This window comes from Achromobacter sp. 1014246743 (assembly GCF_059760725.1).
Genome location: NZ_JCBANA010000045.1, coordinates 1 through 55,189 on the forward strand (window position 1 = coordinate 1; position 55,189 = coordinate 55,189).

General features: G+C 66.4%; 46 protein-coding genes, 1 other RNA gene and 1 pseudogene. 23 read left to right on the forward strand and 25 right to left on the reverse strand.

The features are described from left to right. Positions 1-46: 46 nt before the first annotated feature. The 5 genes from AC6LJ2_RS19015 to cphA (AC6LJ2_RS19035) form a co-directional block, all read right to left on the reverse strand. Positions 47-385 carry a BON domain-containing protein gene (locus tag AC6LJ2_RS19015; RefSeq protein WP_263910640.1) on the reverse strand — a complete coding sequence of 113 codons (339 nt, stop codon included), beginning with the start codon at positions 383-385 and terminating at the stop codon, positions 47-49. 79 nt (positions 386-464) lie between these two features. Next, complete coding sequence (locus tag AC6LJ2_RS19020) at positions 465-629, reverse strand: DUF1328 domain-containing protein (RefSeq protein ID WP_006389411.1); 165 nt, start codon at positions 627-629, stop codon at positions 465-467. Positions 630-655: 26 nt separating this feature from the next. Then, complete coding sequence (locus AC6LJ2_RS19025; protein ID WP_025140133.1) at positions 656-856, reverse strand: CsbD family protein; 201 nt, start codon at positions 854-856, stop codon at positions 656-658. 624 nt (positions 857-1,480) lie between these two features. Continuing rightward, positions 1,481-4,051 (reverse strand): cyanophycin synthetase, encoded by a 2,571-nt coding sequence (cphA, locus tag AC6LJ2_RS19030; protein WP_445658454.1) that lies wholly within the window; start codon positions 4,049-4,051, stop codon positions 1,481-1,483. Positions 4,052-4,112: 61 nt separating this feature from the next. Then, complete coding sequence (gene cphA / locus AC6LJ2_RS19035) at positions 4,113-6,728, reverse strand: cyanophycin synthetase (RefSeq protein WP_498151942.1); 2,616 nt, start codon at positions 6,726-6,728, stop codon at positions 4,113-4,115. Positions 6,729-6,987: 259 nt separating this feature from the next. Here cphA (AC6LJ2_RS19035) and AC6LJ2_RS19040 point away from each other — a divergent pair, with 259 nt between their 5' ends. Together AC6LJ2_RS19040 and AC6LJ2_RS19045 are read left to right on the forward strand one after the other, a co-directional pair. Next, positions 6,988-9,273: a cyanophycin metabolism-associated ABC transporter gene (locus AC6LJ2_RS19040; protein WP_263910644.1), complete on the forward strand. Its 2,286-nt coding sequence runs from the start codon at positions 6,988-6,990 to the stop codon at positions 9,271-9,273. A gap of 21 nt (positions 9,274-9,294) precedes the next feature. Next, positions 9,295-9,765, forward strand: coding sequence for a cyanophycin metabolism-associated DUF1854 family protein (locus tag AC6LJ2_RS19045; protein WP_263910646.1), 471 nt, complete (start codon positions 9,295-9,297; stop codon positions 9,763-9,765). Positions 9,766-9,862: 97 nt separating this feature from the next. Here the strand turns inward: AC6LJ2_RS19045 and AC6LJ2_RS19050 are convergent, their stop codons facing one another. Then, positions 9,863-11,008: a GNAT family N-acetyltransferase gene (locus tag AC6LJ2_RS19050; protein WP_445658455.1), complete on the reverse strand. Its 1,146-nt coding sequence runs from the start codon at positions 11,006-11,008 to the stop codon at positions 9,863-9,865. 87 nt (positions 11,009-11,095) lie between these two features. Here AC6LJ2_RS19050 and AC6LJ2_RS19055 point away from each other — a divergent pair, with 87 nt between their 5' ends. The 5 genes from AC6LJ2_RS19055 to AC6LJ2_RS19075 all read left to right on the forward strand — a co-directional run bounded on the left by AC6LJ2_RS19055 (position 11,096) and on the right by AC6LJ2_RS19075 (position 15,380). Further along, positions 11,096-11,932, forward strand: a complete 837-nt coding sequence (locus tag AC6LJ2_RS19055) for a ferritin-like domain-containing protein (RefSeq protein WP_445658456.1) — start codon at positions 11,096-11,098, stop codon at positions 11,930-11,932. 5 nt (positions 11,933-11,937) lie between these two features. Continuing rightward, positions 11,938-12,651: an MOSC domain-containing protein gene (locus AC6LJ2_RS19060; protein ID WP_263910651.1), complete on the forward strand. Its 714-nt coding sequence runs from the start codon at positions 11,938-11,940 to the stop codon at positions 12,649-12,651. Next, the gene (locus AC6LJ2_RS19065; RefSeq protein WP_263910652.1) at positions 12,651-13,847 is read left to right on the forward strand and encodes a lytic murein transglycosylase; all 1,197 of its coding nucleotides are present in this window, start codon (positions 12,651-12,653) and stop codon (positions 13,845-13,847) included. The genes AC6LJ2_RS19060 and AC6LJ2_RS19065 overlap by 1 nt, the downstream gene beginning before the upstream one ends. Before the next feature lie 110 nt (positions 13,848-13,957). Continuing rightward, positions 13,958-14,371, forward strand: a complete 414-nt coding sequence (locus AC6LJ2_RS19070; protein WP_263910653.1) for a YidB family protein — start codon at positions 13,958-13,960, stop codon at positions 14,369-14,371. 46 nt (positions 14,372-14,417) lie between these two features. Then, positions 14,418-15,380, forward strand: a complete 963-nt coding sequence (locus AC6LJ2_RS19075) for a DUF4434 domain-containing protein (RefSeq protein ID WP_263910654.1) — start codon at positions 14,418-14,420, stop codon at positions 15,378-15,380. A gap of 19 nt (positions 15,381-15,399) precedes the next feature. On the opposite strand, the gene AC6LJ2_RS19080 is transcribed toward AC6LJ2_RS19075, so the two are convergent. The 16 genes from AC6LJ2_RS19080 to ompA form a co-directional block, all read right to left on the reverse strand. Further along, positions 15,400-16,530: an acyl-CoA dehydrogenase family protein gene (locus AC6LJ2_RS19080; protein WP_263910655.1), complete on the reverse strand. Its 1,131-nt coding sequence runs from the start codon at positions 16,528-16,530 to the stop codon at positions 15,400-15,402. 9 nt (positions 16,531-16,539) lie between these two features. Continuing rightward, positions 16,540-17,226, reverse strand: coding sequence for an alginate O-acetyltransferase AlgF (locus tag AC6LJ2_RS19085; protein ID WP_498151943.1), 687 nt, complete (start codon positions 17,224-17,226; stop codon positions 16,540-16,542). After that, positions 17,223-18,698: an AMP-binding protein gene (locus AC6LJ2_RS19090; protein WP_498151944.1), complete on the reverse strand. Its 1,476-nt coding sequence runs from the start codon at positions 18,696-18,698 to the stop codon at positions 17,223-17,225. The genes AC6LJ2_RS19085 and AC6LJ2_RS19090 overlap by 4 nt, the downstream gene beginning before the upstream one ends. Before the next feature lie 21 nt (positions 18,699-18,719). Beyond that, positions 18,720-18,959 (reverse strand): acyl carrier protein, encoded by a 240-nt coding sequence (locus AC6LJ2_RS19095; RefSeq protein WP_263910660.1) that lies wholly within the window; start codon positions 18,957-18,959, stop codon positions 18,720-18,722. A gap of 25 nt (positions 18,960-18,984) precedes the next feature. Next, positions 18,985-20,565 carry an MBOAT family O-acyltransferase gene (locus AC6LJ2_RS19100; protein WP_498151945.1) on the reverse strand — a complete coding sequence of 527 codons (1,581 nt, stop codon included), beginning with the start codon at positions 20,563-20,565 and terminating at the stop codon, positions 18,985-18,987. Positions 20,566-20,571: 6 nt separating this feature from the next. Then, the gene (locus AC6LJ2_RS19105; RefSeq protein ID WP_445658461.1) at positions 20,572-21,651 is read right to left on the reverse strand and encodes an alginate O-acetyltransferase AlgX-related protein; all 1,080 of its coding nucleotides are present in this window, start codon (positions 21,649-21,651) and stop codon (positions 20,572-20,574) included. A 28-nt stretch (positions 21,652-21,679) separates the two neighbouring features. Continuing rightward, positions 21,680-22,681 (reverse strand): alginate O-acetyltransferase AlgX-related protein, encoded by a 1,002-nt coding sequence (locus tag AC6LJ2_RS19110; RefSeq protein WP_263910665.1) that lies wholly within the window; start codon positions 22,679-22,681, stop codon positions 21,680-21,682. 37 nt (positions 22,682-22,718) lie between these two features. Further along, positions 22,719-25,460: an NfrA family protein gene (locus AC6LJ2_RS19115; protein ID WP_498151946.1), complete on the reverse strand. Its 2,742-nt coding sequence runs from the start codon at positions 25,458-25,460 to the stop codon at positions 22,719-22,721. Beyond that, the gene (locus AC6LJ2_RS19120; protein ID WP_498151947.1) at positions 25,457-27,169 is read right to left on the reverse strand and encodes a glycosyl transferase family protein; all 1,713 of its coding nucleotides are present in this window, start codon (positions 27,167-27,169) and stop codon (positions 25,457-25,459) included. Before AC6LJ2_RS19120 ends, AC6LJ2_RS19115 begins: the two co-directional genes overlap by 4 nt. A gap of 18 nt (positions 27,170-27,187) precedes the next feature. Continuing rightward, positions 27,188-29,401 carry a hypothetical protein gene (locus tag AC6LJ2_RS19125; RefSeq protein ID WP_498151948.1) on the reverse strand — a complete coding sequence of 738 codons (2,214 nt, stop codon included), beginning with the start codon at positions 29,399-29,401 and terminating at the stop codon, positions 27,188-27,190. Between the two features lie 35 nt (positions 29,402-29,436). Continuing rightward, positions 29,437-30,597 (reverse strand): non-hydrolyzing UDP-N-acetylglucosamine 2-epimerase, encoded by a 1,161-nt coding sequence (gene wecB, locus AC6LJ2_RS19130; protein ID WP_445658463.1) that lies wholly within the window; start codon positions 30,595-30,597, stop codon positions 29,437-29,439. Between the two features lie 406 nt (positions 30,598-31,003). Further along, positions 31,004-31,393, reverse strand: a transfer-messenger RNA (tmRNA) gene (gene ssrA, locus AC6LJ2_RS19135). A 92-nt stretch (positions 31,394-31,485) separates the two neighbouring features. Then, on the reverse strand, positions 31,486-32,664 hold the full coding sequence (locus tag AC6LJ2_RS19140) for an MFS transporter (protein WP_498151949.1): 1,179 nt from the start codon (positions 32,662-32,664) through the stop codon (positions 31,486-31,488). Between the two features lie 330 nt (positions 32,665-32,994). Then, positions 32,995-33,669, reverse strand: coding sequence for an HAD-IA family hydrolase (locus tag AC6LJ2_RS19145; RefSeq protein WP_263910674.1), 675 nt, complete (start codon positions 33,667-33,669; stop codon positions 32,995-32,997). After that, entirely contained in the window at positions 33,666-34,394 is a 729-nt protein-coding gene (gene ubiG, locus AC6LJ2_RS19150) for a bifunctional 2-polyprenyl-6-hydroxyphenol methylase/3-demethylubiquinol 3-O-methyltransferase UbiG (protein ID WP_263910675.1), read from the reverse strand. Before ubiG ends, AC6LJ2_RS19145 begins: the two co-directional genes overlap by 4 nt. 156 nt (positions 34,395-34,550) lie before the next feature. Then, entirely contained in the window at positions 34,551-35,144 is a 594-nt protein-coding gene (gene ompA, locus AC6LJ2_RS19155; RefSeq protein WP_183003882.1) for an outer membrane protein OmpA, read from the reverse strand. Between the two features lie 413 nt (positions 35,145-35,557). Between ompA and gyrA the strand changes: the two genes are divergently transcribed. The 15 genes from gyrA (at position 35,558) to cysM (ending at position 52,149) form a co-directional block, all read left to right on the forward strand. Then, entirely contained in the window at positions 35,558-38,224 is a 2,667-nt protein-coding gene (gene gyrA / locus AC6LJ2_RS19160) for a DNA gyrase subunit A (RefSeq protein ID WP_263910676.1), read from the forward strand. Then, positions 38,224-39,354, forward strand: a complete 1,131-nt coding sequence (gene serC / locus AC6LJ2_RS19165) for a 3-phosphoserine/phosphohydroxythreonine transaminase (RefSeq protein WP_498151950.1) — start codon at positions 38,224-38,226, stop codon at positions 39,352-39,354. Before gyrA ends, serC begins: the two co-directional genes overlap by 1 nt. Then, on the forward strand, positions 39,347-40,432 hold the full coding sequence (gene pheA, locus AC6LJ2_RS19170; protein ID WP_263910678.1) for a prephenate dehydratase: 1,086 nt from the start codon (positions 39,347-39,349) through the stop codon (positions 40,430-40,432). The genes serC and pheA overlap by 8 nt, the downstream gene beginning before the upstream one ends. A 7-nt stretch (positions 40,433-40,439) precedes the next feature. Continuing rightward, positions 40,440-41,561 (forward strand): histidinol-phosphate transaminase, encoded by a 1,122-nt coding sequence (hisC, locus tag AC6LJ2_RS19175; protein WP_498151951.1) that lies wholly within the window; start codon positions 40,440-40,442, stop codon positions 41,559-41,561. 14 nt (positions 41,562-41,575) lie between these two features. Beyond that, on the forward strand, positions 41,576-42,460 hold the full coding sequence (locus AC6LJ2_RS19180; protein WP_263910680.1) for a prephenate dehydrogenase: 885 nt from the start codon (positions 41,576-41,578) through the stop codon (positions 42,458-42,460). A 5-nt stretch (positions 42,461-42,465) separates the two neighbouring features. Beyond that, entirely contained in the window at positions 42,466-43,788 is a 1,323-nt protein-coding gene (aroA, locus tag AC6LJ2_RS19185) for a 3-phosphoshikimate 1-carboxyvinyltransferase (RefSeq protein ID WP_498151952.1), read from the forward strand. 51 nt (positions 43,789-43,839) lie between these two features. Next, positions 43,840-44,508 carry a (d)CMP kinase gene (gene cmk, locus AC6LJ2_RS19190; RefSeq protein ID WP_445658466.1) on the forward strand — a complete coding sequence of 223 codons (669 nt, stop codon included), beginning with the start codon at positions 43,840-43,842 and terminating at the stop codon, positions 44,506-44,508. Between the two features lie 173 nt (positions 44,509-44,681). Further along, on the forward strand, positions 44,682-46,394 hold the full coding sequence (rpsA, locus tag AC6LJ2_RS19195; RefSeq protein WP_263910684.1) for a 30S ribosomal protein S1: 1,713 nt from the start codon (positions 44,682-44,684) through the stop codon (positions 46,392-46,394). Between the two features lie 3 nt (positions 46,395-46,397). Continuing rightward, complete coding sequence (locus tag AC6LJ2_RS19200; protein ID WP_006388263.1) at positions 46,398-46,757, forward strand: integration host factor subunit beta; 360 nt, start codon at positions 46,398-46,400, stop codon at positions 46,755-46,757. 146 nt (positions 46,758-46,903) lie between these two features. Further along, a complete protein-coding gene (locus AC6LJ2_RS19205; protein WP_025140167.1) occupies positions 46,904-47,218 on the forward strand; it encodes a lipopolysaccharide assembly protein LapA domain-containing protein in 315 nt (104 codons plus the stop codon). 60 nt (positions 47,219-47,278) lie between these two features. Then, positions 47,279-48,496 (forward strand): lipopolysaccharide assembly protein LapB, encoded by a 1,218-nt coding sequence (lapB, locus tag AC6LJ2_RS19210; protein ID WP_263910685.1) that lies wholly within the window; start codon positions 47,279-47,281, stop codon positions 48,494-48,496. Then, on the forward strand, positions 48,493-49,434 hold the full coding sequence (rfaE1, locus tag AC6LJ2_RS19215; RefSeq protein ID WP_263910688.1) for a D-glycero-beta-D-manno-heptose-7-phosphate kinase: 942 nt from the start codon (positions 48,493-48,495) through the stop codon (positions 49,432-49,434). Before lapB ends, rfaE1 begins: the two co-directional genes overlap by 4 nt. After that, on the forward strand, positions 49,431-50,420 hold the full coding sequence (gene rfaD, locus AC6LJ2_RS19220) for an ADP-glyceromanno-heptose 6-epimerase (RefSeq protein WP_263910689.1): 990 nt from the start codon (positions 49,431-49,433) through the stop codon (positions 50,418-50,420). The genes rfaE1 and rfaD overlap by 4 nt, the downstream gene beginning before the upstream one ends. Positions 50,421-50,639: 219 nt before the next feature. Continuing rightward, entirely contained in the window at positions 50,640-51,167 is a 528-nt protein-coding gene (locus tag AC6LJ2_RS19225) for a ComEA family DNA-binding protein (RefSeq protein ID WP_498151953.1), read from the forward strand. A 73-nt stretch (positions 51,168-51,240) separates the two neighbouring features. Further along, positions 51,241-52,149: a cysteine synthase CysM gene (gene cysM, locus AC6LJ2_RS19230; RefSeq protein ID WP_263910692.1), complete on the forward strand. Its 909-nt coding sequence runs from the start codon at positions 51,241-51,243 to the stop codon at positions 52,147-52,149. A gap of 106 nt (positions 52,150-52,255) precedes the next feature. Here the strand turns inward: cysM and AC6LJ2_RS19235 are convergent, their stop codons facing one another. The 3 genes and pseudogenes from AC6LJ2_RS19235 to AC6LJ2_RS19245 all read right to left on the reverse strand — a co-directional run. Then, on the reverse strand, positions 52,256-53,236 hold the full coding sequence (locus AC6LJ2_RS19235) for a Bug family tripartite tricarboxylate transporter substrate binding protein (protein WP_498151954.1): 981 nt from the start codon (positions 53,234-53,236) through the stop codon (positions 52,256-52,258). Further along, complete coding sequence (locus tag AC6LJ2_RS19240; protein ID WP_498151955.1) at positions 53,233-53,763, reverse strand: IclR family transcriptional regulator; 531 nt, start codon at positions 53,761-53,763, stop codon at positions 53,233-53,235. The genes AC6LJ2_RS19235 and AC6LJ2_RS19240 overlap by 4 nt, the downstream gene beginning before the upstream one ends. A gap of 148 nt (positions 53,764-53,911) precedes the next feature. Then, positions 53,912-54,010: pseudogene (locus AC6LJ2_RS19245) on the reverse strand (IclR family transcriptional regulator); the annotation flags it as partial. 67 nt (positions 54,011-54,077) lie between these two features. Here AC6LJ2_RS19245 and AC6LJ2_RS19250 point away from each other — a divergent pair. After that, positions 54,078-55,127, forward strand: a complete 1,050-nt coding sequence (locus tag AC6LJ2_RS19250; protein WP_498151956.1) for a cyclase family protein — start codon at positions 54,078-54,080, stop codon at positions 55,125-55,127. Positions 55,128-55,189: the final 62 nt, after the last annotated feature.

Genomic DNA, 55,189 nt, shown 5'->3' on the forward strand with positions numbered 1-55,189 from the left:
GCGTTTGCACGCAGGCGCCGCGGAGGTTACGTCAAGGTGACGGCGCTTACTTCTTGTTCTTGGCCGGGTCGACCTTGATGTTGTTCATGACCTGCTTGACCCCTTCGACCCCGCGGGCCACGGTGGCGGCGTGATCGGCTTCGGCGGAGGTGCCGACGGTACCGGTCAGCTTGGCCACGCCGTCGGTGGTCTCCACGGCGATGTCCAAGGCGCTCAACTGCTTGTCGGCGACGAAGGCTGCCTTGACCTTGGTGGTCACGGTCGCGTCGGACGCGTATTCGCCCACGGATTGCTTGGGCTTGCCGTCATTGGCGGCAAAGGCCATGGAAGTGAAGACAGCGCCCGTACCCAGTGCGGCGGCGGCGATCAGCTTGCGGAATTCCATAGTTATGCTCCTTGTGTAGGGGTTTCAGCGCGTTCGGTGGTACGCAACGGCTAGCGGAAAATCTTTGGGTGCGATGGCTCTATTTCTTCCTGAATGCGCCGCCCAGAATGGACAGCAGCGCCAGAACCAGGAAGACGAAGAACAGGATCTTGGCGATCCCTGCGGCGCCGGCGGCGATGCCGCCGAAGCCCAGGACGGCCGCGATGATCGCAATCACGAAGAAAACAACGGCGTAGTGCAACATGTCAGCTTCTCCTGGGTGGCGAGGGATCAACGATTGCGATCGAAGAAATCGCGCACGTCCTTCTCGGCCTGTTCCTTGGTCTTGCCGTAGCGCTCCTGGATCAGGCCAGCGAGGCGTTCGGCGTTGCCTTCCGTACGGGTCAGCTCGTCGTCGGTGAGTTCACCCCAGGCGGCCTTGGCCTTACCGGACAGCTGCTTCCACTTGCCAGCGATGATGTCGTTATTCATGGTGACCTCTCTTCGTAGTGGCGGCTGCGTGGGTTTATGGCCGATAAACCTGGCAGTCGCGGGTGAGTTGGACACTGATCAGCTTGGGTTCAAGGTACAGGTGCCTCTCGCGGCCTGTCAAAGGACGCTGTGGGTAAATGTAACGGCCGGGGACGGGGCAAAGCATGGGTTGCGTGACGGGATTCGGGCAGGCCGTACGCAGAGAGGGAGTTACAGTTGAGCAACGTATTGTCCTGTTTTGAGCAGGGCAAGTAACGGGAAAATGCGCGATTTTGGGGTGCTTTTTGCGCGTGCTGGCCGTGGCGGTGAGGCGCCGGTATAGTCGGTCCTGGCCGCTTGTGCGAGGCCTCGGGCCACGCAAGCGACGGCATTCAACTCAGGAGGGAACAGGCATGACGCAACGATTCTGCCGCGCGGTGTTATTCACGCTGGCCGCATGGGCGACGCTGGGGTGCACGCACGTCACGGACCGGTATCAGGCCGAGGCGCCCTTGGTCCACGCCACCAGCTAGCGCGGCATCGTGCGGCGGCGAGCCGCGCGGCCATGCCAATGAGAACGGGGCGCCCAAGGGCGCCCCGTTCGTTTGCTTGCCCCGGCCTTGCCGGGCGGAACCAGGCTTTCCGTCAGGCTTCCTTGATGCGGCGGGCGATGTGGTCCAGCGCTTCCTCGACCTGGTCCACCAGGATCAGGCACAGGTCACCTGCGCCCAGCCGGGCCAGGGCCGTGTCGATCGCCAGGAACTCGCCGTGGATCTCTTCGATGTGGCGGGTGCGGCTGGCGCCCACCAGGCCTTGCTGCAGCAGGGCCAGCACCTCGCCGTCTTCGCGGCCGCGTTGGCATTGGTCCTGGTAGAGCAGCACATCGTCGAAGGCTGCGCCCAGGATCTCGGTCTGCATCCGGATGTCTTCGTCGCGGCGGTCGCCTGCGCCGCTGATCACCACCGAACGGCGCTTCGCCGGCATGGCATCGACCGCGCGCACCAGCGCCAGGATGGCGTCCGGGTTGTGGCCGTAGTCGGCGATCACGGTGGCGCCGCGATAGTCGAACACGTTGAAGCGGCCGGGCGCGGTCTGGGCGTCGTTGATGAAGGTCGCCAGGCCGCGGCGGATGATGTCCCAGTCCAGGTTCAGCGCCCAGGCGGCCGCAATCGAGGCCATGGTGTTCTCGACCTGGAACGTGATGGTGCCGTTGCGGGTCAGCGGAATCTCGGCCAGCGGGAAGCGGGTTTCCTCGCTGCCTTGCGCCGCCACGATGGCATCGCCATCGCGGTAGACCACGCGCAGGCCCTGGGCTCGGTGCGTCGCCATGACGGGGTGGTTGCGGTCTTCGGCGAAGTAGGTGATGGACCCGGGGCAGCTGGCGGCCATGTCGGCCACGATGGGGTCGGCGGCGTTGAGCACCGCCGTGCCGCTGGGGTGCACGTGCTGCACGATCACGCGCTTGACCACGGCCAGGTCCTCGACCGTGCTGATGTAGCCCAGCCCCAGGTGGTCGCCCATGCCGATGTTGGTGACGATGGACACGTTGCAGCGGTCGAACGCCAGGCCTTCGCGCAGGATGCCGCCGCGCGCCGTTTCGAACACGGCGGCGTCGACGTCCGGGTGCATCAGCACGCTGCGGGCGCTGCGCGGGCCGCTGCAGTCGCCGGTATCGATGCGCAGGTTGTCGACGTAGACGCCGTCGGAATTGGTCATGCCGACGCGATTGCCGGCCACGCCCAGGATGTGCGCCGTCAGGCGTACGGTGGTGGTCTTGCCGTTGGTGCCGGCAACGGCCACCACGGGAATACGGCCGTCGTCGCCGTCCGCGTACATGTTGGCGATGATGGCTTCGCCCACCGCGCGGCCCTTGCCGAACGAGGGGTTCAGGTGCATGCGCAGGCCGGGAGCCGCGTTCACTTCGACCACGCCGCCGTTCTGTTCTTCGAGCGGGTAGTGCACGCTTTCGGCGACGACGTCCACGCCGCAGATGTCCAGGCCGATCATTCGGGCTGCGGATACCGCGCGCGCCGCCATTTCCGGATGCACTTCGTCGGTGACGTCGGTGGCCGAGCCGCCGGTGCTGAGGTTGGCGTTGTTGCGCAGGAAGATCAGGGTGCCGGGCGGCGGCACCGAGTCGGCGTCGAAGCCCTGCTTTTTCAGCGTGGCCAGCGCAATGTCGTCAAAGCGGATCTTGGTCAGCGAGGTGGCGTGGCCGTCGCCGCGCAAGGGGTCGGCGTTGACCTGGTCCACCAGTTGGCGGATGGTCTGCACGCCGTCGCCGGTGACCTGGGGCGGGTCGCGGCGCGAGGCCGCCACCAGTGCGCCGCCCACCACCAGCAGGCGGAAGTCGTGGCCGGGAATGTAGCGTTCGACGATGACCTCGGAACTGATTTCCTCGGCAACCTCGAAGGCCTGGATCACGCGCTCGCGCGTTTCGATGTTGACGGCCACGCCGCGGCCCTGGCTGCCGTCGCGCGGCTTGACCACCACCGGGCCGCCCAGTTCCTGGGCTGCGGCCCAGGCGTCTTCGGCGGTGGTGACCGAGCGGCCAAGCGGGACTGGCACGCCGGCGGCGTCCAGCAGCATCTTGGTCAGGTCCTTGTCTTGCGCGATGGATTCGGAAATGGCGCTGGTCAGGTCGGTTTCGGCGGCCTGGATGCGGCGCTGCTTGCTGCCCCAACCGAACTGCACCATGCTGCCCTGGGTCAGGCGGCGATAGGGAATGTTGCGGGCGGTGGCGGCGTTGACGATGGAGCCGGTGCTGGGGCCCAGGCGCACGTCTTCGTCCAGTTCGCGCAGGCGCTTGAGGGCGTCGGCCAGGTCGAACGGGGTGTCGTCCAGGGCGGCACGCACCAGTGCCTGCGCCAGGTCCATGGCCAGCCGGCCGACTTCTTCTTCGCTGTATTCCACCACGACCTGGAACACGCCTGGCTCGATGGTGGACGAGGTACGGCCGAACGTGACCGGGCAGCCGGCATAGGCTTGCAGCGTCAGCGCGACGATCTGCAGCACGTGGGCGATCGATACCGCGCCTTGGTGGCCTTCTGGGCGCAGCAGGCCGGTTTGCGGCAGGCGCGCGCGCAGACGGGCTTCGAAGTCGGGCAGGTTATCGATGGAGCATTCGGCGTCGGCGCAGGAAACGATGGCCTCGATCGCGGTGTTCTTGCTCCACAGATTGGGGCCGCGCAGTGCTCGGATACGGGAAACTTCCATGGCAGGTATTCCTGTCTAGCTTACGCGCGCCGCGGCCTGAGCCGGGGCGCGCACAGTGATGTCAGTGTTGCTGGATCCAGCGGCGGACGAGATCGATGGTGGGGCCGGAGAACGCCTCGTCGGATTGCAGCAGGACGAAATCGCCCGCGGCGATGCCGTCCAGCTGGCTTTCGATGGCCCGGCCGTGGTCGGGTTCGTCCAGGATCTGCTTGACGCGGCTGCCTTGTTCCAGACCCTGGCGCAGCAACGCGCGCGCCTGGCCGGCCGGGCGCTTGCTGGCGACCGTGGCGTCGTCGTAGAGCACGACGCGGTCGAAGGCGTCGCCCAGCAGGCGGCCTTGTTCGATCAGGTCGGCGTCGCGGCGGTCGGCGCCGGCCGAATAGACGGCGGCGCGGGTGGTCGACGGGAACTGGTCGATGGCCGCGATCAGCGGGCGCAGGGCGGACGCGTTGTGCACGTCGTCCACCACCACGGTGCTGCCGTTGCGTTCGAACAGAGTGAATTGCCAGGGCGCATCGGCCTGGTCGATGTCGAAGGTCTCGATGCCCGCGCGGATGAGTTCCACGGGGATGTCCAGCGCCCAGGCGGAGCCCACGGCGGCCAGCACGTTCTCGACCTGGAAGGCCACGCGGCCGCCATGAGTCAGGGGAATCGCGGCCACGGCGGCCAGGCGTTCTTCGCGGGCGCCTTGCGCCAGCACGATGGCGCCGTCGCGCACGTATACCGCGCGGCCGTCCTGTTGCAGGTGGGCGGCGATGGCGGGCAGGGCGGGATCGATGCCGAAGAAGATCACGGCGCCGTCGCACAGCTCGGCCATTTCGACCACGCGGGGGTCGCGCGCGTTGAGCACCGCGGTGCCGGTGGGCAGCACGACGTCGACCTGGGTGCGGAACACATTGAACATGCGTTCCGTTTCGTTGATGTCGAAGTCGCCGAGGTGATCGGCGTCGTCGATGTTGGTGACCACGCCGACCTGGCAGCGGTCGTAGGCCAGGCCTTGGCCGAGGATCACGCCGCTGTCGTTCTCGATGACGGCGGCGTCCACGTTGCGATTCATCAAGAGGCGCGTGCCCGAGGCGAAATCGGCGCGGTCGCCCTTTTGCACCAGGCGGCGGTCAAGGTAGAGCCCTTCGCTGCAGGCCAGGCCGGTGCGCTTGCCCGACAGGTGCAGCAGGCGGGCCACCAGGCGGGCGACGACGGTCTTGCCGTTGGTGCCGGTGACGCCCACGATGGGGATGCGGCCTGCATCGCCTTCGGGGAACAGGTGGTCGACGATGGCGCGGCCCACCGGGCGCGGGGTGCCGTCGGCCGGTTTCAGGTGCATCAGCAGGCCGGGACCGGCGTTGACTTCGACGATGGCGCCGCGCTGTTCGTCCAGCGGGCGCGAGATGTCTTCAGCGACCAGGTCGACCCCGGCGATGTCCAGGCCCACGATGCGGGCGGCCAGGGTGACGGTGGCGGCGATGCTGGGGTGCACGCGGTCGGTCACGTCGAAGGCGACGTTGCCGCTGCGCTGCACCAGCACGTGCTGGCCATCGGCCGGCACGCTGTCTTCGGACAGGCCCTGGCGGGCGATTTCAAGCTGCGCGGCCGAATCCAGGCGCACCGGATTCAGCGGGTGGTTCTCGGTGCGGCCGCGGCGCGGGTCGGTATTGATCTGGTTGTCGATCAGCTCGGTGATGGTGGACTTGCCGTCGCCGGTGACCCAGGCGGGTTCGCCGGCGGCGGCGGCTACCATGCGGTTGCCCACCACCAGCAGGCGGTGCTCGTTGCCCAGCACGAAGCGTTCGACGATGACGCCGCTGCCTTCGTCCACCGCGACGCGGTAGGCGGACACGACTTCTTCGCGCGTGGTCAGGTTGGTGAACACTCCACGGCCGTGGTTGCCGTCATAGGGCTTGACCACGACCGGCAGGCCGATGTCTTCGGCAGCCGACCAGGCATCGTCTTCGCTGTCGACCAGGCGGCCTTCGGGCACGGGGACGCCGCAGGTCGAGAGCAATTCCTTGGTCAGGTCCTTGTCGCGCGAGATGCCTTCGGCGATGGCGCTGGTGCGGTCGGTTTCGGCCGTCCAGATGCGGCGTTGGCGCGCGCCATAACCGAATTGCACGAGGTTGCCCTCGAACAGGCGGATATAGGGAATGTCGCGGTCGTCGGCGGCATCGACGATGCAGGCGGTGCTGGGGCCCAGGCAATGGCGGTCGACCAGGCGGCGCAGGCGGGCCACGGTGGCGTCGACGTCGAACGGGCGGTCTTCGATGGCGGCCATGACCAGGTCGCGGGCCTCGTTCAGGGCGGTGCGGGTGACTTGTTCCTGCCAGGCGCGCACGACCACTTTGTAGACGCCGCGGGTGGAGGTTTCGCGCGCCTTGCCGAAACCGCCGCGCAAGCCGGCCAGGTTCTGCAGTTCGAGCGTGACATGCTCAAGAATGTGGCCGGGCCAGGTGCCTTCTTTCAGGCGGGCCAGGAAGCCGCCTCGCACACCCGGGCTGCAGCGGTGCTCGATCAGGGTCGGCAGCCATGCGGTCAGGCGCTCGTAGAAGCCGGGGATCGTGTTGGAGGGGTAGTCCTCCAGTTCGCCGATATCCACCCACGCTTCAAGGACCGGACGGTACGTCCAAATGTTCGGGCCGCGCAAAGCCACGACATCGAGAAATTCAATGTCTTTCTTTTTCATGTTTTAATTTACTTGAGAAGCAGGTTGGCACGCGCGGACGCCCCTATGCAAGACCGCGAATTTATTGGGGTTGCGCCTTAAGAATAATGCCAACGAGTGGGGGATCCCAGATATTCCTAATTAGAAAAATCGGCTGATACTATACGACGCCTTCAAAGGCGTGAACTCGTTGTGTTGTAAGGAAGGGACACGTTTTCAGCCCGGTGTTGGGAACGGTCGCCGCCTTGTAGGGCAGAGTCCTGGCCCGGTATGCGTTCTAATGAAAAAACCACACCTGCTTTCCGGCCCTGCCGATGCGTTTCCTGCCCGTTGGCGGGACGAATTACGCGCTGAACTGGCGCCGGGCGAAACCTTGCTGGCCTCGGTTGAAATAGACCTGGACCAGCGCCTGAAGTTCCAGCCGGGCCTGCTGGCGGTCACCGACCGCCGGCTGATTGCCCGCAATCCGGCCGATACCGGCTGGGATTCCTGGGCTTTTGGTCCTCAACTGTCCCTTAATCTTTCGGACCATGCCGGCGCCGCCGTGCTCGAGCTGCACGACGACACCGCGCGCCTGGGTATCTGGCGTTTCACGCTGGCGCGCAATCCGGCGGCCCTGCGGCTGCTGGGCCAGTTCGAGGCGCAGCAGGCCATCCGCCTGTCCGGCCAGCCCTCGGACGAGGCCGCCGAGCGGCAGTGCACCATCTGCAACAACGCCATTCCCGCCGGGCAAGACGAATGCCCGACCTGCAACCAGGAGCAGGCGGCGCCGTCCTCGACCTGGGCGCTGCTGCGCTTGTGGCGCTTTGCCCGCCCGTACCGCTTGCCCCTGCTGGCCGGCTTCCTGCTGACGCTGCTGGGCACCGCCGCGACGCTGGTGCCGCCTTACCTGACCATGCCACTGATGGACGACGTGCTGATCCCGTTCCAGAACGGCGCGCCCATCGATTACGGCAAGGTCCGCCTGTATCTGGGCGGGCTGCTGGGGTCCGCCTTCCTGGCATGGGGGCTGGGGTGGGCCCGCACCTACATCCTGGCCTGGGTCAGCGAGCGCATCGGCGCCGACCTGCGCACCACCACCTATGAACACCTGCAGCAACTGTCGCTGGAATACTTCGGCGGCAAGCGCACCGGCGACCTGATCTCGCGCATCGGCAGCGAAACCGACCGCATCTGCGTGTTCCTGTCGCTGCACCTGCTGGATTTCGCCAATGACATCCTGATGATCGTCATGACCGCGGTGATCCTGTTCTCGATCAATCCGTGGCTGGCGCTGGTCACGCTGGTGCCGCTGCCGTTCATCATCTGGATGATCCACTCGGTGCGCGACCGCCTGCGCCACGGCTTCGAGAAGGTCGACCGCATCTGGTCCGAAATCACCAACGTGCTGGCCGATACCATTCCCGGCATCCGCGTGGTCAAGGCCTTTGCCCAGGAAAAGCGCGAAGTGGCGCGTTTCCGCGAAGCCAACAACCGCAATCTGGAAGTCAACGACCGGGTGAACACGACCTGGTCGCTGTTCTCTCCGACCGTGACCTTGCTGACCGAAGTGGGCCTGCTGGTGGTCTGGATCTTCGGTATCTGGCAGGTCTCGCAAAAGCAGATCACGGTGGGTGTGCTGGCGGCCTTCCTGGCGTACATCGGGCGCTTCTACACGCGCCTGGATTCCATGAGCCGCATCGTCTCGGTGACCCAGAAGGCCGCCGCCGGCGCCAAGCGCATCTTCGACATCCTGGACCACGTGTCCAGCGTGCCGGAACCGCAGAATCCCGCCAAGCTGCCGCACATCAACGGCCGCATCGAACTGCGCGACGTGGGTTTTCGCTACGGCAACCGCCAGGTCATCCGCGGCCTGGACCTGACCATCGCCCCGGGTGAAATGATCGGCCTGGTGGGCCACAGCGGCTCGGGCAAGAGCACGCTGATCAACCTGATCTGCCGCTTCTACGACGTGTCCGAGGGCGCCATCCTGGTGGACGGCGCGGATATCCGCTCGGTGCGTGTTTCCGACTACCGCCGCAATATCGGCCTGGTGCTGCAAGAGCCTTTCCTGTTCTTCGGCACCATTGCCGAGAACATCGCCTACGGCAAGCCGGAGGCCACGCGCGACGAGATCGTGGCCGCGGCCCGTGCCGCGCACGCCCACGAGTTCATCCTGCGCCTGCCGCACGGCTACGACTCGCTGGTGGGCGAGCGCGGCCAGGCCCTGTCGGGCGGCGAGCGCCAGCGCATCTCGATCGCCCGCGCGTTGCTGATCGATCCGCGCATCCTGATCCTGGACGAAGCGACCTCGTCGGTCGATACCACCACCGAAAAGGAAATCCAGAAGGCGCTGGACAATCTGGTGCGTGGCCGCACCACTATTGCCATCGCCCACCGCCTGAGCACGTTGCGCAAGGCCGACCGCCTGGTCGTGCTGGACCGTGGCCAGATCGTGGAGCAGGGGCCGCACGAGGAACTGATGGCGCGTGAAGGGGCGTACTACCGCCTCTACCAGGCGCAGGCGCGCCAGGCCGAAGCCGATGCACAGGCCTCAGGCAGCGACGACATGGCCGCCGTGGCCTGACACGGAATCGAGATAATCGTCATGACGCTTCCCGTTTTTCAGCTGCAACGCAATGCGTTCGGGCGTTTGGTGTACCAGGGCGCCGACGGCGCTACCCACGAGGGTGTGATCCCGGTGCGGGCCTTTCCCATCAGCGAGGCCGACCGCGGCCTGTCGCTGGTGACAAGCGACGGCCACGAGCTGGTCTGGATCGAACACCTGGCCGATGTGCCGCCCGCCGAACGCGCGCTGATCGAGGAAGAGCTTGCGGGCCGCGAGTTCATGCCCGAAATCCGCAAGCTGGTGAGCGTGTCCACCTACGCCACGCCCAGCACCTGGAAGGTGGAGACCGACCGCGGGCCCACCACGTTCACGCTGCGCGGCGAAGAAGACATCCGCCGGTTGAGCCAGCACACGCTGCTGATCGCCGACAGCCACGGCATCTTCTATCTGGTGCGCGACGTGCCGTCGCTGGACAAGCACAGCCGCAAGCTGCTGGACCGCTTTCTCTGATTGCGCGGGCGCACGGCCGCGCCGCTGTTGCTCAGCGCGACGGGCGCTCCGCCAGAGGGCGCGCCGCCAGAGGGCGCTCCGCCAACGTCCCGCCTGTTCAGGTTCCGTCGGCAGCCGGCCGCTTGAATGGCGTGTGCGCTTCCAATTCCCCCAGATAGTCGTCCACCGCGGCGGTTTCCTCGTCCAGGAAGTGCTGGATCGCGGCCGCGAAGCGCGGATCGGCGACCCAGTGCGCCGACCACGTCGGCGTGGGCAGCAGTCCGCGCGCCATCTTGTGTTCGCCTTGGGCGCCGCCTTCGAAGCGGCTCAGGCCATGGGCGATGCAGTAGGCAATGGCCTGCAGGTAGCAGGTCTCGAAATGCAGCCCCGGCACGTACTCCGTCGCGCCCCAGTAGCGCCCATAGAGCACGTCGCCGCCGACCAGGTTCAGGGCCGCGGCCACCGGCTGGCCGTCGCGTTCGGCCAGCACCAGCACGAAAGCATCTGGCTGTTCGCGATAGGCGCGCTGGAAGAACTCACGGTTCAGGTAGGGCGGATTGCCGTGGTTGAAGTAGGTGTGGCAATAGCACTGGTAGAAGAAATCCAGGTCTTCGGCGCGGATCTGCGCGCCGCGCCGCCACTGGAAATCCAGCCCGGCCTGGGCGACTTTCTTGCGGTCCTGGCGGATCTTCTTGCGCTTGTCGTGGCTCATCGTGGCCAGGAACGCATCGAAGTCGGCATAGTCTGCGTTGGTCCAGTGGAACTGCACGCTTTCGCGAACCATGAAGCCGGCCTCGCGCAGGGCACGCAGGTCGGTGGCGGCAGGAAACAGCAGGTGCAGCGATGACACCTGCACGTCTTGGGCGAACGCGACCAGACCGCGCACGAGCGTGTCGCGGTCTTCGTCATTGGCGGCCAGGAGGCGCGGGCCGGTGACGGGCGTGAACGGAATGGCCGACAGCAGCTTGGGGTAGTAGCGCAGGCCGTGGCGCTGGAAGGCGTCGGCCCAGGCGTAGTCGAACACGTACTCGCCACGCGAATGGGATTTCAGGTAGAGCGGCACGGCGCCTGCCAGTTGGCCGTCCCGCCACAGTGCCAGGTAATGCGGTGCCCAGCCGGTATCCGGCGCGGCGCAGCCGGTGTCGTGCAAGGCGCACAGGAAGGCATGGCGCAGGAACGGCTGGTCGCCGGCCAGGGCGTCCCATTGCTGTGCGTCGATGCGGGACAGGTCGGTCTCGATGGTCAGGCGTAGCGGCGAATCCATGGGCGAATGATAAAGTCTTCGTCAGCGCTTGGCGCATTGTCATTGTTTTTCGGGCGGCCGCGGGCCGCCTCTGTACCGGGAATCCTCATGGACAGCCATTCGATCCTTCCCACGGACGGGACGGGTCCGTACGCGCCAGGCACGGTTTGCCTGCGCGCCCAGGCGTTGCAGGCGCTGGCCGCCACCGACTGGGCGGACAAGCTGGCGCGGGTGCGCGCCATCCATGCCGACGCGCCGCTGGACCGGACACGGCAGTATGTCGCGCCCGCCGTCCTGCCCGGCCGGCCCGCGGTCCCCGAACTGGTGCCGCCCGCGCAGGTGCCGCAGCGTTCCATGGCGACCTTGGAAGGCCGCGCCGCGCTGCTGCACGCGCTGGCGCACATCGAATTCAACGCGGTGAACCTGGCGCTGGACATCCTATGGCGTTTCGCCGGCATGCCCGACGCGTTCTACCGCGACTGGCTGCGGGTGGCCAGCGAAGAGGCCCATCACTTCGACCTGCTGAACCAGCGCCTGGCCGGCCTGGGCTACGCCTATGGCGATTTCCCCGCCCACAACGGCCTGTGGGACATGGCCGAACGTACGCGTGACGATCTGCTGGCCCGCCTGGCGCTGGTGCCCCGCACGCTGGAAGCGCGCGGGCTCGATGCCTCGCCGCTGATCCGCAACAAGCTGGCCGGCGCCGGAGACGCGCAAAGCGCGGCCATCGTCGACATCATCCTGCGCGACGAGATCGGCCACGTGGCCATCGGCAACGACTGGTACAAGCGGCTGTGCGCCGAACAGGGCAAGACGCCGGTGGCCTGCCATGCCGAGCTGGCCGCCCGCTACGACGCGCCGCGCCAACGTGGCCCCTTCAACCTGGCGGCGCGCCGCGCCGCCGGCTTTGACGAGGCCGAGCTGGCCGCGTTGCAGGCAGGGTGATCGACATGCGCATCGTCATTGACGCCTTGCTCACCGGCGCGGTGCGCCCGCTGGGCGATTCCGGCCGCGATAGCGGCATCGACAAGCATCCGGTGGCCACGCGCCTGTGGCTGGGCCCCGAAGGCTTGCTGGGAGACGCGCAGGCCGACCGCCGCTTTCACGGCGGCCCTGAAAAGGCGCTGCACCACTATGCGCGCGAACATTATCCGGCCTGGCGCGAAGCGATCGGCCCGCGCGCTGTGCTGGACGCGCCGGGTGCCTTCGGCGAAAACCTGTCCACCACGGGCATGACGGAAAGCGATGTCTGCGTGGGCGACGTGCTTGCCGCGGGTGAGGCGCTGATCCAGGTATCGCAGGCTCGCCAGCCGTGCTGGAAACTGAACCATCGGTTTGCCTGGCCCGGCATGTCGGCGCAGGTACAGGCCAGCGGCAAGACGGGGTGGTACTACCGCGTGCTGCGCGAAGGCTGGCTCGCGCCTGGCGACACCTTGTCGCTGCAGGACCGCCCCCATCCCCAATGGACCCTGGCGCGGGTGCAGGACATCCTGAACCGCCGCGTGCTGGATGCGGCCGTGCTGGCCGAACTGGCCGCGCTGCCCGAACTGTCTCCCAACTGGCGCGCCCTGTTCGAGAAGCGCGCCCGCGTGGGCGAAATCGAAGACTGGAAGCGCCGCCTGGAAGGCGACGCGGCCGAATCCCCTGGAGCCCCCCCTCGTTGATGAAACCCTCTCTTGCCGCCGCCCTGACAGTCGCCGCGCTGGCGTTGCCGAGCGCAGGCGCCCACGCCGCCGATGCCTTTGCTTCGTGCCTGGCGCAGTTGCGCGCCCCGGCCGCCAAGGCGGGCGTGTCCGGCGCCACCTTCGATGCGCAGACCGCCGGCCTGGTGCCCGACATGGCGGTGATCGGCCTGTTGGATGCGCAGCCCGAATTCAAGACGCCTATCTGGGACTACATGGCGGCGCTGGTCGATGATGAGCGCGTGGCCGATGGCCGGGCCGGCATCGAACGCTGGCGCGCCGAACTGGACCGAGCCTCGGCCCGCTTCGGCGTGGACCCGGCCACCATCGCTGCGGTGTGGGGCGTCGAAAGCAACTACGGCCGCACGCTCGGCGGGCGGCCGCTGCTCACGTCCCTGTCCACCCTGTCGTGCTTCGGACGGCGCCAGGCCTACTTTCGCGGCGAGTTCTACGCCGCGCTCAAGATCCTGCAAGACGAGCACATTGCGCCCGAAAAATTCACCGGTTCCTGGGCGGGGGCGTTCGGCCAGACCCAATTCATGCCGTCGACCTACCTGCGGCTGGCGGTGGATTTCGACGGCGATGGCCGTCGCGACCTGATCGACAGCGTGCCCGACGCCCTGGCGTCCACCGCCAACTTCCTCAAGCGCGCCGGCTGGAACAGCAGCCTGGACTGGGGCTACGAGGTCAAGCTGCCCGCGGGCCTGAACACGGCCGGGGCCGGGCGCAAGAACAAGCGTCCGCTGTCGTCCTGGACCAAGCAGGGCGTGACCCGCGCCGACGGTCGCCCGCTGCCGCCGGGCGACATACCGGTGGGCCTGCTGCTGCCGGCCGGCCCCAAGGGGCCGGCATTCCTGGTGACGCGCAATTTCGACGCGCTGTATTCATACAACGCGGCCGAGAGCTACGCGCTGGCCATCGCGCACCTGTCCGACCGTTTGCGCGGAGGCGGGCCGCTGGTCCAGGCCTGGCCGACGGACGATCCGGGCTTGTCGCGGGCCGAGCGCCGCGAACTGCAACGCCTGCTGATCGCGCGCGGCTATGAACTGGGCGAACCCGATGGAATGATCGGCACCCGCACCCGCGAAGCGCTGCAGGCGGCCCAGCGGCAACTGGGCCTGCCGGCGGACGGCCGGGCTGGCCGGAAGGCGTTGAACGCCCTGCGAAATGGGGGCTGAGCGGGGCGGCAAAGACAAGTTTTGCAAAGATCGGTGTCCGGACCGAGGCGGCGGCCGGATTTGCGCCGGCCTGGGCCTATACTGGATTTCCGACTTTTTGGAGCACGGCGATGAGTCTATTGGATACCTTGGCCTCGATGGCTGGCGGCGGTGAGCAAGGGGGCTCGGCCTCGCTGCTGCCCGCCCTGATCGAACAACTGAACAAGTACCCCGGCGGCCTGTCCGGCCTGATCGCCAGCTTCCAGCAGGGCGGCCTGGGCGAGATCGTCGCCTCCTGGATCGGCAAGGGTCAGAACCTGCCCGTCAGCGCCGACCAGCTGGGGCGCGTGCTGGACCCGGGCGTGGTCGATGAACTGGCCGCCAAGACCGGCCAGGACGCGGGTTCGGTGCTGGGTTCGCTGTCCGCATTGCTGCCGCAGCTGGTCGACAAGGCCACGCCGGATGGCGCGGTCCAGCCGGGCCAGGGGTTCAACCCCGCCGATCTGCTGGGCTCGCTGTCCGGCCTGTTCGGTAACCGCGGCTGATGCGGCAGGAGACACGCTCCTGACACGCCCGCTGCCCCGGTCCCTGTTGCGTCGGCGCCTGTTGCAGGCGCTGGCGCTTGGCGCGCTTGCACCGCTGGCGGCCTGTGCGCCGCCCATCTCGCTGAACGCGACCTTCCTGCAGCTGTGGCTCAGCCACCTGGACCTGACCGCCGACGACTGGCGCCGTCGCATCGCCGCCTATCGCCGGCTGGGCTGCCGCGAGATCTTCCTGCAATGGACCGGCCTGGAAGGCGGTCGCCCGGACGACTGGATGGCGCCCAAGGCCATGCTGGACGTGATCTTCGACGAAGCCGAGCGCAGCGGACTGGGCGTGCATGTGGGCCTGCCTTACGACCAGCGCTGGTGGAACATGCTGGCCTCGCCGGACGACACGGCGCTGGCCGCCTACCTGGACCATACCCGCGACCGCGGGGTGGCGTACATGCATGGCGCGGCCTGGTCCAAGCGTCGTAACTTCCGCGGCTGGTATCTGCCCTATGAACTGGAGCAGTACAACTGGTCGCGCCCCGAGCGCCAGGCGCTGCTGGTGCCGTGGCTGGACGCCTTCTCCCGTGCCGCGCAGGCCACCAGTTATCGCGTGCCGACCCTCTCTACCTACTTCAGCCGCCTGGGCGGCGAGGGTTCGTTGACCCAGCTGTGGTCGCGGGTGCTGGACCACGTGGCCATCCATCCCATGATCCAGGACGGCGTGGGCGTGGCGGGGCTGGCGAACTACCAGTCGCTCGAACCCCTGCACGACATGCTGCTCAAGCGCCGGGCCTCGTTCGACCTGGTCATGGAGTTGTTCGAGGAATTGCCGTCCGGCAGCACCGACGGCACGACCTTCAAGGCGCGCTCGGCCGACTTCGACCGGGTCAAGCAGCAGTGGCAGGTGGCGCGCGGCTACGGCGCCAAGCGGGTCGTCGCCTTCACCGTCGACCCCTGGGTCATCGGCGATACGCCCGAAGCCCGTGCGCTGATGCGCGCCTGGATGGCGGCGCGCGTCTGACGCCGCCGGCCGCCAGCGCTCAGAGAAAGCTGCGGCCGATGATTTCCCGCATGATCTCGCTGGTGCCGCCAAAGATGCGCAGCGCGCGAGCATCCGTCCAGGCGCGGCCGATGCCGTATTCGGCCATATAACCGTAGCCGCCATACAGCTGCAGCAGATCGTCCAGCACGGCGCCCTGTATTTCGGTGGCGTTGAGCTTGGCGATGGCGGCGGTGGTGGCGTCCAGTTCGCCGGCCATGTGGCGGGCCAGGCAGTCGTCCAGGAACACCCGCAGCATCGTGCTCTGGGCTCGGGCGCTGGCCAGCTTGAAACGCGAGTTCTGGTAGTCGAAGACACGCCGGCCGAAGACCTTGCGGTTGCGGGTGTACTCGGCGGTTTCGTCCAGCATGCCCTCCAGCGAGGCGGCCGCGCGCAGCGCGATCGCCAGGCGTTCGCGTGCGAGTTCCTGCGTCATGTATTCGAAGCCGGCGTTTTCCTGGCCCAGCAGGCAGTCGGCCGGCAGGCGCACGTCGTCGAAGTACAGCTCGCAGGTATCCTGGCTGTGCTGGCCGATCTTGCTGAGCGCCGGACCCTTGGTGAAGCCGGGCAGGTTCTCCTGGACGCAGAACAGCGACAGGCCGCGCGCACCCAGGTCGGGATCGGTGCTGGCCAGCACGATGGCCAGCCCGGCATTGACACCGTTGGTGATGAAGGTCTTCTGGCCGTTCAGGACGTAATGGTCGCCATCGCGGCGCGCGCGCGTGCGCACGGCCTTGAGGTCGCTACCTGCGCCGGGTTCGGTCAGCGCGATGGCGCCGATCACTTCGCCGCGGGTCATGGCGGGCAGCCAACGTTCTTTCTGGGCGGTGGTGCCAAAGGCTTGCAGATACGGCGACACCATGTCGGAGTGGATCGAAAAGCCGATGCCCAGGTAGTTGGCGCGCGCCAGTTCTTCGATGACGACGGCGGCATGGCCGAAGTCGCCGCCCAGGCCGTAGGGCTCGGGCAGGGCGCAATTGAGCAGGCCTTCTTCGCCCGCGCGACGCCACAGCGCGCGCGGCACGATGCCGGCCTTTTCCCAATCGGCGTAGTGGGGCGCGATCTCTTCGGCGACAAAGCGCCGGACCTGGTCGCGGAACAGCTCGTGATCATCCCTGAATACGCGGCGCATGCGGCCTCCTTACTTGCTATAGGGGGCCGTGGCGCTGACCTGGCCGCTCAAGGTGGGGGCGGTGGGACCGCCGGTGAGGAACAGACTGTAGTGATCGCCGGGCTGCAAGGCGGGCAGGGGCACGGACGGCGACAGCACCGTGCCGCAGCCGGCCGCCAGCGATGCGCTGACAGGATTGATGGCCCGCGCTGCGGCGGCGCCGGGTTTGACGTCCTGGAACAGCGTGGGCCCGGTGGGGCTGACCGCCAGCGTGGCGCCGGGGCAGTCGGCCGCCAGATTGTAGAAGCGCAATTCGGCCTTGAGCGCGTCCTGCGCGCCGTTGCTGTCGTCCACCAGGGCATAGGTGACCTTGACGCCATCGCGGCGCACCACCAGCGTGCTGAAGGTGTCGGGCGCCACTTGCAGGCTGGCGATCGGCTTGCCGTCGACCAGCACGTTGAAGGCCTGGTTGCCCTTGACGATGGCGTAGGTGCTGGCAGGCTTGGTGGGGCCGATTTCCTGCGACGGGCCGTTGGCGACCTGCACGCGGAACGGCCCGACTTCCGGATTCACGACCCGTACGAACGACGATCCGGCGGGCGGGCGCGCGGCGTACAACTGGGCAAACGCGCCTTCAGCATGCGCCGCGCCGCCGCCGGCGGCCAGACCCAGCGTCAATGCCAACGCGAGGGCGGGGAAACGAACATGACGGGTCATGCTTGGGACTCCGGTTTCTTGCTCAGGCGGGCCTCCAGGTACAAGCGTTCGAGCTGCTTGCGGTCCGCCTTGTCGGTGCTGGTCGTCGGGAAGCGGTGGCAGGCCACCAGTTCGGACGGAATCATGTAAGGGGGCAGCCGGCGGCCCAGGGTGGCCTTCCAGTCCTGCAGCGCCGCGGGCAGCGGTTGCAGGCCTGCGGGGCCGGCCTCGGCGGGTTCGACGAACCCGATCAATCGGATGATAGCGCCATCGGGGCGGCGCAGCGCAACCGTCGCCCCGGCTCGCGCGCCGGGCAGGGCGGCAATGGCGGCGTCGATCTCGGCCAGCTCGATGCGGTAGCCGTGCATCTTGATCTGGTCGTCGATCCGGCCCCGGAACGTCACCAGGCCGGCAGCGTCGATCTCTCCCAGGTCGCCGCTGCGGTAGCCGCGCTTGCCGTTGCGGGTGAACATGCGCTGGGCGTTCAGGTCAGGGCGGTTCAGATAGCCGCGCATGACGTGGTCCCCGACGATGCTGATTTCGCCGTTCTCGATGAAGACCTCGGCGTAGGGTTTGGCGCGGCCGATGGGAAAAGGATTGGGCGCGCGAGCGCGCAGGTCCGCATCGATCTCGACCCAGGTGGTCGAGCAGGTGGCTTCGGTGGGGCCGTAGGAATTGATGATGCGCACATCGGGAAAGCGCTGCCAGAGTTCTTCGGCCAGCGTCGGCGTCAGCGACTCGGCGCCGAACACGAAGGCGCGCAGTTGCGGCAGGCGGGCGCGGTCGAAGTCGGGATTGAACAGCTGTTGGCGCACGAATGACGGCGTGGACGCCCAGACGTTGATGCCGGTGTGGGCGAGGTAGCCCACGAAGGTGTCGCGCTGCGCGATGGTCTCGCGCGGGCACAGCACGCAGGTGCCGCCCAGTTCCAGCGCGCCGACCCAGTTGAACAGCGAGAAGTCGAAGCTGAACAGCATCTGGTCCATGAACGCGGGGGCGGGTCCCAGGTTCAGGCAGTCGCGGATCCAGCCGGCGAACAGCGTCACGCTTTCGCGCCCGATCTGCACGCCCTTGGGGTCCCCGGTGCTGCCCGAGGTGAACATGATGTAGGCCAGTCCGGCCTCGTCCAGCGGCGCCGGGGCGGCGCTGCCCGGGACGAATCCGCCAGCCTGCGCGTCATAGCGCAAGCCGGCCCGTACCAGCTCGCCGATACGGGCGATGCGCTCGGGCGGGTTGATCACGTCGACCGGCACGAACGGCACCTTCAACCGCAGGCAACCCAGGATCGCCACGAGAAACGCGGCCTCTTTGTGGCCGGAGATCACCAGCGGCACGCCCGCCGTGACGCCAGCCTGCCGCGCCGCCTGTTCCCAGGCCTGCGTGGCCGCCTGCAGCTGGCCCCACGTCAAGGCGCCCTGGGCGTCCACCACCGCCACGGCCTCGGCGCCGGCGGCGGTGTCCACGAAATCGTAGGCGTTGAAATCGAAACGCATCGTCCAGCCCTCCCGGGAGCGTCAGGCGCGCGGATGCTCCGCAATGAAGGCCGCCAGCGTGTGTACCGATTCCAGGTGCACGTCGATCTCGGTCGGCGGGATCTTGCAGCCGAACTGGCGTTCGACGGCCAGGGCCACATCCACTGCCGACAGCGAGTCGATCAGCCCGGATTCGATCAGCAGGGTGTCGGGGTCGACCTTGGTGAGGATGATGCCTTCGATCAGGTCGGCCACCTTGGCTTCGATCTCGTTGATGTCCATAGCGTGCTCCGCGACCGCGCCGCGGTCAGAATTGGAAATAGAGGAACCGGGTTTCCTTGTGCAGGTTGACCAGGCAGAAAAAGAGCAGGACCAGCATGACCGTCAGCCACGCCAGGTTGGGGCGCCAGCGCATCCAGGGCGAGGGCGCTTCCTGGGGCTTGAACAGCGCGGGCGAATAACGGCCCAGGATCTGGTGGGCGTTCGGCGTGAACCAGGCGATGCCCAGCAGCACCACAGCATAGATCAGTTGCATGTGATGGCCGACCAGCACGCGCCAGGCGTCGCCCCAGGCCAGGCCACTGGCGTGGGTGGCCAGGTCCAGCGCTTCCACGCCGCGCAGCCCGATCATGCCCTGCATCAGCAGCATCGCGTCGCCCACGCCATGGGCTCGGAAGAACGCTTGCGCCACCAGCACGGCCACGAAGGTCAGCAGCACGCAGGCGGCGCGCTTGAACACATTGAGGTTGCGCGCCGCCGCGGGCTTTCGGCCCACCACGAAAATCCGCCAGGCATGGTTCACCGACAGGTACATCGCGTGCAGCAGGCCGAACACCAGGAACTGGAAGCCTGCGCCGTGCCACACGCCGGCCAGCGCCATGGTGAACAGCGTGGGGCTGACGATGCTGCCGATGAAGCCGCCCAGCGTGCGCACGCCTTCGGCGCCCACGGGCAGGTTGCGGTCGGTGCGCCACTTGGACACAGCCATGGCCACGGGGTAGTACAGGTACGCCGTCAGGTAGCGCGTCAGCGTCATGTGCCAGCGCGCCCAGAATTCGATGATGCTGCCCGCCTTGTAGGGCGAATTGAAGTTCAGCGGGAAGCGGATGCCGAACATCTTGGCCAGCCCCAGCGCCATGTCCGAATAACCGGAAAAGTCGAAATAGAGCTGCAGCGCGTAGCACAGGCTGGCGCCCCACGCGCCCCAGAACTGCAGGTCGCCCGGGGCGGCGAAGCCGGCATCGGCGTAGGGCGCGATGCCGTCGGCCAGCAGTACCTTCTTGGCCAGGCCGATCACGAACAGCATGCCGCCCACCGACAGGTTCTCGGCCTTGAAACGGTAATTTTCCGGCTGCGCGAACTGCGGCATCATCTCTTTGTGATGCAGGATCGGGCCGGCGATCAGGTGCGGAAAAAAGGTCACGAACAGCACGTAGCTGAGCAGGCTACGTTCCTTGACGACGCCGGCGCGGCAGTCGAGCAGATAGCCGATCTGGGTGAACGTGAAAAACGAGATCCCCAGCGGCAGGATGATCGAATCCATGGTCGAACTGGTCATGCCCAGGTCGTTCAGGAAGTTCAGCAGCGTGGCGAAATACTTGTAGTGAAACAGCAGCGCCAGGTCGGCGCCGACGCCCAGGCCCACGATCAGTCCTTGCAGCCGCGGCCGGCTGGCCGTGTGCAGGATCAACAGGCTCACCAGGTAATTGAAGGCGATGGAGCCGGCCAGCAGCACCACGAACTGCGGATTCCACCAGCCGTAGAACACGAACGACGTCAGGCACAGCCACAGGGCAGCCAGCCGCAGGTTCAGCCGTCCGGCGCCGTAGTACACGGCCAGCGTCACGGGCAGAAAGACCAACAGGAACAGGTAGGAATTGAATAGCATCTCGGGTCAGGGCAGTCGGGCCAGTACGGATTTCTCGTCGTCGGTCAGGGGCAGCGACAGCGCCATTTCCGAAAACTCCCAGATCACCAGTTTCAAGCTCTTGGGCCATTGTTCGCGCTGCTTGAGCGCAACCTGCAAGGCCCCGGAAAATTGCCCGCCGTCCAGGCTCAGGTTCCACACCTCGCGGCCCAGCCCCATTCCGAGGCGCTCGGCGAAATTGCTGCGGCGGCCGTTCGAGCTGCCCGCCAGCAGCACTTCGACCGGTGGCGTCTCGTCCAGCAGGCCGCCGCCGCGCACGGGCTCGATCTTCTGCGGCGCGGCGAGGTCCAGTTCGGGACGCCAGCCCGGCCGTGCGTGTTCCAGCCCGGCCAGCACGATCAGGTCGCCCATGCGGGGTTGCAACGGCCCCGGCTTTTCTTCGTTGAAGGCCTGCGTGCCGGGACCCTTGAGCAAGGGCAGGGCGGCCTCGGCCACCTGTCGGGCGGCGGCCTGGGCCCCGGTCGCGTTCATGTGGACGTCGGTGCGGAAAAAACGCGGCGCCTGCGCGGCTTGCAGCGCCTGGCGCAAGTCGACGAAGGGCACGTTCTGCGCGCGCAGGGCGTCCTGCCAGGCATCCAGGGTGCCTCGCATCGGCAGCGATACGGTCTGGCCGCAAAGATGGTCGGCCTCGATGCGCGACTTGTCGGGCACCGCCACCACCAGCACCTGCACCTGCTGGCGGCGCAGTTCCTCGACCCAATGCCGCATCAGGCGCAGGCGCTCGTCGAATACATGCACGCCGGGCTGGGGCCGCAGGCCGTCACGATAGAACAGCCATTGGGGGCAGCCCATGGCGACCTGGTCGCCCAGCGCTCCCAGCATGCGGTAGCGCACCGAGGAATTCCAGGTGTCCAGGCTGGCCTGCGCGGGCAGGCGCAATGACTTGTTCAATGCCGTGCCCGCGGTGCCGTTCATCCAGGCCGACGGCGCGACGTCGGCCGCGGTCAGCCTGGCTTGAACCAGGCACCATGCGCCCCAGCCCAGGCCCAGCGCCAGCAGCACGCCAAAGACGATGGCGTGCAGCCGGTGTCCGGAAGCCGGGGGCAATGTCGCCTTGTCCGCTTGCGCCACGATGCTAGCGCCCCACCGCCGCCTTCATGCGGCTGCGCCAGCTGTCGGCGGTCATGATGGACGCGTTGTCCCACAGCCCCTTGGCGTCGGGCCCCTGGGCGAAGGTGGGCTCGAACATCTGCCACACCAGCACCTGCGGCTTGTTCTGCTTGAACGCGGGCGACTCCAGGTATTCCAGCAGCATGATCCACTGGCCGACATTGCCGGGCTTCCAGTTCACGGAAACGGGGCGGTCCAGCACGTTGGACAGCTTCTGCGGAAAGCCGAAGTACGGCTGTACCATGCTGTGGCCGGTGACGTGCACCGGCGCCGGCGCATCATCGATCAGGCTCTGGTTGTCGGCCTGGCGGCGCACCGTGAAGGTCTCGCGCCCGGCCTGTTTGCGCTGGTCGGGCGTCAGAAACAGCTCTGCCAGGTCGCCGTAGCGGCGCTCGTTGACCACGCTGCCCAGCGGCATGCCGGTGCCGGGCTTGCCGGCCAGCGTCTTGACGTCCTGCTGGATGCGCTGGGCCAGCGCTTCGGCGGTGGCGTCGGCGGCCGCCTGGGTCCAGTGCTGGTCGGTGCGGTAGAACACGTCCTTGCCGCTGTCCTTCACGCGGCGCAGCACGGCCTCGTCGTCGAAGGTGGACACGCCTGCGGCCTTGAGCTTGTCCTGGATGGTCTGGTAGCGCTTCTTGACCTCGGCGCTCAGGGTCGTGCCATCCGGCAGCTTGTCCTGGTAGAACAAGGTCTTGTCCGGCAGGATCAGCACTTCCAGCTGGATGCCTTTGGCGGCCAGGGCATCGCGGGTTTCACGCACCAGTTGCGTCGAGGCGTCGATGCCGCGGGTATCGACCTGCGTCAGGCTGCCCCAACCGGGAAACAGCCAATTGTCCTTGCCCTGGATCACGATGGACGAGGCTTGCTGCGCCTGGGCGCCTGCTGCGGCCAGCGCCAGCAGCGCGCCGCACAGGGCCGAAGCCAGCCGGCGCGCGGGCCGGGGCGGGTGAAGGGTAACGGTAGTCATGCCAGGCGGACTCCTGAAAAAAGGGGGGGGGGGCGGCTCAGTAGGACAGGGTCAGGTTGATGAACAGGCCCTTGGCCCGGTCGGCTTGGCCGCCGCCGATATTGAAGCGGTATTGGGTGGTCAGGTCCAGGTACGAACGCGGCGCGTTGTAGTGGTCTTCGCGGAACCAGTAGCGGATGTTGAAACCCGGGCCGGCGCCCATCGACCACGATGAGCCGTCGCCCAACTGGTTGTACGAATCGGTGCCGTCGATGTCCAGGCCGCTCAGCCGGTTCTTGTTCCAGAGCCAGTCGATGCCCACCACGGCATAGGGGAAGAACACCAGGCGTTCGCTGATCGGATCGACCCGATAGCTGCGGCCCACGCGCAATTCGCCGGCGCCGAAGGCCTGGTCGCGCTTGAGTTTGCCGGTGGTCTTGTCGGTGTCGGCGCCCGTGGTGTTGTTGCGCTTCCAGAGACGGGCCGACATGTCCTGCCAGGAATAGCCCGCCTGCACGTAGCCTTCCATGGTGAACCAGTCGGGGCGATCGATGCGCAGTGTGGTGCCTTCGTACATGCCGTAAGTGACATAGGCCAGCCAGCCGCCGCTGCCGGCGTCCGTCTTGTAGTGGGCTGTCTGGTTGCTGTTGTTCAGGCTGCAGCGCAGATTGTCAGGCTTCGGGCTGAACGTGCCTTGGCGCGTGGCGGTACCCAGGTTGAACTGGCGCTCCAGGCCGAACGTCAGCCCCACCTCGGTGGAGGGCGTGAAGCGCATGCCCAGCGATCCCACCGTGGTGGGAATGCCCGAAATGCCCTGGTTGCGGGTCTCATCCACATTGATGGAATTGCCGGTGCAAGGGTCGGACACCGTCTGGCTGGCGGTCTTGCCACCCTTGTTGTACAGCGTGTTCGACAAGCGCCCGTACAGCTCGAAGGTCTGCGTCGACGAGTTCAGGAAGTCCGACGGCCGCCAGAAGATTTCCGTGGTGCTGAAGATGGCGTCGCCGGGCACGGTGATGGCCGCGCCGCCCAGTCCCGACGAGGCGGGCCGCGCGCCACGATAGCCGGCGGACACATAGCCGCCCCATTCACGCGACAACCCGGCGATGCCGCTGCGGGTGTCAAAGCGCTGTTGCGGCGTGAGCTCCAGCCGGCCGGCGTCGGCCTCGTCGATGGCTTGCTTCAGCTTGTCGACCGCACCGCGCTTGTCGCCCACGCCGGACAGCGCGTAGCCCTCGTCCAGAATGACCGTGGGCGGGGCCTTGCCGGTGGCGCGCGCCGCCTGGAAGTCCTGCAGCGCCAGCTTGGGCTGGCCCATGCGCTGGTGCAGGTAGCCGCGTTGCATCAGCAGGGCGGGGTCATCGGGCTGCGCAGCCAGCGCGTCGCTCATGCGCTTGTCGGCCTCGGCGAGCTGCGCCGCGTTGCCGGCGGCCAGTGTTGTGGTCAAGAGGCGCTGCAATTCCTTGTTGCTGGGGTCCTGTTCCGACGCCTTGCGAGCCTGGGTGATGGCTTCCTGGTAGTCCTCGCGCGCGTAGGCCGCGTACGCCAGCGACGCCGGGCCGCCGCTGCCCGCGGCGTCGGACGGCAGCAGCTCGCAGGACGTGCCGTAGGGCGTATCGCGGCAATCCTGCACCGGGGCGGGGTAGTTGGCCAGCGTGAGCGTAGCCGGCACTGTCGGCGCCGAGCGGGCGCGCTTGATGCGGGCCGTCGCGGCTTCGTCCTTGGCGCCCAGGGGCTGCACCAACGCCAGCGCGCGGGCGGAGTCGCCGCCGGCGAGCGAGGCATCTGCGGCAATCAGGCGCACATTGCGGCGCTGGTCTTCATCCAGCCAGTCCTGCTTGAGCGCTGCATCGAAATCGGCATTGGCCAGATCCGTCTTGCCCTGGCGCTGGCGCAGGTAGCCGCGCATCAGCAGGGCGACGGTGTTCTCGTCGTCCTGCTTCAAGGCATCGGTGGCGGCGTCTTCGGCGGCGGCCAATTGGTTGTCCAGCATCAGTGCCGTCATCAGCAAGAGGCGGTGGCTGGCGGTATCCGGGGCCAGCGCCACCGCTTCGCGCGCCAGCGGCACCGCGTCGCCGGTGCGATTGGCGATCAGCGCCTGGTAGCCTTGCTCGGCGGGCTTGATCGCCAGGCGCCGCTTCATGGTGGTGCGGCGCGCGGTCAGGTCGTTCTTGTTGGGGGCACCCAGCGCGATGGCCTTGTCCGCGGCGGCTTCGGCCTCGGCGTACTTGCCCTGGGCCTCCAGCGCGTCCAGCCACAGCATGGCCCAGGCCCCTTGCTTGGGGTCGTTGCGGAAGGCCTGCTCGGCGCCGCGCTGCGCGGCCGGAAAGTCGCCGCGGTTGTAGTCGGCATAGGCGCGCGTGGCGATCGGAAAGCCGCGGCGGTAGGCCGCCGTGGTGCCTGGTGCGCCGCCGGCCGCCGCCCCCGCCGGTTGGGCGGCACGGGGCCGCAGGTTGGCGCGTGCCTGGCGCAGGCCCGGTGTGTCCAGCCCGCTCTTGATCGCGTCGGCTGCCGCCTTGTCGGCCTCTTGCAACTTGCCCTGCTTTTGCAGCGAATAGATCAACAGAAGGCGCAAGCGTTCGACGTCCGGACGCAGTGCAATGGCGGATTCAGCCTGCTGCTGCGCCAGCGCGTAGTTGCCGGCATCGTAGCTCTTGTAGCCTTCGTCGGCGAACTGGTAGGCGGCGCCTTCCAGCGGAGCCTCCGCGGCGCGCGGCGCGGATTGGGCCTGGGCCGGCCCGGCGTTCCCGGCGCAAGCCAGCGCGGCGGACAGCAACAACGATCGGGTCAGTGGCTTCATGGGGTCGCGGGTTTTTCGTCGGTATGCGCCGGCGCGGCAACGGCCGCCGTGGTGCCGGCCTGGCCTCCCTGCTGGAAGTGAATGGCTTCTTTCAGGGTGCCTTCGTCCAGCCAGCCTTGCTCCATCAGGATCTCGCCCAGCGGTCTTTTGTCGCGCGCCTGGATTTCCAGCGCGCGCGCCAGTTTATCTTCGTCGATCGCCTGCCACGACAGCAGCAGTTCACCCAGGCGCTGGCGCTGCTGGGCCAGTTGGTCGGTGGACGGGAAGTCGTGCATGGTCTTGTCCCACGCCAGCCGCTTGCCCGTGATCAGGTGGCCGATGAACAGCTTCCAGGCACGCGCCGCAGCCATGGCATTGATGAAATTGCCTACGATCATCCGCGGAATCGACAGCAGTGCGTGTTCCCAGCCATACATGCGCCCCACGAAATAGGCTCGCTGCACCACCCGCAGCAGCAGCGCCACCGCGTTGATCCACATCAGCGTCACCAGCCAGCCGCCCGGTTTGAAATACGACGGGTAATACACCTTCCACCAGCCGAACAGGTCCGCCAGGTAGAACACGAAGAAGTTCGCCAGCAACAGATACGCCAGGATCGCAATGAATGACGTCACCAGCCCCTTGCGATCGCGGAACAGCAGGTACTTGGTCGCCCATGACCCCGTCCAGCCCACCTGTTGCCAGCCCTGAAGCCCGATGCCCAGCGTCCAGCGCGCTTTCTGCCGGTAGGCGGTGCGGAAGGTGTTGGGGAAGTACTCGCGCACACCCAGCGGCATGTGCACGCTGGAGATCTTCTCTTTGCCCAGGCCGAACCAGGCGTGGCGGCGGGTCACGTATTCCACGCCGAACTTGCCGAAGATCTGGCGCATGCCGCGTTGCGCCAGCCGCGCACCGATGTCGTAGTCTTCGGTCAGCGTGTCGGTATTGAAGGGCTGGTTATTGGTCTCGTTCGCCAGTTCGACCAGGGCGCGGCGCGAAAAGCAGGTGCCCACGCCGGCCGACGGCACCATCTTGGACAGGCTTTCGCGCACCACCAGGTCCTTGGTGTGCCATTCGGCGAATTCGTCCATGTAGGTGCCCGCCACCAGTTCATGCCAGTGGCGTTCCAGCGAGGTCACCGGCAGCTGGATGAAGTCGATGCGTGGCAGCAGGTAGTTGTAGTACTTGAGCTCCAGCGGGTGCAGCACGTCTTCGCTGTCGTGCAGGATCACGCCGGCAAACGGCACCGGCTGCTTGGCATCCTGCGCGAAGATCGCCTGCACGATCCAGTTCAGGCAGTCCGCCTTGCAGGTGGGGCCATCGTGCGGCACTTCCACCCGGATCAGCTGGCGGTAGCGTCGACGCATCCGCTCGACCTCCTTGATCGTGCGCTCGTCGTTCTGGTAAGTGCCGGCAAAGATCATGTAGTTCTTGTATTCCAGCGTCGACACCATGGTCTCGAGCATCGACGCGATCACGTCGTACTCCAGCCAGGCCGGCACCATGATCGCCAGCGGCTGTTCTTCTTTGGCGCGCAGTTGCGAGGCCGTCAACGGTGCATAGCGCCGCTTGATGGTCAGCGAGCGCCAGGCCTCGCGCACCCAGTACCAGGCATCGATGAACAGATCATCCAGGCTCGAAAGCAGGATGATCACGCCAACGATGGCGGTCACGATCTCCAGGCCGCGGTAGTAATCGGCGATGAGATAGGGCCAGTAAAGCGAAGACATGGGCTGGCGCGTCCTGGATTACTTGCTGTCCTTGTTCTTTCTGCGGCTGGCACGCATCGCGAAGATCAGGATCAGCAGCAACACCAGCAGGCTGATGCTGACCGCCGGCACGCTCCACGAGATATAGCGGCGCCATTCGAAGAACGCGCTTTCACCGGCGCCGGGCGGATGGCTCGCGTCGGGGTTGGCGCTGTCGATCCAGGCCACCGGGCCCGCGGCGCCGATGATCGCCACATTGCCGCGGTTCAGCACGAACGGCGCATCCAGCATGCCGGCGCGCTGGCCCAGGGTGTGCCACAGCACGCCGTCCTGGCCGCTGGCGCTGATGACTTCGGCCGTGCTCAGGTGATCCAGTCCGGAAATGTCCAGCCAGGTTGCGTTCTTGCCGTCCACGCGCAACTGCTTGCGGTCGGTGACCGTGACCATCGGCTTGGCGCCGTCCACGGCCACTTCCATCGCCAGGAACGGGCGGGCGGGCTTGACCGCCTGGCCGCCTGCCGCCACGGTGAGTTCGGCGCGGGAGGTCGAGACGCCGCTGGCCGAGGCAATGCCGATCAGGCGCTTGAGGTTGTCGGGGGCGTCGGCCAGATAGCTGTCGGGCACGATCACCTGCGGGCTGCCGGCAAGCAAGGGCAAGAGCCCCACGAAGGTGCCGTCCGGCTCGGCCCGGTCAGGCTTCACGTAGCTGGTCGGCAGCACGTTCACCGGGTAGCCCTGCGGAATCTCGTTGCAATCGACCGACACCGGCTGGCGCTGGAAAGTCACGCGCACGGCGTTGGTGACGCCCAGCGCGTAGCCGGGCACGCGCGCCGTCAGGCGTTCGGGCTTGCCATCCGCATCCAGCTGCTTGGCGGCCAGCAGGATACCGTTCCAGAACACCGATGCCACTGGCCGGGTCGACGACGCCCCGGGCGCGGCCGATACGTCCATGACCAGCTCGCCGGGCATCCGGCCATCGGACGACACCGCAGCCAGCGGGAAGGTCGTGTTCCAGTCGCCGCTGGCCACCACGTTGAAGCTGTTGGGCGAGCCGCCCAGCGCCGTCAGGCGCAGGCCGCCGTCCTTGAAGGTTTCGGGCGGCATTGCAGTCTTGACCTGCACCTGGCGCGTCACCAGGATGCGGCGCCAGGCGGTGTCGAACGCCCCCGCGCCCTGCGCGCCGGCATCGGCGGCCACCGCGATCACGGCCTGGCGGCCCATGGCGGCCAGACGGATTTCCTTCGATTGCAGGTCGGCCGCCGCCAGCGGCGCGCGGCGCGCGCGCCAGGTCTTGAAGGCTTCGGCGGCATCCGCGTCGGAGGCAAACTGCGATTGCAGCGCATCCAGCGCCTCGTTCAGCTTGGCGCGCAGCCCGGCATCGGCGATCACGACGTCGCCCGCCACGGCCGGCGCGCCCATGACCAGCAGTGCGCCGATCTCGGCGGGATTGGCCAGCTTGTGCTTTTCGTTGCCCGTCAGCGCGGCGAACGCGGGGACGTGCGACAGGCCACCGGGGGCCTGCAGGCCACGCGTGTCGATCTCGTCGCCCACGGCCGGAAAGGCCCGCACCGCGACGCGCTTGCCGGCGCGTTCCAGCGCCACGCCGATGCGCCAGGCGCTGTCAAAGGCCTGCTGGTCCAGCTTGGCGCCCGCCACGATCAGGGTCGGCTTGCCGGGCAGGGTGCCCCAGGCGTCATCCAGGTTGCCGATGGCCGAGGCGTCGTAGCGGTAGGTCAGGCGCGTCTGCGGTGAAATCGTCAGCGCATTGGCGGTAGCGCGATTGCTTTCACAGTGGCGCAGCGCGATTTCCGATTGCCAGTCCACGCCCACCCGTAGAAAGCCGCTTTCGCGGCTGCGCGGATCCACGGCGAAGCCGCGCGCCACCGTCCCGTCGCCGTCGGCGATGCGCTGCGCGTTCAGCGGCACGCCATCGGCCCACAGCACCAGGCTGGTGCGGCCCGGTTCGCCCTTGGTGTATTTGGCGTCGAAATTCAGCGTGGCATCGGCAATCGGCACGCCGCGCGGCACCGGCAGGTAGAACTCCTGGCGCGCGTCGCTGTTGCTCAGCACCACCGGCTCGCCGATCCCCAGATCGGCCAGCGTGGTGTTGCGCGTCACCCAGTCATCGCCTTGCAGTTGACGCAAGGCGTCTCCGGCAGGGCTGGCCATCGCGCCCAGCGGCAGCAGCAGGCCGGCGGCCATCAGCGCGCGGCAAAGCGTCAGGGCGGCGGGAAAGGGAGTGGGCTTTGACATGGGGGCTCCGGGCGGGGAATGCGGGGCAGAAGGCGTCAGGCCGGCGTGCCGGCGTGGGATCCGTAGGGATCGAATTCGGCGACGGGGCGGCCGCACAGCGCGTCGACGATGCGCTGGCTGGCGTGGCCGTCGCCGTAGGGGTTGATGCGGCGCGAAAATGAGGCGTGCAGGGCGGGATCGTCCAGCAGCCGGTTGACCTCGGCGATGATGCGTTGCGTGTCGGTGCCGACCAGGGCAACGGTGCCGGCCTGCACGGCTTCCGGGCGCTCGGTGACTTCGCGCATCACCAGCACCGGTTTGCCCAGATAGGGCGCTTCCTCCTGCACCCCGCCGGAATCGGTCAGGATGAGATGGGCGCGTTGCATGAACCAGACAAAGTCCAGGTAATCCAGCGGATCGATCAGGTGGACGCGGTCCAGGCCGGCCAGATCCGTCATGACGACATTGCGGACCTGCGGGTTCAGGTGCACGGGGTAGACGATCTGCAGATCCTCGCGGCGGGCCAGTTCGGCGAGTGCGGCGCAGATGTTCTTGAAGCCGCCGCCGAAGCTCTCGCGACGGTGGCCGGTGACCAGCATCAGACGGCGCTTCGGGTCGAGCCAGTCATAGCGAGCTTGCAGGCCGCGCGCCAGTTCGCCTTCGGGCGCCAGCTTGGCGCACGTCATGGCGAGCGCATCAATGACCGTATTGCCCGTCACCGTAATGCGGCCTGCCAGGTTCTCGCGCAGCAGATTGCCGCGCGATTGCGCGGTCGGCGCGAACAGCAGGTCACCGATGGCGTCCACCACGCGGCGGTTCATTTCTTCAGGGAAGGGCATGGCCAGGTTGCCGGTACGCAGGCCTGCTTCCACGTGGCCAATGCGGATGCGGCGGTGAAACGCCGCCAGCGCACAGGCCGATGCCGTGCTGGTGTCGCCATGCACCAGCACGTAGTCCGGCTGCTCTTTTTCCAGCACCTCGTCGACGCGGCTGATCAGGCGGGCATACAGCCCGTTCAGGGTCTGGTTGGGCACCATGATGTCCAGGTCGTGCTGCGCGTGCAGGTCGAACAGCGCCAGCACCTGGTCAAGCATCTGGCGATGCTGGCCGGTCACACAGACGATGCTTTCGATCTGGGATTCGTTCTGCAGCGCCGTCACCAGGGGCGCCATCTTGATGGCTTCAGGACGCGTTCCGAATAGGGAAAGTATCTTCATCGCTGTTGAGCGGCCCAAGCCGGTGGCATTTTCTTGCGTTTATTATGTCTTGAAAGTATTCGTAATATGTGACGGAGTATTTCCCGAGCTTCCGAATAGCTGGCAACAATTTGCGAAATTGCCTTGGGGTAAACGAAAGCGACCTTTCCCATAGAGACGTAAAATGGGGTCGCATCAACTTTCAATTTACTTTCAATGGGGTATCCCGGCGTATCCGGTGAGGTTTCTTTTAGTTACTAATAGGTCGGTGGGAAATATTGCGAATATTGCGGGAAGTGAATATTCGCGATGCATTGATGCCCGTGCAGATCACTCGCATCGATCTTCAAGGCGGGGGCGCAGCCGCGGTCGGGCAAAAAAAATGGCCAACCGGTAAGGTTGGCCATTTTGGCGACATCGCAGTATTTGGTGGAGCCGGGGGGAATTGAACCCCCGTCCGCAAGCCCTCTGCAATCAGTTCTACATGCGTAGTCGATTTATTTAGTTTTAACCTTGGACTTAGCCAACCGACAGGCCGGACCAAAGCGATTCACGTAATTTAAATCTGAGCCGTGTGACCCCAGCGCAGACCGATTCCTTGTGAATGTCGCTGCTGTGGTTCGAGGGTTACCCCCCTAGGAAGTTGCCTTCCTCCACCTGACCCAAGGACAGATCAGTGCAGCGGCTCACCGCTTAAGCGGCGAGAGCGAAACGCTCGTCGTTGGCGTTTGTAGTGTTTCCAGTGGTTTAACGAGCGAACTGGTGCTCGGCATGCCCTGAGTTGTTTCGCGACCCACGTCGAATCCGGATCGGCCCCAAGAACTCTATTGTACTGGTAAACGCAATAGCCTGCTGCCTTTGTGCGCCCCGCCCGTCCGGGGGGGACGCACGCCTGTGCCGCAAGCCGCCTCAAGCCGCGTTGGCGCAAGCCGCCTTGTCGGCCGCACGCGGACGCGAGGCCGCCATCAGCAGGAAAGCCAGGGCCACCGACAGCGCCACGATGGCGGCGGCCGCCCAGCCCAGCGAGGCCAGGCCATACTGATCGATCACGCGGCCGCCCACCACGGCACCCAGGCCGATGCCGATGTTGGCGCCCGAGATATTGAGCGATGCGGCAAAGGCGGGCGCCTCGGGGGCCGACTTCATCAGGCGCACATGGCAGACGATGAACAACGCCGCCTGGGCAATGCCCCAGATCGTCAGCGCCACGGCCAGCAGGCCATGCGATTGCATCACCGGACCGACAAAGACCAGGCCTGCGGCCATCAGCGCCGAAAACAGCGCGGTCGCGCCGAGCGGGCTGCGGTCGACGAGGCGGCCGCCCAGCGTATTGCCAATCAGGCCCACCGCACCGAACGCCATCATGGTCCAGCCTACGATCTGGCCATTGAAGCCTGCCAGGCGCTCCAGCATGTCAGCCAAGTAGGTGTACGCGGTGAACATGCCGGTAAAGACCAGGAGCGACAGCACCACGTGGCCCACCACGATCGGATTGCGCAGGATGCGCAACTGGGTGACCAGCTTGACGCTTTCCGCGCGGATGCGAGTGCTGGGAAAGGCCAGCAAGAGCAGCAGCGCCTTGGCAAACGCCACGACCGACAGTACCCAGAACGCGGCGCGCCAGCCGAAGGCGTCGGAAATCAGCACGCCGATGGGAATGCCGAACACCGTGGCGGCGACGATGCCGAACGCCACCATCGAAATGGCGCGTCCGGCGCGGGCCGGCCCCACCAGTTCCACGGCCGTGGCGCTGGCCAGCGACCAGAACACCGGCAGGGCCAACGCCGGCACGAAGCGGGCGATCGCCATGACCCAGATATTGGGGGCCACTGCCGCCAGGGCGTTGGACAGGCCGAACAGGATCAGGACGCCGATGAACAGGCGTTTGCGCTCGATGTTGGCCATCAGCGCGGTCAGCAGCGGGCCGGTGGCCGCGACGGTGAAGGCGAACAGCGATACCAGCAGGCCGGCCTGGGACACGGTGACCCCCAGGTCGCGAGCCAGGCTGGGCAAGAGGCCGACGATCAGGAATTCCGTGGTCAGGATGGTGAAGCCGGCGGCCGAAAGTAGCAGGATGGGCAAAAGCATAGGCAATTCCTGGTGCGCGCGATGCCGTCGGCAACGCGCGGATAGTGCGGATGGGCGTATAAAAAAGGTCAGGACTGCGCACCGGTAACAGGTCGGTGCGCGGATGCACGAGGGCTGCGTGCCGTCGATGCGGTGAAATCGCTGCGCGGGCAGTGCCGTGCGGCGCCGGCGCTTGCCGGGAAAGGCAATCGGGAAGCACCCGTATTGCTCTCTATGGAGGTACTTTAATTCAACTGCCGCCCCGGATAAAGCGATCTCGGCCGGATAAATTGTTCGGTCAGCTCAACTAATTTGACCGAACGACAGCCATGTCCTGGGCGGCAGGCGCGCTCAGCGCAGGTCGCGCGGCAGCAGCGGCAAGATGGCCTGCCACAGTTCGTCCGGGGTATTGGCGCAGCCATCGGCTTCCCAGGCGTGCAGGTTGTCGTCTTCTCCGACATAACCATAGGCGGCGGCGACGGCCGGCATGCCGGCCGCATGGGCGGCCTGGATGTCGCGCAGATCGTCGCCCACGTAGACGCAGCGATCCACCGAAAAGCCGGCTTCGCGCGCCGCGTGCTGCAGCGGCAGCGGGTGGGGCTTGGCGTGGGCGGTGGTATCGCCGCAGACGAGTACGGCGCTGTCTCGGGTCAGGTCGAGGAATTCAACGATCGGCAGCGTCAGGTAGGTGACCTTGTTGGTCACGATGCCCCAGGACAGGCCGCGCTGGCGGATGTCGTCCAGCAGCGCCTGGATTCCCGGGAACAGCTTGCTGTGGACGGTGGAGCTGGCGGCGTAGTCTTCCAGGAACTGCAGGCGGGTCGGCTCGTAATCGGGGTCCCCGGCTTTCAGGCCGAGCGCCACGCGGAGCAGGCCGCGCGCACCCTGGGAGGCCACCGGCCGCAGGGTTTCGTAGGGCAGGGGATCCAGCCCGCGGCGCGTGCGCTGCTGGTTGGCCGCGGCGGCCAGGTCGGGGGCGGTATCGGCCAGCGTGCCGTCGAAGTCAAACAGGATCAGGGCGCTCATTTGCGGGTAGCCATCAGGTAGTTGACCGAGGTGTCGGACGTCAGCGAGTAGATCTGGGTGATCGGGTTGTATTCCATGCCGCGCATGCCGACCGGTTCCAGGCCCGCGCCCCGGGCGGCCGCGGCCAGCTCGCTGGGCTTGATGAACATGTCATAGGTGTGGGTGCCGCGCGGCAGCAGGCGCAGCACGTACTCGGCGCCCACGATCGCGAACAGGAAAGCCTTGGCATTGCGGTTGAGCGTCGAAAAGAACACCCAGCCGCCCGGCTTGGTCAGCGCCGAGCAGGCGCGCACGATGGAGGCGGGATCCGGCACGTGTTCCAGCATTTCCATGCAGGTCACCACGTCGAACTGGCCGGCTTGTTCCGCGGCCAGCTGCTCGACCGGCACTTTGCGATAGTCGACCTTCACGCCCGACTCCAGGCCATGCAGGCGCGCGACCTTCAGCGACTTGTCGGCCAGATCGATGCCGGTGACGTCTGCGCCCGCGCGGGCCATGGCCTCCGACAGGATGCCACCGCCGCAGCCGACGTCCAGTACCTTCTTGCCGCCCAGGCTGCCCACCGATTCCTGGATCCATTCCAGGCGCAGCGGGTTGATCGCGTGCAGGGGCTTGAACTCGCTTTCGGGATCCCACCAGCGGCTGGCCAGGGCGCCGAACTTGTCCAGTTCGGCCTGGTCGGCGTTGATGGTGGCTTGGGCGGTGTCGGGGGTCTGGGTGGTCATGGGCGGTCCAGCATAAGGCGGCTCTCTATATATAGAGGGGGGCGTGACGCAGGGGGGGGCGTCGCGAGTGCCGGGGTGTTTGCACGATTTTGGTGCAAGCCGGGCGAAAAAAAGGGCCTCGCTATGCGAGGCCCCTTATTGTAGCTAGTCCGGCAATTACTTGCGGCTACCCACGATTTCGATTTCAACGCGACGGTTCTGGGCGCGGCCTTCCTTCGTCTTGTTGGAAGCGATCGGGTTCTTCTTACCCTTGCCTTCCGTATAGATACGGTTGGGATCGATGCCCTTGCTGACCAGGTAAGCCTTGACCGAAGCGGCGCGGCGCTCGGACAGCTTCTGGTTGTAGGCGTCCGTACCGATCGAGTCGGTGTGGCCCACAGCAATGATGGTTTCGAGGTCGATGCCACGGGCTTGCTGGGCGACTTGGTCCAGCAGCTGACGGCCTTCGGGCTTCAGCGTCGACTTGTCGAAGTCGAAGAACGTGTCGGCATTGAAGACGACCTTGGCCGCCATCGGGGCCGGCTTCGCCTTCGCTTGTGCAACCGGAACGCCGTCGCAGCCGGGGATACCGGTGGCCGGGGTCCAGAACGCATCGCGCCAGCACAGTTCGTTCGTACCGTTTTTCCAAACGTTACCGAACGGATTGCGCCAGTTGTCCACCGTCTGCGGATAGGACTGGGCCGAGGCTACACCCGAGGCCGTGACGGCAGCGAAGGCGAGCGCCAGAGCGAATTTGGAGGGTTTGTTCATGTTTCTCCTCGTTGAGCTTGAAGCTGGATAAGTGACTCGCAGCGAACCCCCGCCGCATATCAGGAAAACGGGGCCAGTATAGCAACGCCAAGAGCTGGTTCAAAGGAATAGCTACTGGGTTTCCTGCGTGCTGGAAACAATCTTAAGGCATTTGGGGGGCTTTGGCTTCCCTGGACAGGCGCATTGACGCTGGATATGGCGTTTTCGGCGCTCCATCCGTTTGGCCTGTTGGTTTTTGACAACAGGGCGTCGGGGCGTTGGCAGACGCGTCGGTGCCGCCCGTCGCCAGCATTGGGTCCGGCAGCCGCGCGGGACCGCGGGCGACGCCCTTGGGTCCACGATCCGAATCGAATGATAGAATTTCCTGTTTACCCGGCCCGGGTTCCTCCTTACACGATTCTGTCGTTATATATATGGATTCCTTTGCCAAGGAGACGCTTCCGGTTTCGCTGGAAGAAGAGATGCGCCGCAGTTACCTCGATTACGCGATGAGCGTGATCGTCGGGCGGGCGCTACCGGATGTGCGGGACGGGCTCAAGCCTGTCCACCGGCGCGTGCTCTACGCGATGCACGAGCTGAACAACGACTGGAACCGCGCCTACAAGAAGTCGGCGCGTATCGTCGGGGACGTCATCGGTAAGTACCACCCCCACGGCGACCAGTCCGTCTATGACACCATTGTCCGCATGGCGCAGGATTTCTCCATGCGCTACATGCTGGTCGACGGCCAGGGCAACTTCGGTTCCATCGACGGCGACAACGCCGCGGCGATGCGTTACACCGAAATCCGCCTGGCCAAGATCGCCCACGAGCTGTTGGCCGACATCGACCAGGAAACGGTGGATTTCGGTCCCAACTACGATGGCAGCGAGCAAGAGCCGCTGCTGTTGCCCTCGCGCCTGCCGAACCTGCTGGTCAACGGCAGCTCGGGCATCGCCGTGGGCATGGCCACCAACATTCCGCCGCACAACCTCCAGGAAGTGGTCGACGGCTGCCTGTACTGCCTGCGCAATCCGGCTTGCACGGTCGATGAACTCATGGAGATCATCCCGGCACCCGATTTCCCCACGGGCGGCGTCATCTACGGCATGTCCGGGGTGCGCGAAGGCTACCGCACGGGCCGTGGCCGCGTCATCATGCGCGCCAAGACCCACTTCGAAGACATGGAAAAGGGCAACCGCCAGGCCATCGTGGTCGACGCGATTCCCTACCAGGTCAACAAGAAGACGCTGCAGGAGCGCATCGCCGAGCTGGTCAACGACAAGAAGATCGAAGGCATTTCCGACATCCGTGACGAATCGGACAAGGACGGCATGCGCCTGGTCATCGAGCTCAAGCGCGGCGAGGTGCCCGAGGTTGTCCTGAACAACCTCTACAAGAACACGCAGTTGCAGGACACCTTCGGGATGAACCTGGTGGCGCTGGTCGACGGCCAGCCCCGCCTGCTCAACCTGAAGCAAATGATCGACTACTTCCTGCAGCACCGCCGCGAAGTGGTCACGCGCCGCACGGTGTTCCAGCTGCGCAAGGCCCGCGAACGCGGCCACGTGCTGGAAGGCCTGGCGGTGGCGCTGGCGAACATCGACGATTTCATCGCCATCATCAAGGCGGCGCCGACGCCTCCCGTCGCGCGCCAGGAACTGATGGCCAAGTCGTGGGATTCGTCGCTGGTACGCGAAATGCTCTCGCGCGCCGACGGCGATACGCCGGGCGGCCGCGCGGCCTTCCGCCCCGATGACCTGGGCGTGGAGTTCGGCCTGCAAGGCGACGGCATGTATCGCCTGAGCGACACGCAGGCGCAGGAAATCCTGAACATGCGCCTGCAGCGCCTGACCGGCCTGGAGCAGGACAAGATCGTCGGTGAATACAAGGACGTCATGTCCACCATCGCCGACCTGCTGGACATCCTGGCCCGCCCCGAGCGCATCACGACGATCATCGGCGAAGAGCTGCAGGCCATCAAGGCCGAATTCTCCACCGGCGCCAAGGACTCGCGCCGCTCGGACATCGAGCTGAACGCGACCGAGCTGGACACCGAAGACCTGATCACGCCCACCGACATGGTCGTGACGCTGTCGCATGGCGGCTACATCAAGAGCCAGCCGCTGTCCGAATACCGTTCGCAAAAGCGCGGCGGCCGTGGCAAGCAGGCCACCGCGATGAAGGAAAACGACTGGATCGACCAGCTGTTCATCGCCAATACGCACGACTTCCTGCTGTGCTTCTCGAACCGCGGCCGCGTGTACTGGCTCAAGGTCTGGGAAGTGCCGCAAGGCACGCGCAACTCGCGTGGCAAGCCCATCGTCAACATGTTCCCGCTGGCTGACGGCGAGAAGATCACGGTGGTGCTGCCGGTCAAGGAATTCAGCGAAGATCATTACGTCTTCATGGCGACCTCGCGCGGCACGGTCAAGAAGACCCCGCTGTCCGACTTCTCCAACCCGCGCAAGGCCGGCATCATCGCGGTCGACCTCGACGACGGCGACTACCTGATCGGCGCCGACCTCACCGACGGCAAGCACGACGTCATGCTGTTCTCGGACGCCGGCAAGGCCGTGCGCTTCGACGAGAACGACGTGCGCCCGATGGGCCGCAATGCCCGCGGCGTGCGCGGCATGATGCTCGAAGACACGCAGACCGTGATTGCGCTGCTGGTCGCCGGCGATGAAACCCAGACCGTGCTGACCGCCACCGAAAATGGCTATGGCAAGCGCACCCCGATCGGCGAATACACGCGCCACGGCCGTGGCACCAAGGGCATGATTGCCATCCAGACCAGCTCGCGCAACGGCAAGGTCGTCGGCGCCGTGCTGGTCATGCCTTCGGATGAAATCATGCTGATCACCACCGGCGGCGTGCTGGTGCGTACCCGTGTCGCGGAAATCCGCGAAATGGGCCGTGCCACGCAGGGCGTCACCCTGATCAACGTCGACGACGGCAGCACGCTGTCCGGCGTGCGCCGTGTCGTCGAAAGCGATGCGGACGACGACGGCGACGAGCTGGAAGACGGTCAGGACGCGGGTGGCGATAACGGCGACGACGCCGGCGCATCGGATACGACGGAACCTACGGAGCAATAATGGCCCGCCCCTGGAACTTCTCGGCTGGCCCCTCGGCCTTGCCCGAGGTGGTACTGCAGCAAGCCGCTGCGGAAATGCTGGACTGGCACGGCAGCGGCATGTCCGTGATGGAAATGAGCCATCGCGGCAAGCACTTCGTGCAGATCTGCGATGAAGCCGAGAACGACCTGCGCGAGCTGCTCGGCCTGTCGCCCGACTATGCCGTGATGTTCATGCAGGGCGGCGGTTCCGGCGAAAACGCCATCGTCCCCATGAACCTCATGGGCCGGCGCGGCGCGCCGGCGGCGGACTTCGTCGTGACGGGGCACTGGTCATCGCGTTCCTTCAAGGAAGCCGGGCGCTATGGCGACACCCACGTCGCCGCCACCAGCGCCCAGGCCACCCAGCTGGACGGACGCGAACAGGCGCCGTTCACGTGGGTGCCGCCGACCGACACCTGGAAGGTGCGTCCTGAATCGGCCTACCTGCACCTTTGCAGCAACGAAACCATCGGCGGCGTCGAGTTCATGGATTGGCCGGACACGGCTGTCCTGGGCGCACCCGACGTGCCGTTGGTCGTCGATGCCTCGTCGCATTTCCTGTCGCGCCCCATGGACGTCAGCCGCTGCGGCATGATGTACGCAGGTGCCCAGAAGAACGCGGGCCCCGCCGGCGTGACCATGGTCATCGCCCGCCGCGACCTGATCGGCCATGCGCTGCCGATCTGTCCGTCGGCGTTCGACTACGCCAACGTGGCCGCCGACCACTCGCGCTACAACACGCCGCCCACCTTCGCCATCTACATCGCCGGCCTGGTGTTCAAGTGGGTCAAGGCCAATGGCGGCGTTGCCGGCATGGAAGCCGCCAACCGGGCCAAGGCCGACCTGCTGTACGGCTACCTGGACAGCACCAATTTCTACCGCAATCCCATCCACGCTCCCGTGCGTTCGCGCATGAACGTGCCGTTCGTGCTGCGCGACGAGTCCCTCAACGACGCTTTCCTGCAAGGCGCCGACGCGGCCGGCCTGACCCAGCTCAAGGGCCACAAGAGCGTCGGCGGCATGCGGGCGTCGATCTACAACGCGGTGCCGCTGGCCGGCGTGGCCGCGCTGGTCGAGTACCTGAAGGAATTCGAGCGTCGCTATGGATGACGATCTGCAGCGCAAGCTGCGCCCCTTGCGCGACCGCATCGACGCGCTCGACGCCCAGATCCTGGACCTGCTGTCGCAGCGCGCCCGCGCCGCGCAGGAAGTGGGCGAAGCCAAGCATGCGGCGCATGCCGACGGCCCGGTGCTGCGCCCCGAGCGCGAAGCCGAAGTCATCCGGCGCCTGCAGCAATTGAACCCCGGTCCGTTTCCGGCCGCAGGCGTGGCGTCCGTCTGGACGGAAATCATTTCGGCCTGCCGCGGCCTCGAGCGCGGCATGACGGTCGCCTACCTGGGGCCGCAGGGCTCGTTCTCCGAGCAGGCCGCGCTTGAGCACTTCGGCCATGCCGTGCAGAAACTGCCGTGCGTGTCGTTCGACGAAGTCTTCCGTGCCGTCGAGGCCGGGCAGGCCGACGTGGGCATGGTGCCGGTCGAGAATTCCACCGAAGGCGCGGTCAACCGCAGCCTGGACCTGCTGCTCAATACGCCGCTGCGCATCCTGGGCGAACGGTCGCTGGTGATCCGTCACTGCCTGATGTCGCAGTCGGGCAACATGGACGGCATCAAGACGATTTCCGCGCACCCGCAGGCCCTGGCGCAGTGCCAGGGCTGGCTGACGCGCAACTACCCCGACCTGGAACGCGTGGCCGCGGCCAGCAATTCCGAAGCCGCCCGCCTGGCGGCGTCCGACCCGACCATCGCCGCCATCGCCGGTGAAGTCGCGGCGCCGGCCTGGAATCTGCAGGTCGTCAGCGCAGGCATCCAGGACGACCCCCACAATCGCACGCGGTTCCTGGCCATCGGCAACATCGAGCCCCTGGTCAGCGGCAAGGACAAGACCAGCCTGATCCTGGCTGTTCCCAACCGTGCGGGTGCGGTCTATGAAATGCTGGCGCCGCTGGCGGCCAATGGCGTTTCCATGACGCGCTTCGAGTCGCGCCCGGCCCGCACCGGCGAGTGGGAATACTATTTCTACGTCGATGTCCTGGGACATCGCAATGATCCGAACGTCGCGCTCGCCCTTGATACCCTGCGGGCGCAGGTTGCCTACCTGAAAGTGCTGGGTTCCTACCCGGCGCCGTGAGTCTTCCATGACCAACACCCCCAAGCCTCTCGCCGCTCCCGCCCACGTCAGCGCCATCGCGCCCTATCAGGCGGGCAAGCCCATCGAAGAACTGGCCCGCGAGTTCGGGCTGGATCCGGCCGGCATCGTCAAGCTGGCGTCCAACGAAAACCCGCTGGGCATGCCCCAGTCGGCGCGCGCCGCCATGCTGGCCGCCGCCGAATCGCTGGCGCGCTATCCGGACCCCAATGGCTTTGACCTGAAGGCCGCGCTGGCCGCGCGCTACGACGTACCGATGAACTGGATCACGCTGGGCAACGGCTCCAACGACATCCTGGAAATCGCGGCGCTGGCGCTGCTGGAACCGGGCGCCTCGGCGGTGTACGCGCAGCATTCGTTCGCGGTCTACCGTCTGGCCACGCAGGCCCGTGGTGCGCGCCACATCGTGGTGCCGGCGCAAGACTACGGCCATGACCTGGACGCCATGTTCGAGGCCATCGCCGACGACACGCGCCTGCTGTTCATCGCCAATCCGAACAATCCCACCGGCACCTTCGTGCCGGGCGACAAGGTGGCTGATTTCCTGGAACGCGTGCATGCCGCGCATGGCGATCGCGTCACGGTGGTGCTGGACGAGGCCTACAACGAGTACCTCGATCCGGAACACCGTTTCGACAGCACCGCGCTGGTGCGCCGCTATCCCAACCTGATCGTCTCGCGCACGTTCTCCAAGGCTTACGGCCTGGCGGGCTTGCGGGTGGGCTTCGCGGTGGCGCAGCCGGCCCTGACCGACTTGCTCAACCGCGTGCGCCAGCCGTTCAACGTCAACACCCTGGCGCAGGCCGCCGCCGTGGCCGCGCTGGGCGATGCCGAGTATCTGGAACAGGCCTACGCCTCGAACAAGGCGGGCAAGGCGCAGCTTTGCGCGGCGTTCGACCAGCTCAAGCTGTGCTACGTGCCCAGCTACGGCAACTTCGTCCTGGTGCACGTCGGCGACGCCCCGCGCATCAACCTGGCGCTGCTCAAGCGCGGCGTCATCGTGCGTCCGGTGGCCGGCGACGGCCTGCCCGAGTGGCTGCGCGTGTCTATCGGCCTGCCGCAAGAGAACGCCCGCTTCATCGACGCGCTGACCGCCATCCTGTCCGAATGAACGGCGCTTCCTCTATGCCAGATCAGGGGGCCGCTGGCCCCCTGATTCCTGTGCTGGCGGTGGTGGGCGTGGGCCTGATCGGCGGTTCCTTTGCCGCGGCCTTGCGCCAGGCCGGGCAGGTGGGTCGGGTGCTGGGGGTAGGGCGCAATGCGCAGTCCCTGGCGCGCGCGGTCGAACTGGGCCTGATAGACGAGGCCGTCAGCGCCGAAGACGCCGCTGCCCGCGCCGACCTGGTTTTCCTGGCCACGCCCGTGGGCGGCCTGCGGGACGTGCTCGCGCGCATGCTGCCGCACCTGGCCGACCACGTGGTGCTGACCGATGGCGGCAGCACCAAGGCCGAGGTCGTTGATGCCGCCCGCGCGGCGTTGGGTGGGCGCATCGGCCAATTCGTGCCGGGCCACCCGATCGCGGGCGCCGAACGCACGGGCCCGGAAGCGGCCGACCCGTCGCTGTACCGCGGCCGTTGCGTCATCCTGACCCCGCAGCTCGAAAACAGCGCGGCATCCATCGCGCTCGTGCGCGACGCCTGGCAAGCCTGCGGCGCCAATGTGATCGACATGGACGCCGAGGCGCACGATCGCGTGCTGGCTTCGGTCAGTCATTTGCCCCATTTGCTGTCGGCCGTCTACATGGAGCAGGTCGCCACCGCCGATGACGCCGCGACCCGCCTGGCGCTGGCCGGCAGCGGCTTTCGCGATTTCACCCGCATCGCCGCCGGTTCGCCCGAGATGTGGCGCGATATTTTTCTGTCCAACCGCGGCGCCATGCTGACCGAAATCGCGGCCGTGCGCGCCGTGCTGGATCGTGCCGAGCGCGCGATCGACGGCGGTGATGGCGCGGCCTTGCTGGCGCTGCTGGACACGGCGGCGCGGGCGCGTCGCCATTGGCGCAAGGAGTAGCTGACATGGGCGCTTTGCCTTTCCTGGATCTGCCGCGCGTGCGGCGCGCGCAGGGCGTGATGGTCTTGCCGGGCTCCAAGAGCATTTCCAACCGCGTGCTGCTGCTGGCGGCCATTGCCGACGGCGCCACCACGATCACCGGGCTGCTCGATTCCGATGACACGCGCGTGATGCTGGCCGCGCTGCGCCAATTGGGCGTGGCGGTGTCCGACCTTGAAAATGGTCAGGTCACCGTGCAGGGCGTACGCCGCTTTCCGGCGGATGCCGCCGACCTCTTCATGGGCAATGCCGGTACCGCCATCCGGCCGCTGACGGCGGCGCTGGCCCTGATGGGCGGCGACTACCGCCTGTCGGGCGTGCCGCGCATGCACGAACGCCCCATCGGCGACCTGGTCGACGCGTTGACCGCCCTGGGCGCGCGCATCGATTACCTGGGCCAGCCGGGCTATCCGCCCCTGCACATCGGCCGTGGCCAGATCGCCGCGCCGGCCATCACCCGGGTGCAGGGATCGGTGTCGAGCCAGTTCCTGACCGCCTTGCTGCTGGCCGCGCCGCTGCAGGCGGGGCAGAGCGGCCAGCCCGTCGTCATCGAGGTCGTCGGCGAGCTGATCTCCAAGCCCTACATCGAGATCACCCTGAACCTGATGGCACGCTTTGGCGTGACCGTGCGGCGCGATGGCTGGAGCCGCTTCACCATCGAAGGCGGCGCCCGCTACCGCAGCCCCGGCCGCATCGCAGTCGAGGGCGATGCGTCCACGGCCTCGTATTTCCTGGCCTTGGGCGCCATCGGCGGCGGCCCGCTGCGGGTGACCGGCGTGGGCGCCGACAGCATCCAGGGCGACGTGAAGTTCGCCGATACGCTGGCCGCCATGGGCGCCAACGTCACCTACGGCGACGACTGGATCGAGGTGACGGGCGTGCACGTGGCCGAAGGCGGTCGGCTGAAGGCCTTCGATACCGACTTCAACCTGATTCCCGATGCCGCCATGACGGCCGCTGCGCTGGCCCTGTATGCCGACGGTCCGTGCCGCCTGCGCAACATCGGCAGCTGGCGCGTCAAGGAAACCGACCGCATCCACGCCATGCAGACCGAGCTGGAAAAGCTGGGTGCGCAGGTAGAATCGGGGCCGGATTGGCTGCGCGTCACTCCGCCCGCCGAAGGCGCCTGGCGCGACGCGCACATCGGCACCTGGGACGACCACCGCATGGCGATGTGCTTTTCGCTGGCCGCGTTCGGCCCGGCGGCGGTGCGCATCCTTGACCCGGGCTGTGTCAGCAAGACGTTCCCGGGTTACTTTGATGTCTATGCCGGCCTGGTGTCGGCGTAGCGCTCACGGGCCGCGGCCCCTTCCTTTCCCATGACTTCCACAGATTCAAGCGTGACTTGCACCGCTCCCGTCATCACCATCGACGGCCCTACCGCGTCGGGCAAGGGCACCGTCGCCCATCGCGTGGCCAAGGCGCTCGGCTGGGCGGTGCTCGATAGCGGCGCGCTGTACCGGCTGACCGCCCTGGCCGCCATCAACCAGGGCGTGGACGCTGCCGACGAGCCCGCCGTGGCGCGGGTGGCCGAAACGCTGGATGTGCGATTCGATGGTCCTCACGTCTACCTCGAAGGCGCCGACGTCGGCCACGAGATCCGGCGCGAAGCGGTCGGCAATTTCGCGTCGCGCGTGGCTGCGTTTCCGGGGGTGCGGCAGGCCCTGCTCGAGCGCCAGCGGGCCTTCCGCCTGCCTCCCGGCCTGGTGGCCGACGGGCGCGACATGGGCACGGTGGTGTTCCCGGATGCGTCCCTGAAAGTGTTCCTGGTGGCCGATGTGGTCGCTCGGGCCGAGAGGCGGCGTAAGCAGTTGATCGAAAAGGGAATTTCTGCTAATCTAGATGACCTCCTACGAGATATGCGCGAGCGGGACGCCCGCGACACCCAGCGTGCCACGGCGCCTTTGGCCCCCGCGGCAGATGCAAAGGTACTGGATTCGTCTGATTTGACGATTGCAGAAACCGTGCAGGCCATCCTGGATTTCTGGCAGTCCGCAGCGCAGTCGTAGAGCTCAGTCCGTAGTACCACTTTTTTCTTATAGGCCCTGCGCTAGCCAGGCGACACCCCCACGGGACACCCCGCAAGGGCAAACCGGCAGGCAGGTATTTTGACTCCACTGTGGCGGGCAATCCGCTGCGGTGTGTTCTTAACGGCCATTTCGGCCCAATGGATTTCAACCCCATGTCTTCCGTTTCCACTACCGCCGCCGGCGGCGAAAGCTTCGCCGACCTTTTCGCACAAAGCCTCAAGAGCCAGGACATGAAGTCCGGCGAGGTCATCAGCGCCGAAGTCGTGCGCGTCGACCACAATTTCGTCGTCGTCAACGCCGGCCTGAAGTCCGAAGCGCTGATCCCCCTGGAAGAGTTCCTGAATGACCAGGGCGAGCTCGAAGTGCAACCCGGCGATTTCGTCTCGGTGGCCATCGATTCCCTGGAAAACGGCTACGGCGACACGATCCTGTCGCGTGACCGCGCCAAGCGCCTGTCGGCCTGGCTGCAACTGGAAAAGGCCCTGGAAAACGGCGAACTGGTTACCGGCACCATCACCGGCAAGGTGAAGGGCGGCCTGACCGTCATGACCAACGGCATCCGCGCGTTCCTGCCGGGTTCGCTGGTGGATCTGCGTCCGGTCAAGGACACCACCCCGTACGAAGGCAAGACCCTCGAATTCAAGGTCATCAAGCTCGACCGCAAGCGCAACAACGTCGTGCTGTCGCGTCGCCAGGTGCTGGAAGCCAGCATGGGCGAAGAGCGTCAGAAGCTGCTCGAAACCCTGCACGAAGGTGCGGTGGTCAAGGGTGTGGTCAAGAACATCACCGACTACGGCGCGTTCGTGGACCTGGGCGGCATCGACGGCCTGCTGCACATCACCGACATGGCCTGGCGCCGTGTGCGTCACCCCTCCGAAGTCCTGCAAGTGGGTCAGGAAGTCGAAGCCAAGGTCCTCAAGTTCGACCAGGAAAAGAGCCGCGTCTCGCTGGGCGTCAAGCAACTGGGCGAAGATCCGTGGGTGGGTCTGGCTCGTCGCTACCCGCAAGGCACCCGTCTGTTCGGCAAGGTCACGAACCTCACCGACTACGGCGCGTTCGTTGAAGTCGAAGCCGGCATCGAAGGCTTGGTGCACGTCTCCGAAATGGACTGGACCAACAAGAACGTCGATCCGCGCAAGGTCGTGACCCTGGGCGAAGAAGTCGAAGTCATGGTCCTGGAAATCGACGAAGACCGTCGTCGTATCTCGCTGGGCATGAAGCAGTGCCGCCAGAACCCGTGGGAAGAGTTCGCCACCAACTTCAAGCGTGGTGACAAGGTCCGCGGCGCCATCAAGTCGATCACCGACTTCGGCGTGTTCGTCGGCCTGCCCGGCGGCATCGATGGCCTGGTTCACCTGTCCGACCTGTCGTGGACGGAAACCGGCGAAGAAGCCGTGCGCAACTTCAAGAAGGGCGACGAGATCGAAGCCGTGGTTCTGGGCATCGATACCGACAAGGAACGCATCTCGCTGGGCATCAAGCAGCTGGAAGGCGACCCCTTCAACAACTTCGTTGCCACGTTCGACAAGGGCGCCGTGGTTCCGGGCACCATCAAGTCGGTCGAAGCCAAGGGCGCCGTCGTGACGCTGTCCGTGGACGTCGAAGGCTACCTGCGCGCTTCCGAGATCTCCTCGGGCCGCGTCGAAGATGCCACCACCGTCCTGACCGCCGGCGAGAACATCGAAGCCATGATCGTCAACATCGACCGCAAGACGCGTTCGATCCAACTGTCGATCAAGGCCCGCGACAACGCCGAAACCGCCGAAACGATCCAGCGCATGTCCGATGCCAGCGCCTCGTCCGGCACCACCAACCTCGGCGCGCTGCTGAAGGCCAAGCTGGACCAACAGCGCAACGACGGTTAATTCGTGACCAAGTCGGAGCTGATCGCCGCCTTGGCGGCCCGCTATCCTCAGCTGGCCGCCCGCGACACCGATTACGCGGTCAAGACCGTGCTCGACGCAATGACCCAGGCCCTGGCCTCGGGTCAGCGCATCGAGATCCGCGGTTTTGGCAGCTTCTCGTTGTCGCAGCGGTCTCCCCGCATCGGTCGCAATCCGAAGTCCGGCGAACAAGTGCTGGTGCCTGGCAAACAGGTGCCGCACTTCAAGGCCGGCAAGGAATTGCGCGAGCGGGTGGACTTGGTCGGCGGCAATGACGAGGACGCTCAATCCTCTGGATCGAGTGAACCGATGCCGTCCATGGCAGGTCTTCACGCCATGCATTGACGACACGGCCAGCAAGGCTGCCTTCGGGCAGATCGGACCGCGAGCAACGCCCCTTGAGCAATCAAGGGGCTTTGTTTTTTGGGGCCTCCCTGGAGGGGTGGAGGTCGCTTACAATTGACCCTCTTGAATACTTAGGAGCATGCGTCATGCGCTACCTTGTCTGGGCCCTGCGATTGCTCGTGTTCGTGGCGGTATTGATGTTCGCACTCAAGAACACCGATCCCGTCGCCGTGAAGTTCTACGCCGATTACGTCGTCCAGGACGTACCGCTGATCGTCGTCATGTTGGTGGTTTTCGTGGTGGGCGCTCTGTTCGGCCTGCTCTTGACCGTGCCCGCCGCCATGCGCCGTCGCCGCGAGGCCATTCGCCTGCGCCGCGAACTCGACCGTGTGCAGGCTGCCGTCAATGGCACCACGCCCGTCGTGCCGCCGGAAGCCGTCGCGCCGATGTCGCCGCTGTGATGGCGCTGCAGACCCCGCACGCCCTTATTCCCGTACTGAATTACAGCAAGAGCCCGCATAGTGGATTTTGAACCTTGGTGGTTGATATTCGTGCCGGTGTTGTTCGCGCTTGGCTGGTTGGCCGCGCGCTTCGACATCCGGCAGATGCTCCGGGAAACCCGCAGCCTGCCCGATTCCTATTTTCGGGGCCTGAACTTCCTGCTCAATGAGCAGCCCGACCGCGCCATCGACGCGTTCGTCGAGGTCGCCAAGCTCGACCCCGAAACCACTGAACTGCACTTCGCGCTGGGTAGCCTGTTCCGCCGTCGCGGCGAAATGGAACGCGCCATCCGCGTGCACCAAAGCCTGCTGAACCGATCCGACCTGCCTGCGGCCGAGCGCGAGCACGCGCAGCACGAACTGGCGCAGGATTTCCTCAAGGCGGGCATGCTGGACCGCGCCGAGAGCGGGTTCGAGCAGCTCAAGGACACCCGCTACGCCTTGCCGGCGCTGCGTTCGCTGATCCGCATCTATGAGTCCGAGCACGATTGGCCGCGCGCCATCGAGGCGGTCAAGACGCTGCACGGCCTGGTCGACGAACCGGTGCCGCAGATCGTGCATTACTACTGCGAGCAGGCGGCCACCGCGCTGGCGGCCAAGCCGCCCAATGTCGATGCCGCGCATACGGCGCTTGATGCTGCCGACCACGCGCTGTCTACGGCCGATGCGGGCATGTCGAGCAAGGGCTCCATGGTGCGCACCGCCATGTTGCGCGCGCGCCTGGCCTTGCTCGAGCAAGATCCCAAGCGCGAACGCCTGTACCTGGAATCGGTCATGACCGACGCGCCCGAGTACGCCGGGCTGGTGGCCGAACAGCTGCTGGCCAACTACCGTGCGGCGGACCAGGCCGCGGCCGGTCTGGACCTGCTGCAGCGCCAGTACGCACGCCATGCGTCACTGGACCTGTTCAATGTCGTGTTTCGCGAATTGCGCGTGCAGCAAGGGTCTGCGCCTGCCTGGGCGTTCGCGCGCAGTGCCTTGCGCAGCCATCCTTCGCTGCTGGGGCTGGACCGCCTGCTCGAAGCCGAACTCGCCAATGGCGAAGGCGCCACCGAACAAGGCCCGGTTCCCGGTGCCGACCTCACGCTGCTGCGCAGCCTGATCCACAAGCATACGCAACGTCTGGACCGCTACGCGTGCCGGAGCTGCGGTTTTCAAGCGCGCCGCTTCTACTGGCAATGCCCGGGCTGCAATGCCTGGGAGACCTACGCGCCGCGTCGTCTGGAAGAACTTGAATGAAGCCCTTTCCCGCCGAATCCATTTCGCATAGCCGCGTGCTCGTGGTGGGCGATGTCATGCTGGACCGTTACTGGTTCGGTGAAGTCGAACGCATTTCCCCCGAGGCGCCGGTACCCGTGGTGCGCGTGGCGCGCCGTGAAGACCGTCTGGGCGGCGCGGCCAACGTGGCCCGCAACGTGGCGGCCTTGGGCGGCCATGTCACCCTGGTCGGGGTGCTGGGCGAAGACGAGGCCGGCGACAGCGTGCGCCGCCTGTCTTCCGAAGCCGGCATCCAGGCTGACCTGATCACCGATCGCAGCCTGCACACGACGCTGAAGATGCGTGTGTTGGGCCGTCAGCAGCAACTGCTGCGGGTCGACTTCGAACAGCATCCGGCGCAGGAAGCGCTGGACAGCATCGACGCCGCCCTGGCTCGCCATCTGGCCAACCACGACGTCGTCGTGCTGTCCGACTACGCCAAGGGCGTATTGGCACGGGTCGAGTCGCTGATCGCCCTGGCCCGCAGTGCCGGCATTCCGGTGCTGGTCGATCCCAAGGGCGACGACTACTCGCGCTATCGCGGCGCGACGCTGGTGACGCCCAACCGCTCTGAAATGCAGCAGGCCGTGGGCCGCTGGAACACCGAATCCGAACTGACCGATCGGGCGCAGCGCCTGCGCGCCGATCTGGACCTGGAAGCCCTGCTCGTGACCCGTTCCGAGCAAGGCATGACTTTGTTTACCGACACGGGCCGCGAACACATCGACGCGCAGGCGCACGAGGTCTTCGACGTGTCCGGCGCGGGCGATACCGTGCTGGCCACGCTGGCGGTCTCGCGCGCCATCGGGTTGCCGTGGGTGGATGCCATGGGCTGGGCCAACCGGGCCGGCGGCATCGCCGTGGGCAAGCTGGGCACGTCCGTCGTCACCGCCGCCGAATTGGCAGGAGAACTCTCATGATCGTCGTAACCGGAGCCGCGGGCTTCATTGGCAGCAATCTGGTGCGGGGCCTGAACCGCCGCGGCATCCAGGACATCATCGCGGTCGACGACCTGACCGAAGGCGACAAGTTCGTCAACCTGGTCGACTGCAAGATCGCCGACTACATGGACAAGGACGACTTCCGTCGCCGCGTCGCGGACGGCAGCTTGCCGAAAATCCGCGCGGTGCTGCACCAGGGCGCCTGCTCGGACACCACCGAGCGCAACGGCCGCTACATGCTCGACAACAACTACCGCGTCACGCTGGAGTTGTTCGAATTCTGCCAGGCGCGCCGCATTCCGTTCCTGTATGCCTCGTCGGCCGCCGTCTACGGCGGTTCGTCCGTCTACGTCGAAGACCCGGCCAACGAAGGGCCGCTGAACGTCTACGGCTATTCCAAGCTGCTGTTCGACCAGGTGCTGCGCACCCGCATGGACAGCCTGACGGCGCAGGTCGTGGGGCTGCGTTATTTCAACGTCTACGGGCCACACGAGCAGCACAAGGGCCGCATGGCGTCGGTGGCGTTCCACAACATGAACCAGTTCCTGGAACATGGCCATGTGCGCCTGTTCGCGGGTTGGGACGGGTATGTCGACGGCGGCCAGAGCCGCGACTTCATCTCGGTGGAAGACGTGGTGGCCGTGAACCTGCATTTCCTGGATCACCCCGAAACGTCCGGCATCTTCAACTGCGGCACCGGCCGCGCGCAGCCGTTCAACGATGTCGCCGCGGCGGTGGTGAACACCTTGCGCGCCGAGCGTGGCGAAGCGCAACTGACGCTGGCCCAGTTGGTCGAGCTGGACCTCATTCGCTACATCCCGTTCCCTGACGACCTGAAGGGCCGCTACCAGAGCTACACCCAGGCCGACGTGAGCCAACTGCGCGCGGCGGGCTTCACTGCGCCCATGCGCGATGTGCAGACGGGCGTGGCGGAGTACGTGCGCTACTGGCGCGCCCGCAAGTAACGTTGCCGCGCCGACTGTCGCCGGGCCTGTGCGATGCGGGGCCTTGGCGCAGATCTGCCGTCCCGAGAAAACCACCGTCCATGCGGTGGTTTTTTTCGTCCGGCGTAGTTGCCGGGGTGGATGCAACCATTCACTGCGCGAGCATCGCCGGGGGTGGCCGGGCCATGATCAGGTCGTGGTGCAACAGCCGTTGCGCCGCCCTTATCCGGAGACCTGTTCATGAATCCCTTTTTGAATTCCACCGTGGCGACCCACGTGGCGACCCGTTCTGCAGCGCCTTGGCGCCGGCCGTGGCCGGCGGCGGCCACGGGGCGCCGCGTGTGGCGGCGGGCGCTGGGCACGGCCTTGCTGGCGGCGGGCCTGGCCAGCGCCCCCGCCTGCGCGGTCGACGTCAATGGCGCGACTGCGCAGCAGCTCGAGGGTATTCGCGGCATCGGTCCGCGTACGGCGGAAACCATCGTGCGCGAACGCGATCGCGGCGGCAAGTTCGAATCGCTGCAGGACCTGGCCGAACGCGTGCGCGGCATCAGCGCCAAGAAAGCCCAGGCGTTGGAGGCGGCCGGCCTGACCGTCGGTGGCGCCACGGCTGCCAAGCCCCCGGTGGCAGTCGACCCTGCGGCAAGCCCGCCCCGACCTGGCGCCAAGCCCGCCACGCCCGGCGCTGCGGCACCCAGCCCCGGCAGCACCAAGGCGGGGGCTTCGGGCCCATCGACCAAGCCTGCCGCCGCGGCGCGGACACGCCCCTGACCCTGTCATGAACCCCTGGCGCGAGCGAGGCTTTTCGCCGCCGCCCGCGCCGGGGAGGGTTATGATCGGCGTCATGACTACCACCTATCCCACCATCGAGCAGACCGTCGGCAATACGCCGTTGGTGCGTCTGCAGCGCATCCCCGGAGCCGCGGGCGCCGCGCGGGGCAACGTCATCCTGGCCAAGCTGGAAGGCAACAATCCCGCAGGTTCGGTCAAGGACCGCCCGGCGCTGTCCATGATCAAGCACGCCGAAGCGCGTGGCGACATCAAGCCGGGCGACACGCTGATCGAAGCGACCAGCGGCAATACCGGCATCGCCCTGGCCATGGCGGCTGCCATGCGCGGGTATCGCATGATCCTGATCATGCCCGACAACCTGTCGGTGGAACGTCGCGCCGCCATGACGGCTTATGGCGCCGAGCTGATCCTGACGCCGGCCGACAAGGGTGGCATGGAATATGCCCGCGACCTGGCCACCGAAATGCAGGCCGATGGCCGGGGCGTGGTGCTGGACCAGTTCGCCAACCCCGACAACCCCCGCGCCCATGTCGAAACCACCGGCCCTGAAATCTGGAACCAGACGGACGGCCGCGTGACGCACTTCGTCAGCGCCATGGGCACCACGGGCACGATCATGGGGGTGTCCACCTACCTGAAATCGCGCAACCCCGCGGTGCAGGTGGTGGGTGCACAGCCGGCCGAAGGGTCGTCCATCCCCGGCATCCGCAAGTGGCCCGAGGCCTATCTGCCCAAGATCTTCGATCGCAGCCGTGTCGACGCCTACGAGTCCATCGAACAGGCCGATGCCGAGGTCATGGCGCGCCGCCTGGCTTCCGAAGAAGGCATCTTCGGCGGCATTTCGTCGGCGGGCGCCCTGGTGGCGGCCCTGCGCGTGGCCGAGCGCGTCAATGACGCGACCATCGTGTTCATCGTCTGCGACCGCGGCGACCGTTACCTGTCTACCGGCGTCTTCAACTGATTCTCCCCCGGGCCATCTTGTCTCGGCCCAAAAAAAGCCCTGCGTCCCGGAACGTCTCCGGTGCGCAGGGCTTTTGCTTTCAGGGCGTCAATGGGCGCCCTGAGGCTTATTCCGGCTGGATGTTGGCGTCTTTCATGACCTTGATCCAGCGCGCGCTTTCGGCCAGGTTGAAGGCCTCGGCGTCCTGGTAGCTCATCGTGCTGGGCAGGGTGCCTTGCGACTTCAGGGCTTCGATCACCTTGGGCGACTGCGAGGCTTCGACCATGGCCTTGTTCAGCTTGGCAATGATGGGTTCGGGCGTGTCCTTGGGCACCCACATGCCGTACCAGGTGACGATGTCAAAGCCCGGCAAGCCGTTTTCGGCGATGGTGGGCACGTCGGGCAGCTCGGCCAGGCGGGCCTTGGTGGTGACGGCCAGCGGGCGCACCTTGCCGCTCTGGATCAGGGGCAGGGCGGGGGCCAGCGGCGCGTACATCAGGTCGACATGGCCGCCGGCCACGTCCGTCAGGGCAGGGCTGCTGCCGCGGTAGCCCACGTGGGAGATCGACGCCTTGGTCGTGGTGTTGATCAGTTCGCCAGCCAGGTGCGGCAGGGTCGCCACGCCGGGGGACGCGAAGCTGAGCGTGCCGGGTTGAGCCTTGGCCTGGGCGATCAGCTCGCCGAAGGTCTTGAACTTGGAATCCGGCGGCACCACGGCGACCATGGGCACCGTGCCCAGCACGCCGACCATGCGGAAATCCTTGATGGGATCGAAGGTCAGGCTCTTGAATTGTGCGGGGTAGATGCCCTGCACGGACGGGTTCATCAGCACCGTGTAGCCGTCGGCCGGAGCGCGCGCCACCTGGGCGGCGCCGATGGTGCCGCTGGCGCCGGGCCGGCTTTCGATCACCAGCGGATGGCCCAGGATTTCTCCCATGCGCACCGCGATCACGCGGCCCACGACGTCGGTCGGACCGCCCGCCGCCCACGGCATGATCACGCGGATCGGCTTATCGGGATAGGCGTCCTGCGCCTGCGCGCTGGCCAGCGGCAGGGCCGCGATGGCGATCGCCGAACCCACCGCGGCGAGCAAAGTGCGCTTGTTCATCTGCTGTCTTCTCCTACAAAGGTTAGATTGGCCGAGGGCAGGGCCGCGAGCAGCAACCCCTTGACCTCTTCCAGTTGTTTTCCAGTGGCGGCTTCGTTTTTCTGCATGCGCCCCAAGGGGCCGGCCACCACGATGGCGAAGGGTTGCTCATAGGCGCGAAAGCCCAGCGAGATGGACATCACGTCCTCGACGTTTTCGCCGATGGACCGTTGCCAGCCGCGCTGGATACCCGCCTGCAGGTCGCGTTCGAAGTCGGCCTGGCTGGTGAGCGTGGTTTCGGTATAGCGGGTGAATCCCGTATAGGTCTTGAACCATTTCTGGCGTTCGTCTTCGGTCAGCACCGACAGCAGGGCCTTGCCCGAGCTGGTGGCGTGCGCCGCCTTGAAGCCGCCAGGCTGATGTGAAAAGCGGATGGTCTGCTTGGATTCGGCCACGATCAGGTACACCACCTTGTCGTCGGCCAGCTTGGCCAGCAGCGCGGTTTCGCCCGTGATGTCGCGCACCCGCGCCAGCACCGGCTCGATCACCGCGTTCAGGGGGGTCGCTGCGACAGATCAGCGTGGCGACGTGGATCAGCTTCTGGGTGGGGTAATAGCCGTGCTTCTTGCCGATTTCATAGAGGTAGCCGCGCGCGACCATGGTCTTGAGCAAGCCATGGCAGCTGGACAGCGGGATCTCCATTTGCGCGGCGATTTCGCTGTACAGCAACGGCTTCTGCGCCTCGGCAAAGAGGTTCAGGACATCGAGGACCCGAGCGGCTGTTTTCACATCCATGATGATATTATCCTATACGTGATAAATTTATGTCAATTCGCAGTTAATCGCCTAGGAGTTGCGACGCATGAGATGGAAGAACCGTCCCGAGGGATCGAACTGGGGGGACTTCGGCCCTGATGACCAAAGAGGTTGCCTGAATTACATCACTACCGCCAACGTGATGAAGGGGATCCAGGAAGTCCGCGAGGGGTTGAGCTTCTGCCTGTCGTTGCCGCTGGACTACCCGGGGGGCAACGGCGTCAATGTCCGGCGCCATCCGCCCAAGCTGCGCCCCACCGAAAGGGATGGCGACCAGTACCTGAACTTCCCGCTGGGACGGCTGCGCCCGGGCTGTGTCGACGTGCTGAGCGACGACATCGTCGAGATGAGCCTGCAGTACTCGACCCAATGGGATTCGCTGGCGCACGTGGGCGCGCTGTTCGACGCCAATGGCGACGGCCTGCCCGAACGCGTCTACTACAACGGCTACCGGCCCAATGAGCACGTGGTGGGTCCCGTGGACTACGACGTGGACAACGGCTTTGCCAAGACCGACCTGGGTCACGGCGGCGCGTCGAACGCCAAGAAGCTGGACATCACCCACCTGGCCGAATCGTGCCTGCAAAGCCGGGGCGTGATGGTCGACCTGGCCCGGCACTACGGCCGCGAACAGAAGGCGGTGGGCTACGACGACCTGATGCGCATTCTTGAGGCCGACCGGATCGAGATCGAGCAGGGCGACATCGTGCTGTTCCATACCGAGTTCGGCGATGCGCTGCTGGAAAAGAACCGCCAGCCAGACCCCCACACCCTGCACGAGATCTGCGCCGGCCTGGACGGCAGCGACGACAAGCTCCTGCAGTGGATCACCGATTCGAAAGTGGCCGCCATGGCGTCGGACAATCATGCGCTGGAGATCTACCCCACGCAAAAGCCGAACGCCTGCTGCGCAGCGCTGCCCCTGCATCATCATTGCATCTTCAAGTTGGGCATGCCCATCGGTGAGATGTGGTACCTGGGCGCGCTTGCCCGCTGGCTGGCCGCCAAAGGCCGCAGCCGGTTCCTGTTGACCGCGCCGCCGTTGAACCTGCCCGGCGCGGTGGGCTCGCCCGCCACGCCCGTGGCCCCGGTGTGAGGGGCGGGCGGGCGGGCGCACCCGTGCCTTCAAACCCCTCTGACCGTGCCTCGGAAGACGCG

Coding starts and splice junctions, on each gene's coding strand:
- AC6LJ2_RS19015 (WP_263910640.1), bottom strand. CDS start 385: ATGGAATTCCGCAAGCTGATCGCCGCCGCCGCACTGGGTACGGGCGCT.
- AC6LJ2_RS19020 (WP_006389411.1), bottom strand. CDS start 629: ATGTTGCACTACGCCGTTGTTTTCTTCGTGATTGCGATCATCGCGGCC.
- AC6LJ2_RS19025 (WP_025140133.1), bottom strand. CDS start 856: ATGAATAACGACATCATCGCTGGCAAGTGGAAGCAGCTGTCCGGTAAG.
- cphA (WP_445658454.1), bottom strand. CDS start 4,051: ATGGAAGTTTCCCGTATCCGAGCACTGCGCGGCCCCAATCTGTGGAGC.
- cphA (WP_498151942.1), bottom strand. CDS start 6,728: ATGAAAAAGAAAGACATTGAATTTCTCGATGTCGTGGCTTTGCGCGGC.
- AC6LJ2_RS19040 (WP_263910644.1), top strand. CDS start 6,988: ATGAAAAAACCACACCTGCTTTCCGGCCCTGCCGATGCGTTTCCTGCC.
- AC6LJ2_RS19045 (WP_263910646.1), top strand. CDS start 9,295: ATGACGCTTCCCGTTTTTCAGCTGCAACGCAATGCGTTCGGGCGTTTG.
- AC6LJ2_RS19050 (WP_445658455.1), bottom strand. CDS start 11,008: ATGGATTCGCCGCTACGCCTGACCATCGAGACCGACCTGTCCCGCATC.
- AC6LJ2_RS19055 (WP_445658456.1), top strand. CDS start 11,096: ATGGACAGCCATTCGATCCTTCCCACGGACGGGACGGGTCCGTACGCG.
- AC6LJ2_RS19060 (WP_263910651.1), top strand. CDS start 11,938: ATGCGCATCGTCATTGACGCCTTGCTCACCGGCGCGGTGCGCCCGCTG.
- AC6LJ2_RS19065 (WP_263910652.1), top strand. CDS start 12,651: ATGAAACCCTCTCTTGCCGCCGCCCTGACAGTCGCCGCGCTGGCGTTG.
- AC6LJ2_RS19070 (WP_263910653.1), top strand. CDS start 13,958: ATGAGTCTATTGGATACCTTGGCCTCGATGGCTGGCGGCGGTGAGCAA.
- AC6LJ2_RS19080 (WP_263910655.1), bottom strand. CDS start 16,530: ATGCGCCGCGTATTCAGGGATGATCACGAGCTGTTCCGCGACCAGGTC.
- AC6LJ2_RS19085 (WP_498151943.1), bottom strand. CDS start 17,226: ATGACCCGTCATGTTCGTTTCCCCGCCCTCGCGTTGGCATTGACGCTG.
- AC6LJ2_RS19090 (WP_498151944.1), bottom strand. CDS start 18,698: ATGCGTTTCGATTTCAACGCCTACGATTTCGTGGACACCGCCGCCGGC.
- AC6LJ2_RS19095 (WP_263910660.1), bottom strand. CDS start 18,959: ATGGACATCAACGAGATCGAAGCCAAGGTGGCCGACCTGATCGAAGGC.
- AC6LJ2_RS19100 (WP_498151945.1), bottom strand. CDS start 20,565: ATGCTATTCAATTCCTACCTGTTCCTGTTGGTCTTTCTGCCCGTGACG.
- AC6LJ2_RS19110 (WP_263910665.1), bottom strand. CDS start 22,681: ATGACTACCGTTACCCTTCACCCGCCCCGGCCCGCGCGCCGGCTGGCT.
- AC6LJ2_RS19115 (WP_498151946.1), bottom strand. CDS start 25,460: ATGAAGCCACTGACCCGATCGTTGTTGCTGTCCGCCGCGCTGGCTTGC.
- AC6LJ2_RS19120 (WP_498151947.1), bottom strand. CDS start 27,169: ATGTCTTCGCTTTACTGGCCCTATCTCATCGCCGATTACTACCGCGGC.
- AC6LJ2_RS19125 (WP_498151948.1), bottom strand. CDS start 29,401: ATGTCAAAGCCCACTCCCTTTCCCGCCGCCCTGACGCTTTGCCGCGCG.
- wecB (WP_445658463.1), bottom strand. CDS start 30,597: ATGAAGATACTTTCCCTATTCGGAACGCGTCCTGAAGCCATCAAGATG.
- AC6LJ2_RS19140 (WP_498151949.1), bottom strand. CDS start 32,664: ATGCTTTTGCCCATCCTGCTACTTTCGGCCGCCGGCTTCACCATCCTG.
- AC6LJ2_RS19145 (WP_263910674.1), bottom strand. CDS start 33,669: ATGAGCGCCCTGATCCTGTTTGACTTCGACGGCACGCTGGCCGATACC.
- ubiG (WP_263910675.1), bottom strand. CDS start 34,394: ATGACCACCCAGACCCCCGACACCGCCCAAGCCACCATCAACGCCGAC.
- ompA (WP_183003882.1), bottom strand. CDS start 35,144: ATGAACAAACCCTCCAAATTCGCTCTGGCGCTCGCCTTCGCTGCCGTC.
- gyrA (WP_263910676.1), top strand. CDS start 35,558: ATGGATTCCTTTGCCAAGGAGACGCTTCCGGTTTCGCTGGAAGAAGAG.
- serC (WP_498151950.1), top strand. CDS start 38,224: ATGGCCCGCCCCTGGAACTTCTCGGCTGGCCCCTCGGCCTTGCCCGAG.
- pheA (WP_263910678.1), top strand. CDS start 39,347: ATGGATGACGATCTGCAGCGCAAGCTGCGCCCCTTGCGCGACCGCATC.
- hisC (WP_498151951.1), top strand. CDS start 40,440: ATGACCAACACCCCCAAGCCTCTCGCCGCTCCCGCCCACGTCAGCGCC.
- AC6LJ2_RS19180 (WP_263910680.1), top strand. CDS start 41,576: ATGCCAGATCAGGGGGCCGCTGGCCCCCTGATTCCTGTGCTGGCGGTG.
- aroA (WP_498151952.1), top strand. CDS start 42,466: ATGGGCGCTTTGCCTTTCCTGGATCTGCCGCGCGTGCGGCGCGCGCAG.
- rpsA (WP_263910684.1), top strand. CDS start 44,682: ATGTCTTCCGTTTCCACTACCGCCGCCGGCGGCGAAAGCTTCGCCGAC.
- AC6LJ2_RS19205 (WP_025140167.1), top strand. CDS start 46,904: ATGCGCTACCTTGTCTGGGCCCTGCGATTGCTCGTGTTCGTGGCGGTA.
- rfaE1 (WP_263910688.1), top strand. CDS start 48,493: ATGAAGCCCTTTCCCGCCGAATCCATTTCGCATAGCCGCGTGCTCGTG.
- rfaD (WP_263910689.1), top strand. CDS start 49,431: ATGATCGTCGTAACCGGAGCCGCGGGCTTCATTGGCAGCAATCTGGTG.
- AC6LJ2_RS19225 (WP_498151953.1), top strand. CDS start 50,640: ATGAATCCCTTTTTGAATTCCACCGTGGCGACCCACGTGGCGACCCGT.
- cysM (WP_263910692.1), top strand. CDS start 51,241: ATGACTACCACCTATCCCACCATCGAGCAGACCGTCGGCAATACGCCG.
- AC6LJ2_RS19235 (WP_498151954.1), bottom strand. CDS start 53,236: ATGAACAAGCGCACTTTGCTCGCCGCGGTGGGTTCGGCGATCGCCATC.
- AC6LJ2_RS19250 (WP_498151956.1), top strand. CDS start 54,078: ATGAGATGGAAGAACCGTCCCGAGGGATCGAACTGGGGGGACTTCGGC.